Here is a 41,703-nt window from a genome sequence, read left to right as displayed (position 1 = left end):
TTCATCTTGCTGTCATTTTAAAAGTCAAATAGACTTGGTTGGTTATTCATTTCTACTCGTTTGGCTTTCTTCTTGGGTTGCATCGCTCGGTTATAAGCTTCGTTATGTGCTTTTTGGATAGCTTCTTTGCGTGCTTCCTCCTGCTCTTCTGCCGTTAAAATTACCGTGTGATTAACGACCACACTACAATTAATAGGATTGCCGATTTCAATATCTTCTTGTTGATAGAAATGTACAGCCATGCCGAAAATCTCTTCCCTGGTAAATCCATTGCAACCGCTTTTCTGAACCGTATTTAATATAAATTGGATGCAGTCGTCAAGGTTCTTGTTTTCTTTTGTATATGCCCATTCAAACAAGGTATCGCTTGCTACTCGTTCTTCTAAATAGGCTTGTATTGTATTCTTAAAATGATCGGTTGATTTCATGATTATTATGCTTTTAGGTTTAAAATTGTGTTTAATTCGCTTCTCTTGCTTTTGGAAAATATCCACCCTGCCTGTTTCTCATCGTTATGTGTCAATCTCGGATTGAATTTTCCGCCCATCGCTTTGAGTAAATCTTTGATTTCTTTGGTGTCTCCGAAAAGGGCAATTGCTTTCTCTGAATAATCCACTATCTCAAATTGCAGTTTCTCGTTACTGATTTGGATAGTTGACTGTGGATTAGTCTGCTCTTGGGGTTCTGCTTTCGATGCTTTGACGGAGGTAGATTTTATATACGCCCCATCGGGGCAACCTGCGATATAGGCAAAGCGTTCGATTGCTCTTTCACAATCTGAAAAGGTTTCCTTTTCGATAATCCATCCGTGGTAACTGCTTTCTCCTAAATAGTACCCTGCACCCATCGAATATTTTTCTCTGTGTTCATATTCTTCATTGTACTCTGCTAAATAGGCTGTTTCTTCAAAATTGGATGCACATTTACGCATTTCAGAGAAAATGTCCCTTTTGTGTTTGGAAAAGCCTAGAATAACGGTTCTCACTGTCCTTGATGCAAAATAGTCTGTTTGTGAATCGGATTCATCTTGTTTTAGATGTGCAATAATAATGGCTTTGGCATCCATTGGGAGGTTGTCTTTCAGCCATTGGCGACCAATTACTTTAACGGCTTCTATACGCTCTTTTTCTCGCTGTTCCTCTTCTTGTTCCTTAGCCTCTTGTTCTTTGGCTTTAGCTAGGATTTCGTCTACTTCTTCATCGGTTTTGAATACAATGTTGTGTTCATCGTAATACATACCGATACCAAACTTTTGGCTCAAGGGGCGTATGATTTCGGATGTATCAAAATGGAATGTTCTGAGGTTGATTAAATGATAATGTACTCCCCAACGGTCTTGGGTTATATCGTACACTACATATTTATCATAGCTGTAACCCTCCATGCGGATGATTTGGTTAATGGCTACTGCTTGTTGGTCTTTATCTATGGTTTGTCTGCTTGCTAATAAATATACTTTATTCATGGTGTTTGTTATTTGATGTTATACAAATTGATGACCGGTATTGAGTTGGCTTTTGCCCTGCGGACAGTGTAAGCCGTTCCGCTTCTGTATGCTCCATCATGGTAGGCAATGAGCAATGATGAATGATGTATCATATAGTCGTTACGGCGAAGAAAACAACCGTCATAGTATTGGCTTGACAGGATGATATTCGATGTGGCTCTGTCTGCTATATCGATATAGCGTAGTTTGTCCTCCCTGTCAAATGCTCTGTGATGTCCTGCGTATGGAACGACACAAAAGAGTTGTATGTCGGAATATATCTTTTGCAGTTCCAATACTGCTTCCGCTGCTAACAAGTCGAAGCCTTGTGCTGCACCTACATAACAGGCTCTAAATCCATTGTTATAGGCTTGTGCCAGTGTTGCCAACAAATCGGCTCTTAGTTGTTCTGCATCGGTTGACGCACTAATGGTACGGTGTCCTGTAAAGGCTATGGATTTGCTTTTGTCAGTATGTATAATATTCATAATTGGATGTTTTAAAAGATAAATACTAGAATCAGGGAGATAACTATCATCAGCAACAGGATAGAGAGTACTGAAAAGAATATGCTGACTGACAGGCGAATGATTTTAAGCACGCTACGGATAAGAATGTATATTCCCACCACGGACACTGCTGATACTCCTATTCTGTACACACACCACACGCAAACACCCAACAGAGCTACTCTACAAACCAATTTTATGTTAATTCCGGCAGGAGCGTCATTTTGTTTCATTATTTTTTTTTCGTTTCTCATAATCATGACTTTTTTTTTCTTCTGCGGCATCCGACAGGTCGGTCATTTTTGTTTCATAGAGCAACAAGAGGTATTGTGATTTTTGACAGGGATATTTTTTGGGGATAAATACGCTCGCCCAAAGGGAAAGAGGAAGATTTTCACAAAAAATGCGAAGCGGAATATTCCTGACAAAAACACCATCATACCTTTGCTCGATGAACAAATGGCCGACTTTGGATAAAGGAAGAATTGAGGAATGATTATGGGAGAAATGAAAAAGAAATGCAAGATTCAATTATTTCAAAATATATGGTTCAGACCATATCAATAAGGAGGAGATGAGTTGTTTAAATCAAGGGTAAATAAGCTACCCTTGACTATTTTTATCCGGAAATATCTTTGAAGAGGAAAATTGTGTGGTGCAGCCGGAATATACAGTAATAGTGTATATTGCCGATACAAATTGCAGAACAAACGAAAAAGAATGTCCGAAGGATTGCTGTTTTATCAATAGGAAAATTATATTTGCACCTTATCTTTGTCTATAGAATTCATGTTATCGAATGGCTAAAAAGAAGAAACAGGGGCATTATTGCAGAGTCTGCGGTGAACGTAAGGCGAATGAAAAATTCAGTGGAAAAGGGCATGCAAAACATGTCTGTAAGGAGTGTAATGCTTTACCGCAGGAAAAGAAAAATGAATTACAGCTTCTAAACCAAATCAGTAAAATTGCTGAGAAATACCCTCGTTCAGGAAAGGATTGGGAATTATTGGAGAAATATTCAAAAAATAAGAAATACCCCGAAGCAATGGAATTTGCCCAAATGATTCTGGGAATGAGTAGCCGGTGCTCTTGGGAAGAAAATCAAGATAATGAAGAAGATGAGGACGACGAGTTTGAAGATTGGCAAGAAGAGAACCAATACGAAGACCTATTTTCAGAAACGATTGCATTTTCGGAGGTTGACGAAGATCTAAAAGACGAGATTTCTTTTGATATATACGAAATAACAAAAGACTTTATTCTAAAAAAAGGGTACATTCCGGAGGAAAAAGACAAACAGAAAATAGTAAATGAGTTATGCCGGGATGTATCTTCCCTATTAGGAGATGAATTGATGCCTGATGATGAACTGAATACCCTTTTTGATGAAATATTGAAAGATGTTATTGAAAATTTAGAACAGGAAGGTATTAAACCGGTAAGCTATTGCGAGTCACTCCTTGTTCTGGAAACAGAGCGGTTACAAATTCGAAAATTTGTGCCGGATGACCTTTCGGATCTTTATGCCATCATGAAGAAACCGGAGGTAATGTATGCGTGGGGGCATGGTTTTACTAAAAATGAAACAAGGAAATGGTTGAACAGGCAACTGACAAGACACCGCAAAGAGGGTTACGGTTATTTTGCCGTTATTTCAAAAGAGACAGGCAAACTGGTTGGGCAAGCAGGATTGCTAAAAAACAAAATAAACGAAGAAGATGTAGTCGAACTGGGATATATTTTCGATAATCTGTATTGGAAACAAGGATATTGTATGGAGACAGTAAAGACTATTGTGCAGTTTGCATTTAATAAATTACAGTTTGATAATTTGTATTGCAGCATACGCCCGAACAATATACCTTCAATTCGCATTGCCGAAAAAATCGGTATGACAAAAGTAGGAGAGCATACGATTCTATATCGGGACAAGGATATGCTGCATCATATCTATATACTGAAAAATAATAACTGTTGAACATATAAAACCAGGGTTTATATGTCAAGATAAATAACTATCTTCGTGCAAAGAGTTAATTGAAATTATGGAGAAACAACGAAAAACGAAGAGATTCGCTCGTTTCTAAATCATTACCTGTTAAGCCTTAAGACTGGCTTAATCTACTTATCATCAACCGGTTAATTTTTTGTTTTATCTTATAGATAAAAAAGGAGAATCGTAACTTTACTATATGGGAGATTACTCTAAAAAAGGTCTTAAACCTTAAAGTCTTGCAGGCTGAGGGTGACAAAGTTTCTTATCTCATCTAATAGCTTAGGTTCTATTTTTGTTTTGTCGTAAGCTAAATATATCTCGTTACTGGCAGGATGAATACCTTGCCAAAGAACTCTCACTAATCCGCCTTTCAAAGCTTTACCTGCAATGAGGTCTGATGATACAGCCAATCCATCGCTGTGTCCTACAGCTTCGAGTATCGAATTATTGTCGGGGATAGCTGCCTGTAATTTTAGTAAAGGTCGCTTTTTGAAGTTTTCGCGCCAGAATCTTCTTATCAAGACAAGATTACTATTGTAAGCATACCATTTTTGAGCTTGCAACCATCTTTCAATCTCGTCCAAGTCTTCGGTTTCTACTAAACGGTCAAATTCAGAAGAATCAAAATCGCGGTTGCAAACAATACTGAATGTTTCGGTTAGTAGAGGTTCGTAAGTGATAAACTCGTGAATAGTATTGCGTTGTGTAATTATGGCAATATCCAGATCGTTATTTACAAGCTTTTCAATCAGATCAGAAGCAAGTCCGTATTGAACTACTAAATATGATTTTAGTTGAGCTAGATTTTGAGCCAAGTACACACTGAAAAATTCGGCAGGACTACCCAACCTTATTGTTGTAGTTTTACTTAGGATAGATTTTTTAAATTCAGCCTCTACACGTTCCAGATTATCTAAGGGCTCTACTACCTGAGTGTAAAGCTGCTTTGCGTAATCGGTGGGAACCATTTTGCGAGGTAGTCGGATAAACAAAGCATGTCCGATATAGCTTTCCAATGCAGCCAGTTGTACACTCACATTGGGTTGGGAAAGAAGTAATTCCTGAGCCGCCTTTGTAAGTGTTCCATTTTGATAGATTGCCTTAAAAGTTCTATACCATTCGAGGTTTACCATAACTTAGATATTTCTTTCAGATCATTAATAAATAGGTTGACTTTATCTTCGGGTGTTGCCCAAGAAGTTACCATTCTTATGGCTGAATTATCAGCATCTACGGGTTCCCATATGTAAAAACCGTATTTTAGAATCAGCTTGTCAATTACTTTATTTGGTAAGATAGGGAAAATTTGATTGGAGTCAGACTCGGTAAGAAAAGAGTAGCCCAATTCTTCCACTGTATTTCTAATCTTTGTGGCTAAAGTATTAGCGTGAGCAGCTAGCTTGAAGATAAGATCATCTTTAAGTAATTGATCGAATTGAATACCAATCGCACGACCTTTTGCCATCATGGCTCCACGTTGTTTTTGGTGGTATTTGAAATCCTTTTTCAATGTGTCGTTTGTTATAACAACAGCTTCACCTAATAAAGCACCCGATTTGGTTCCACCAATATAAAATACATCAGTTAGATGAGCTACATCGGCTAATGTTAGGTCATTAGATGCAGCTGTTAGAGCAGAGGGTAGTCTTGCTCCATCCATAAACAAGATAAGATCATTTTCTTTGCAGAACTCCGATAAGTCGGTTAATTCCTTCTTATTATATATAGTTCCTATTTCTGTCGAATTCGAAATATAAACAACTCTTGGTTTTACTGTATGGTATTCGGGAAACTTATTCAGTACGGGTTTAATTAGTTCAGGAGTTAGTTTTCCATCGGAAGTAAATACCTCCTCTATCTTATGACCGGTAGCTTCTATTGCTCCCGTTTCGTGTGTGCTTATATGCCCCGTTTGTGCAGCTATAACAGACTCAAAAGGTTTAAGTATGGAGGCTAATACCAATAAGTTGGTTAATGTACCACCTGAAATCAGATGTACTTCCGCATTATCATCTCCAATCTTATTTCTAATTGATCGAATTGCACTCAAAGTATAGGCATCGTCTCCATATCCTGACTGTTGTATAAGGTTGCTTTCGGTTAAAGCTTGCAGGATAGAAGGGTGGCAACCTTCGCTATAGTCATTTGTAAAACTGTGAATAATCATCCTCTGAATTGATTTAAGAATATATAAGTAAATGAAAGTATTTAATGATATATTTTCGAACCATAACAGACTATTGCTGTTATGCTTACCAAAGCAATGAAAAGGTCTAAGACCTTATCTATTTAATACTTATTGATATAACAGCAATTAAATACCGTTAAGAGTAAACAAAACGAGTATCTATGCGTTATAATAAGGTCTCAGACCTTTTTATTTACTTGTTAAGCATAATAACAATAGCCTGTTACAATTTGAAAGTATCTCATTCAATATTTTCATCAGCTTAAAAGTTCACACAAATTTATAAAAATATTAATAGATAAGTATAAAAAGATCTATTTTGAGAATGAATAAACTCCATCTATATTTGTATTAGAAATAATAAACAAAAACAATTATGAAATCGTATTTATTAGTGTTATCTATTTTGTTGCTTGCAGTATCTTGTAGCAACAGCCCAAAAAACAAAATTGAAGGAACAGACTCACAAGCGATAGCTGACGGCAATGGACAACAACTTACAGTTGATACACAAGCATCATCTATCCATTGGGTAGGAACTAAACCGGGCGGAAGCCATCACGGAATTATCGGTATAAAAGACGGTAATTTGGCAGTCAACGGAACAGAGGTAGCTTCAGGTTCATTTACTATTGACATGAATGCTATTGCGGACGAAGATCTTACAGATCAAAAGATGAACGAAATGTTGGTAAATCACTTGAAAAGTGCAGACTTCTTCGATGTAGAAAAATACCCAACAAGCACTTTTACAATTACTAAAGTAGAAGCGGTAGCAGGTAATGACTCTATTACGCACAATATAAGTGGTAATCTGAAAATGAAAGATGTAGAAAAGAACATCACATTTGGAGCTACAATCACAAAAGATGGTGATACCTACAAAGCTGTTACTGTACCTTTCACTATTGATCGTACTCAATGGAACGTTCAATATGGTTCGAAAAGCCTTTTCGCTGACTTGAAAGACAAGTTCATCGATGACAATATTGAATTGCAAATAACAATTATAGCTAAAGCTGCTAGCAAATAAGAGAGAGTTTTTGACAGTGAATTTTTTCCTGATCGGCTTTAGCAACTTATTCGCTAAAGCCGATCTTTTTTATTTCGAATGCAAATAAGACGAATGAGGGTTGAATAATATGACAACAAATAGTTTACAACATTTACATAAAGAATTATCGTATCTGAAGGATACACCATTGATGCCCGTTTTATTCGTAGGACATGGAACCCCCATGAATGCGATAGAAGACAATGAGTTTGCACACAAATGGATTGAGTTGGGAAAAGAGATTCCTCATCCTCAGGCAATACTATGTATATCGGCACATTGGGAAACTCGCGGAACTTTTGTTACGGCTATGCAAAGTCCTAAAACGATTCATGATTTTTATGGCTTTCCCCGTGAATTATATATGCAACAATACCAAGCGCAGGGCTTTCCCGACTTGGCAAATGATATAAAGGTAAACGCTTCTAAATTTAATGTAGAGACCGACTATGAGTGGGGGCTCGATCACGGAACATGGAGTGTATTAAAATATTTTTATCCGAAAGCCGATATTCCGGTATTACAACTAAGTATCGATTATACGAAAGATATGCAATACCATTACGATCTGGCAAAAGAACTGATGTATTTGCGAAGAAAGGGGGTGCTTATTATAGGCAGTGGTAATATGATTCATAATCTGCGAATGCTACAAGTCGAAAATGATGATTTTAATGCCCGGTATGGTTATGATTGGGCTATCGAATTAAACGAACTATTTAAAGAAAAAATACAGAAAGGAGATCATAGTGCTTTAATTCATTACAAGTCTTTAAGTAAATGGACGCAACTGGCAATGCCTACATTAGATCATTATATTCCGATGATATATGCTTTGGCATTACAAACGGAAGGAGAACAAGCCAGTATGTTTAACGATAAAATAGTAGCGGGTGCATTATCCATGACTTCTATTATTATCAACTAAGGTCACAGACCTATCAACAAACAATTAAAAGAAAAAAAATTATGAAAACTATTTTATATAAAGCAGAAACTCGCGGTCACGCAGAACATGGTTGGTTAAATGCTCATCATACATTTAGCTTTGCAAATTATTACGATCCCGAAAGAATACACTTCGGAGCTTTGCGTGTATTGAATGACGATATTATAGATGGAGGTAAAGGTTTTGGTACACACCCTCACGATAATATGGAAATCATAACAATACCTTTAACCGGAAGTCTTCGCCACGAAGATAGTATGGGCAACGGTGGTGTTATAGAATCAGGTGATATACAAGTAATGAGTGCAGGCACAGGAATACAGCACAGTGAGTTTAATGCACAAAAAGATAAGCCTGTAAATCTTTTTCAGATATGGGTGTTCCCCAATAAAAAGAATGTAACTCCTAGATATGAACAAAAGACTCTGGATCTTTTGAACCATAAGAACTCATTCCAATTGGTCGTATCTCCAACTCCAACCGAACAAGGATTGTGGATACATCAGGATGCATGGTTCTCTATCGGTTCTTTTGGCAAAGGAGTAATCGAGAAATACGAGTTGAAATCGAAATCGAACGGTGTATTTGCAATGGTAATACAGGGTAGCTTCAATGTTTCGGGAACAGTCCTTGAGAACAGAGACGGACTAGGTATCTGGGATACAGAATCTCTGACGATAGAATCGTTGTCGGACGATGCAAGGGTATTATTAATGGAAGTTCCTATGGAATTCTAAGTTCCAAGATTCAAAATAAGTAAGCGGGTCAATCCTATTAAAGGGGTATTGACTCGCTTTATTTTATTAACTTTGTGTCAAAACGATAAATATATATTCTATGCTTCGAAAAGTACCTTCGAAATACCTTGTTATCTGTGCTATTTTATTTGCTTCACTAACTATTACCGCTCAGAAAAAAGTGCTGGATCATACTGTTTATGATTCATGGAAAAACCTTTCGGAAACAGGTATCACCAATGATGGTAAATATGCAGCTACAGTTGTTAAAGAGCAGGAGGGAGACGATTATCTTTTAATCCGCAACTTGCAAACTAAAAGGGAATTGAGTATCCCTCGGGGATATGCATATACAATTACACCCGATCAGAAATATATTGTAGCTCAGATAAAAGCACCTTATGAGGTAACGCGTCAAGCCAAAATAAAGAAAACAGCGGACGAGAAAATGCCAAAGGATTCGTTAGTGATAATTTCTCTTGATAAACTTTCGGCAATAAAAATACCTAATGTAAAAGCATTCAAGGTAGGTAAAGATTTCTCTGACTATATTGCATATACAATAGATGATACGCTTAAGGCAAAAGGCAAAACAAAAGCAGATGAGAAAACCCGTACTCTCGTAGTTCGTAATATCTATACAGCAAAAGAAGATTCTGTAAAGAATGTTTCAGACTTTGTTTTCAGTAGAAACGGAAAAGGTTTAGCCATAATAACTAAGCCCGAAGCTAAGGATTCAATCAATAAACCAAGTGTTGTATATATCGACCTGAAGGGTTACAATAAAAAAATAGTTTCGAGAGGAAAAACTCTTTATAAAAGTCCGTCATTATCCGATTCGGGAGAGAGGCTTGCCTTTTTAGCGACATCGGACAGTGCAAAAGCTGAGATTAAAAATTACGATCTATTTTATTTCAGTTCTGATAGTGATTCGGCAAAACTGATTGTTGATAAAACTAAAAGTGGAATGCCTAAGAATTGGAATGTAAGTGAAAATTATAACCCTCAATTCAGTAAAAACGGAAAAAGGCTTCTTTTAGGAATTGCACCTGTCGTTTTACCGAAGGATACCACGATACCCGATTTTGAAAAAGCGCAGCTTGATCTTTGGCATTGGGAAGAGCCTTTGATACAGCCTCAACAATTGGTTGAATTAGAGAAAAAAACAAAACAAACCTATTTATCTTATGTCGATTTGGATAATGCCTTTGCTTTCTATCAACTGGCAACAGAGGAAATGCCCAATGTAAATATATCCGATGAAAATAATGGACGTTATGCATTAGGTATGTCTAATCTGAATTATCTCTTCGATACTCAATGGGACATTCCTGCCCGATTGACGAATGATGTTTGGCTTCTGGACTTAGATAATCATACACAAAAACAAATAAAGAAGAGGTTGCAGGCAGAATCCAGCCTTTCGCCTGATGGCAAATATTTAGCATGGTATGATGTGAACGACCGTCAGTATTATGCCTATTCTTTTGAAACAGGAAAAGAGGTTTGTTTAACCGATAAGTTGAATATCAACTTCTGGGACGAAAAGCATGATACACCATCCATTCCCGGTTCTTATGGTTTGGGAGCTTGGTTGGAGAATGACGGAGCCTTTCTTGTCTACGATGCTTACGATATATGGAAGCTTGATCCCACCGGAAGCAAAGCTCCGGAGAATCTGACTAACAACTTAGGTCGGGATAAGAAACTTACTTTCCGATATATTAAAACTGATAAAGAGAGCCGATTTATAAAGAATAATGAAAAGCTATTGCTTTCGGTTTTCGATAATAAAAGTAAAAAGCATGGGTTTTATGAATTAGAGAAATCTAATCTGAAACCATTGATATTAGATCAGTATATATTCTCATCGCCCGAAAAAGCGAAAGACAAAGAAGTATATTTATTTGCCAAGAGTAACTTTAATACTTCTCCCGATTTATTTGTGACATCTAATAATTGGAAGACTGAAACTAAGCTATCGGATATTAATCCTCAAATGAGAGATTATAATTGGGGTACAGCCGAACTTGTTGAATGGACTACTTTTGATAAGAAGCAATCGCAAGGAATTGTTTATAAACCGGAGAATTTCGACCCGAATAAAAAGTATCCTTTGATGGTTTATTTTTATGAAAAGCATTCGGACAATCTCTATCAATATTCGCCACCTGCACCTAGTCGTTCTATTATAAATATCCCTTTCTATTGTAGCAGGGGGTACATTGTATTCACCCCCGATATTCAATATACAACGGGACATCCGGGAGAGAGTGCCTATAATTCGGTTGTTTCGGGAGTCGAAGAATTAGCGAAGAACGAATGGATAGATCGTGAGAATATGGCAATACAAGGGCAGAGCTGGGGAGGTTATCAAGTAGCATATCTTGTTACCCGCACCAATATGTTTAAGGCTGCCGGATCGGGTGCTCCTGTTTCAAATATGTTCAGTGCATATGGAGGAATACGTTGGGAAACCGGAAGAAGCCGTCAATATCAGTACGAACAAACACAATCACGTATAGGAGCCACTATGTGGGAAGCTCCGGATTTGTACAAAGAAAATTCGCCTATATTCTTTGCCGACAAGGTAAATACTCCTCTTCTGATAATGCATAACGATAAGGATGGAGCTGTACCCTGGTATCAGGGGATAGAATATTTTATGGCTTTAAGGAGATTGCATAAACCCGTTTGGTTACTTCAATATAATAATGAAGCTCATAATCTTAAAGAACGTCGCAATTGTAAAGACCTGAGTATTCGTTTACAGCAATTCTTTGATCATTATTTGAAAGGAGAGGCCGCACCTGTATGGATGAAAAGCGGAGTGCCTGCAACAGAAAAAGGAAAAACATATGGATTTGAGATAAAATAGAGGTTGTAGACCTATATCTTTATGAAGCTATTGAGAGGTTGCTTCTATGATTATGAAAAACACAAAGCAGATAAAAGAGAGTAAGTAATAAAATAAAGTTGTAATATTATGGTTAAGCCCGGTTATAAGTTGCTGTTTCATCTTGATAATGAGAAGATCGAAATAGTTGAGATAAGAAGAAACGGAATTTTAGAAGAGGATAAGAATAAGGTTTACGTATGGTTGTTGTACGACAAAGTGAACGACATGATTAGCCGTTTGGATTTTGTCTCAATGAAGAGTTCTGAAAACAAAGAGTATCGTGAATTTCAAAATAGTAAACTGGAATTGGACAAGGTCTCGGGTATTTACTCCGAAGGAGAAAAAACTTTCGAAATGAAAGTTATTCCTTCAGATAAGCCTCTGTCAACAATTCTACAAGATGCAGTGAGCGATTTTCTTATACTCTTAAATTTTAGAAGCGAAAGAAGATGAAATTCATCTTAATGATATCAAGCCTCTTTCTCTATTCGATTTTGGGATTGGCTCAAAATGGTATTCCGGAGAATAAAGAATACTCAATTATAGTGAGTGAATCTTGTAAATCATTCAAAGATGGAGGGTGTTTGGTTACTACATATAACGTTTTGAAGTTTGAGAAGGACAGTGTGGCTGTAAATTATTATACAAAGGCTGATTGTGAATCAGCCGAAAGGAATTCTTATTATAATGATGCAGGTGCACTTGGGAAATATTCGTATCAAATTCAGAAGAAGAAAAGTAGTCCCAATCATATTGTTCGTATCAATGGCTATCGATTCGGGTCGCTTGAAGTATTTCCGGACTATTTGATTGTGATAAATCCTGATCATACCACGAATTCCGAATACATATTTAATCTTATAGAGTAAGAAAAAAAGAATAGAAAGAAAAAGATCGAACCATCACTGATTCGATCTTTTTTTAATCTATCCTTAGATAAATTGGTTTTATCTCTGACCCGATAGTCTGAACGATTGAATCATTTGCTCGTATTCGGGTTTCCAGAACGAATATTCACTCTCAGAGCTGGTTAAAGTTACCAGAGTTTGTGACCCTTCTGTGTAGAAGTAGGTTACACCGATGTGTTTAGGTTCAAGACCTTCTAATTGCTGAGTATAAGAGTAGCTGATAATACGAGTACCATTGCTTAGGCTCGAATTGAAAGAATCCCAACTGATCAATGAATAACCTGTATTCTGTAAGTTTCGTTCTACGGAAGCTTTCATTTGATATTGTATGGTATCAATATTCATCGAATCGGGGTGACTTAATCTACTAAAATTGCCTTCTTGCGTGTTTATTGTTATGCTGCTGAATGATTCTAATTGATTTGGATCATTCTCGTTAAAATCTCTTTTTAAAAATAATAGTGTAGGACGGAAACGTTCATAATCAATAGAATCTCCTAATTTTTTTTTCGATTCTTTATCTACTAACGTAACAAACGGAATATCACTTCTCTCTTCAAGATTAACAGGATAAAACATAGTCCCAATATTGGGTATTGCTACCAATCTTTGGTAAGAAGCCAATATTTTATCGTACCTGTTTTTCCATTCAGTCGAGCTGTTAAGTGGTGACGACATGGTCAACTGTATCTGTCCCGATTTATCGAATAGATATGCAGCGTAGATCTTCGAAGCTTCGTTATTTCTCAATTGCTGCTCGTAAGAATATTGTAAAATGGGTACCCCTTCCAATTCGGAAATTTCAAAGCTACCCCAGTTATTTATTTTATAATCGGTAGAATCAAGATTTTGTTGTACGTTCTTTTTTATGTTCTCTTGTAAAAGATCCCGATTTAATGAATCTTTTTTTAATGTTCTCGGGTTAGAATCGGGTAATACATTAAAGGAAATACTACCAAAGGGAGGAATATTAGTACTGTCAGCTATCTCAAAATTACGATTGAGAAACAATAACCCCGGACGGAATTGCTCATAATCAACAGACTCCCCCAATATTTTCTTAAACTCGTTATCTACTAATAATTTAAAAGGGATATCTTTTCTTTCTTGAATATCTGTTGGATACTCAAAGGTGGCTATGTCAGCAATGTTAACTTTTCGCTTGAAGGTCTCTACTATCTGATTGTAATATGCGAGCCATTTTTTATACTCCTTTTTAGGTGCAGATAATACAATTTGTAGTTGTACATCCGAATCATAAAGATTTGTAGTTGTGATATTCGTAGGGTTTTTACCTTTCAGTGTTTGTTCGTATGAATATTGAATGGCAATTAAACCATTGATAGTCTTGAAATCGAAAGAATCCCATTTCTTTACTTGGAATTGGGTACCAATCAGATTTGTATCTACATCCTGTTTGATATTGCTTTCGATCTTGGCTTTCTGTACATCCGATATTTGTTTAGGAAAGCGGTATTTACCGGATAAGGCTGTAACAGTAATATATCCGAATGAGGTCTTTTTATCTGTAGCTTTGGGCGCTTTAAATCCTCTTTCGAAAAAAATAAGGGTAGGGCGGAACTGTTCATAATTAACGGAATCGCTCATTAGTTTTTTAAATTCCTCATCTACCAATAGTTTAAACGGAATATCGCTTCTTTCCTCCAGATTGGCAGGATAAGCTATTGAGCCTATATTCAGGATATCAGTTCTTTTTAGTGGAGTAGTTAATATGTCTTTTCCGACAATATTGCCGGACTGAATAAAAAGGATTAGTAAGAATATTAGTGTAGTGTATGCTTTATTCATTGCTTCGTCTTAAAATTTTAGAATAAAGGTCTCAGACCTTTCTATTGCCTTGGCAAGTAAAATAATTAAATATCAATTGATTGATATATTGTTCAGAACTTCATTATAAATTACTGTCCATTTTTCCAGATCTTTGTTTGGAGCAGACAATGTTAGTTCTACCTGTTTGTCATCTTTAAATAGATAAGTTATAATAATATTAAGGACTTTCTTGTTTCTATTTTCGAGTTTATATTCGAATCTTAGAGCAGTAGCTCCATTTATATTAGTAACAGGGAGTGTTCTCCAATCCGAGATTGTAGATGTTGTGCGTTGTGCGTTTTGTTCTATCAGACGATTTATATTGTCGCTTAATGATGTCGCGTATTCGGTTTCAAGAATCGAAGCATTGAAGTTTTCCAACAAAATTGCATTAGCAACAATATTTGGAAATTCCTTTAATAGCTGATTGTTTTTTTCATTAAACCCTTTTTGTAAGAGAATTAAGTTCGGTCTGAATTCTTCATAATTTACACTGTCGGGAAGTAAGGCTTTGTCCTCGGGGTTTATCAATAATTCAAATGGTATATCGTTACGAGGTTCTACACTTGCAGGATACTGAATGTTGGCAATGCCATTGATGCTAATTGTTTGACTCTTTTCGTTATCTGAGCTTATGGTATGCAACCTTACCAAGCCTAGAATCACTGCAATAAAAACAATTACGAAAATTACATTTTTTCTCATATTACAAATCTATAAAATATTATTGGTCTCTAAATCAAGAAAGATATTTGATTTAGAATCGGGCTCTTTTAGTTGACCATCCTAACGGAGAGTGACGATGCAGCAAAAACACCTTTTTGAGATAAAGTATTATAAATGGCTTCATTCAGATCGACACTAACACCGCCGTAATCTTCATTTAATACCCATGCACGTATTACTATATCGAAATTGCCGTTATTGATATTGGTTATTCCTACAAATGGGGTAGGAGCTTGCAGTACTTTTTCGTTTCTATTGACAACTTCTGTTAATGCAGCTTTCAGCTCATCGGCATTGTTCCCGTAGTTTATATTCAACACGATGTCTACTCTTCGGTTTTCCTGTGTAGAATAATTGGTTATGCTTCCTGTTGACAATGGTCCGTTAGGAATATATATGGTCCGGCCATCTGCTGTTAGTAGTATTGTATAAAGAATGCCTATTTCCATAACTACTCCGTCCATGCCTTGTACCAGAATGCGATCTCTTAGCTTAAATGGTTTATTCAACAAAATCATAATTCCACCGGCAAAATTGGATAAATTATCTTTCATCGCCATACCGATAGCTAAACCACCGGCAGCTATTATCGCAGCCAGCGATGTTGTAGGAATTCCTAATATCCCAATAATGGCAACAATCAGTACTACTCTTAATATGGTGTTTACCAGACTATTTATAAATGTTTGAACAGCGCCATCAATCAGCTTTCTGCTTAAAATCTTTTTAACTAGTTTGAGAAGCCATGAGATAAGCCACGAACCAATAAAATAAACAATTGCAGCTACTATTAATTTCTCACCAAGTCCTATCAGGCGGTCTATTAGCCCTTGCAAAAGCGGCTCTAAAGCCGAAGGACTTATCTCTTTTATATTTTGCAATAAAATAAAACCTAACATAAAATTTATTTCCGTTTTTATTAATAATTAAGGTCTCAAACCTTTTTGTTGCTTTGGTAGGAGTAACAGCAATAGATTGTTATAGATCGAAAGTATATCATTAAATACATTCTTTTACTTAATTGTAGTAAATCGTACAAATATATATAAAAAACATTATTTTTAGAAGTGTAAGATGCAAATATCCAAAGTGATATCTGAAGTGAAAGCCGTTGTTTTTGCTAATAAAAAAACGAAATCTATCTTTTGTGTTTTGATTTGATTAGTAGATTATTTCCTTATATTTGCATTAAATCAAGGCTTTATGATAAATAAATAATACGAAACAACTTATTGTCTTGGTAAATGTTATAAGTAACAGTAAGTTTTTAGTACAATATTCTTTAGGTATAAATAACAATTGTCCGTAGACTTGTCAAATAATAAGTCTTTAGGAGATATAAATAGGGTGTAGTTAATCTGTATATAGATATAGCAGTCATGGAAAACAATGATAGATTTTTAGGGTTAATAGAAAGCAGTATCCACGCCAATTGGGAAAAGCCGGTTTTTAGCGATTATAATGGAAGTACTCTGCTATTTAAAGATTTTGCTCAAAAAATAGCAGAATTACATATTATTTTTGAAACGATTAATGTTCAAAAGGGTGATAAAATAGCACTTTGCGGACGTAATTGTACCAATTGGGCTGTTACCTTTTTTGCTTCCATGAGTTATGGAGCTATAGTGACTACCATTTTACATGATTTTGATGGTGAGAGTATTCATAATATAGTTAATCATTGCGATGCGAAAGTTTTTTTCGTAGGTGAGCATGTGTGGGATAAAGTCGATCCTTTAAAAATACCTCATGTCGAGACAATAATTGCTGTAGAGGATTATGCAATTCAAAAATCCCGTTCACAAAAATTGAATCAGGTTTGTGATAATCTGGCTATTGTTTTCAAAGAAAAATACCCGAAAGGGTTTCTCCCCTCTGACTTGAAGTTTCATCAGGAACAGCCCGAAGAGCTAGCCCTTATCAACTATACATCGGGAACTACAAGCAAGCCTAAGGGCGTTATGATTCCATACCGAAGTCTGTGGTCGAATACTAAATTTGCCATAGAAAGCATTGAGTTTGTAAAAGCCGGCGACGGTATTGTGAGTATGTTGCCTATGGCACATATGTATGGTTTGGCTTTTGAGATATTATTATCAGTAGCCAAAGGGTGTCATGTACATTTCTTGACACGCCTGCCTTCTCCTCAGATAATAATGAATGCGTTTGAGAAGATTAAACCCACTTTGATTATTGCCGTACCTTTAATTATAGAGAAGATAATTATATCCAGGGTTTTTACGGAGTTGAACAAGCAACCGACAAAAACACTGATTAAGATTCCTATTATCAGAGAGAAAATATTCGCTAAGGTAAAGGATAAACTAATCTCTGTATTCGGAGGTCATATTATAGAAATTGTGGTTGGTGGAGCCGCTTTAGATACGGAAGTAGGGAAATTCCTGTCACGTATTAGATTTCCTTACACGGTAGGGTATGGTATGACCGAATGCGGTCCGCTTATTTCGTATGACTACTGGGAGACATATAGGGCAGCGTCGTGCGGTAAGCCGGTTGATCGTATGGAGGTAAAGATAGATTCGCCCGATCCTCAGAATATTACAGGTGAAATTGTAGTCAGAGGAACAAATACAATGTTGGGTTATTACAAAAATCCTGAAGCAACAGCAGAGGTGTTGGGTGCTGACGGCTGGTTGAGAACAGGTGATTTGGGCGTAATGGATGAAAGTCAATATATTTATATCAAGGGACGTTGTAAAACTATGATTCTAGGACCATCGGGGCAAAATATATATCCCGAAGAAATTGAGCAGTTATTAAATAATACCAGTTATGTTGCGGAATCTCTGATTGTTGAAAGAGACGGCAAGCTGCATGCACTGATTTTTCCCGATCATGATGCTATAAATGCTCTGCATTCTAAAGAAAGTGTAGATAATTTGTTAAAATCAGAAATAGTAAATGTCAACAAACGTCTTCCTCGATATAGTCAAATTATAGATTATACGATACGTGCGGAGGAGTTCGATAAAACTCCAAAAAGAAGTATTAAACGTTTTTTATACAAATAATTCACAAACTTACATTTATATTTTAGTAGATTTGAAGGTATAAGTTGTGGGAAACCGAGGACTGAAAATAACAAGACATAAATGTTTTATTCTGACAGGGATAGGGTAGCTGACGTATGTATTTTATTCGGAGGTAACTTTGTTGTTTAATTGAAGTCTTATTATTTTAATTCGAATATGGTTATTTAACTACCTTTCTTGCTTGAGGGATAGTTGAATACGTAAATAAATATAACAAACACGAAACTAGTCTTTTCTTTATTCACTTGAGGACTGATCAATATTATGGAAGAAGCAATTAATCCTTTGTCAAAAGCAGCAATAAAAAAAATTCTCCGCACAGCTCAGGCATTTATCGGGCGTAGTAGTATTGCTTTGGAACGAGAGTATCCGAGATCGAGACGTAAACATCCGGCTTCGAGTACCTATTTGATACGCTGTAAAGAATCTTCTATCTTGTGGATGCCCAATATTTTTGAAGTGTGCGATATGAGTCTTGTGCAATTCAATAATGAAGTAGATATCCGGAGTTGTTATGATTTGTGTAATAGTACTTTAGAGACTGTTAAACCAAATGTTTGGGTAGATGAAGATACTATTATTCAGTATTACACAGAAGCATCGGGGCAGGAAAATTTCCTTGTCGGCTGGAAGTATCCATGCCTCCTTCGATAGTTTTTGATATTAACTATTCATATTCTTTATATAGAAAATAAAAACCCGAAGTATTCTCCGGGTTTTTGGCTGTTTGGTTTATCTTGCTATAGGTAATACTTCGATCCAGTAATCATCCGGATCATTGATGAAGTATAATCCCATTTTATGATTTTCGAAGCAGACGCAGTTCATCTCTTTATGAAACTTGCGGATTTCGTCATAATCTCCTTCAACACGGAAACACAGGTGGCTTTCGTTTTCTCCCAGTTCATAGGCTTCAGCGTGATCCCTTAGCCATGTCAGTTCCAATGCAAACGGACTTACTCCATCCGAGAGGTATACTAATATAAATGAACCGTCGGGTGCTTCCTTTCTCCTTAATTCTTTCAACCCTAATGCTTTGTTGTAAAACTCTATGCTTCGTTCTAAGTTGGTAACATTAATGTTAAAATGATCGAATTTACTTACTATTTGCATAATTAATTTTCTTTATCTGGTTATAAGCTCGCAGAGCTATTTATTACTTAGAGAGTATATCATTAAATACTTTCAGTTACTTATCAGGTCTCAGACCTTTTAGTTTAAAACAAACAAACTCTATACTTTTTATATCTCAATAGTATCGCCCCTGTGTGAGGGAACGAATACTTCAGTATTGTATTTCTCTGCAATGTTTTTTATTTCAGCAGCTTTGTCGTATGCAGTGTCAAAATGCATGGGAATAACTAGTTTTGTCGGAATCTTCTCCAGAAATTGATCTGCTCCTTTCATGTAGTCTTTTCCCAATCGCGGATCGACCGGAAACATAGCAATATCAATTGCAGGCGTTGAGCTTGCCAGATGATCGAGTTCTCTTGAATAAAACTCCTCGGCTTCTTTAATCTCTTCGTCGGTCGATTCTTCGTTCCAGTGCCAATTATTTAAATCTCCGGCATGAAATATCACTTTGTTATCGGCTTTTATTTTGAATGAAATACCCAGATCGGTAGATCCAAAAGCGTCAATTTGTAATATGTCATCCTTGTATTGTTCGTCTTTGTCTATAAATATAATATCACAGAAAGCTGTTTTTGCCGCTGTCTCGATATCCTTCGAGAATATATAAGTGATATCTTGCCGTTCTTCTCTCCATTTAAGAATCTCCGGATTAAAATGATCTGCGTGTCCATGGGAAACCAGTACATAGAGCTTTTGTGGGCGGTGTAATAATCTGTCTGTTACAACGCCATGATTCTTATTAATCGAATCTTGGTAGTAATCAATTATAATAGTGAAATTTGCCGCTTCAATAGCAAATCCACTATGATATATATAAGTAAGTCTCATTTTTCTTTTTTTAAATTTAAAATATAAGGTCTGATACCTTAATCCCTGAATTGATCGGAGGTGGCGAATCTCACTCCTTGCAGTTTGGCTTTTTCGTACATCTTTATCGCGCGTTCATTTTCCGGATTAATCCATGAAATGCAATCACTCAGTACAATAACCCTTTTAGCCAGATGTGGGGAAAATTCCAATATGTCGTTTAACGAATTTGCTACACAATAGTCAGCAGCTTCTCCCATTATTATAATTTTATCAAACTCTTCCAGACTTGATAACAATTCCTTATTTAGTTTTGTTTCCTCACTGTCTTCAAATTCTACTGCTGCTTTAAATATACTGTAGTGTTCCGTTGCCTGATGTGTTCCTTTGTAAAAAAGATCATAAGTTTTACCTTCGTTTATGCTCCATGAATAAAGAGCTTTGATGAGTATTTCGTTTATTGACCATCCTTTACTCCCCTGTATGCAGTGGGCAGGCCATATGGTACAAACTTCTGCTTTTTCTTCTAATGCTTTCAGGTAGCCCAATGCACGATCCTGATTGAATTGCGGCATCCATTTTTCTGATTCCACGTCTTCTGCATGAATGACTGTAAATAGGGCAGGCGGATAACCTTCTTTATCTTTCCAATAATGTTGATTTGCTATATGTATGGGTTGATGAGAATCCATAGTGAGCGCAACATAATCGATACTCGAACCATATTCTTCTATAAAAGTAGCCATTCGTCTAACGTCGGCATCGGCTCCGTTTACAAACAAAGCTCCTGTTGGTTGGGTAAAGTCATTCTGGATATCAATACCTAATACAGCAATTTTTTCTTTCATAGTAGTAAGTTATAGTTTAATTAGAAAATACCCCGGGCAGAGAAATAGTAATTTTAAATATTTAATATTCTATCTTAAAGTTGTAATTAGCTATAGTTGTTTTACTTGCTAAAGTAATAAAAAAGGTCTGAGGACGTAATACGAAATAGAACAATAAAGATAGAAAATAAATTAAAACCTCAAAATTGTACAGATTGTCGAGCTACAATATTGCATAATTGACTGATATCATTCATGCTTAGTGTGAAGTCTGCATATTCGGGAGATGAATTCAGCGAATGGCAGGTTATTTCGCATCGTTCTAAGTCTTGGTTGATTATCTGCTTGCATACAATTGTATTGCCCAGTATAATAATCCAGAAAGGATATTCGTCGTTCCGTAATCTGTCACGCCAATAATCTTTTGATAATTCACGAGCCAGAACAATGTCTTTGTCACATATGCTGCGTTTTGAACCATCGTCCATGCTGTCTCCTTTTATTTCGAAGGCATAATAACGTCCCAATCCGACTTTATCAACGATAAACTCAACTTCTTCCAGATCATTCACAAATTCAGCATCACGGTATTCGTCTACATATTTGGCATAAGCCTTCACAGGGATGAGAGGTACGCGCATACGGAATCGTCCGTTGGGCATCTCGTAATATTTTACGCCGGAGCTATTCACAAAATGCGGCTCCTGTTCATCAATAGTCAGAGTTAAATTGGCGACTTTATTTTCCTGGCGATACATCTCTCCCCGACCTGTTAATAGCCAGTCTATATTTATATTCGGTTCAGCGGTTATTATTTTGTCTATAAGGCCAAATTTAGGTTCTGTAGAGCCTTTAATGCAGTCGTTTAGAGTTGTTTGAGCAATGTTTGAAAATTCAGCATAAGCTCTTACTGATTTTGAACTTTGTTCTACAATCTTTTTAATACGCTCATTTATTGAACTTTTCATGCTTCTTTAATTTAGATTGATTCTAAATATTCGGTATTTCGAATATTCATCTCTTTTTAGCTTGTTTTCATTCGATTAATCGAATACATTTGTATTGTTAATGCGAACATTGAATTGCGAAGATACGAATTAAATCAATAAAAACCAACTGATTGATCTGATTAATATATTATTTGAATAAAAAGAATGAATAGTAAACGAAAAACCGAACAGATTGATGTTGGATAATTTTATCAATAGAGAATAGCCGATGAGTTTTCGAAATGCTTTATTAAAAAACAATTAACTACAATATGACAATCGAAGAATTACTGTGGAATGCTAAATTCGAACAAGATGAACAGTGTGTGAACGACTCTTATAGCTATACGGAAGAATGGGCTATCGAACGCTATTATGAAGATAAAGAATTATTTGAGCGATTTGGCGAATTCTTTAAAACAGCCGGTTAATCGGACTCTCCTTAACAACACGGACAAAATTTACAAACGGTACAAACAAACTTAAAAAAACAAAACATTATGGATGCTAAATTATCTACAAAAAGACGCTACAAAACCTTTGACCACTCGGATGCTATCAAACAAGCTCAGAAATTGATAGATCGTACCAGAAAAAAACAGACTAATCTTCGTTCTATTCGGATTGATGCCGATACTATTGTTCAAATAAAAGCAGACCGCACCAATGCAGACCGCATCATCGAGCGAATCAAAAACAAAGCACGGACTGTTAGTATTGTCGATCAGATTGAGTACGGACAATATGCATGACCATCCTTCTAGTACTTTATTTATCAGGAATACTTATCATCAAAACCAAACACAATTATGAAACTAGGCAATAGCGGGGCAAATAATAAAGGAAAGAAGTATATTAAGATTAAGCCGGGAGCCGTAGCTACTCCCGAGAATCAATCGAAAGCAGACGCTTTTAAAGAATGGTTTGGTTTATCTTATAATCGACTCCAGACAGAATTAATTAATAAAGATACTTATGAGGAAGATGTTTTAAATGATACTTTTCTTCGGATTTATGACAAGATACTTTTCGGGGGATTAGAGATAGCCGATTACAAAGCCTATTTTCATCGGGCATTCTTTACTAATTTTATGCAGGTGAATATACAAATTTCCCAGAGTATCACAACGCCATTGGATAATCACGATAAAATAGATGATTCGGAAAACGATGAGGAGTTAATCAAAACCAAGTTTCGACTCGAAAACGATATTTTTGATTTTGTATATTCGAGATACCCTATTCACGAATTCGAATTGTTCAAAATGTATGTTCGTTTGAAACCTGCGATAAATTATGCCGATTTATCGGCCATGACATCTATTTCTCAAAGCCGGATAAGTGAAATAATCTCCAAAATTCGTCGGGATATTTGCAAGCAGAAAGATTTTTCCGAAAGGAGGCAATCAACCTTGCGTAAAACTGAATGCTGAGATAACCATTAAAAAAAAGAATGTAATGAAGAAATCTCCTTTTTTTAATAATTGCTTTTCAGTTATCTATGATTATTTTTGTAAAAAAAAATATATACCTTGCAAAATAATGCCTAAGATCATAGATATCTCAAAATGGAATAAAGAACTTCACGTTCATACAACGGGGACGAGAAATAAGTTCATTGTTATATCTCCTAAAGATGAAAAATTTTATTTTAAATCATCATTAAAAAAAAAGAATAAAGATTACAAATATGAATTTTGGTCTGAGGTCATAGCTTCAAAAGTTGGCTATATGCTAAACTTTGACGTAATTTCTTATAACGTAGCATATTTTGAGAACGAAATAGGCTGTATTTCAAAATCAATTATTGATGAAAAAGACGAAGAGCATCATGAAGGGTATAGGTATATTGTAGAAAAATATCCAGATTTCAAAACGAACTTCAAAAAAACACACTCCTTCCAAAAAATAGCAGAGGCACTAAAAAGTATAGATAGTGAACATTGTATAAAAGGGATAATTAAAATGATTATCTTTGATGCTATTATAGGAAATACAGATAGACATTCTGAAAATTGGGCTATAGTAATTACTGGTAAAGAGATATACCAAATTCTCAAAGATATGCATAGCGTGTCTTTCTGGAATAAACTTATATACAACATCCATCTTACTTATAAGTTCAGAAGGCGAATAACAATAGCTCGAATACAGAAAAGATATAGACGAGGATATTATAAATTATCACCGTTGTATGATAATGGTAGTAGTTTAGGGAGAGAGCTTGATGAGTCCAGAATCAACGAATATCTTAATAATCAAGAAAAACTTATTCATTTTATTAATAAAGGTAAGCCAGACATTCGATGGAATGATAAGCATCTAAATCATCTTGAATTAATAAGAACAATAAGACTAGACTATCCCAATGAGGTGAATTCTGCAATAAATGAAATAAAACAAAGATATAACAAGAACAAATTAATTGAAATTATAGATAATATAGATAAAAGAATACCTCCTAAGTTTGTCGAATACACGATTCCACAAAATAGAAAACAGTTTATTATCAAATATATTGATCTTAGAATAAATAGTATTATAGAGTTATGAAGAATAGTTTCAAAAAGATATATTTAAGTTGGAGACCCTCGAAAGGGCTTTCCCGTCTAATGGTTGGAGAAATTATTATACATGCAGAAGTCATAAATTTTAGATATATAAAAGAAGAATTAAATAAAGCGACCAAATTAGGTTTTAGTGGATATCCAGGACTTCCCATAGATAAACCTGAACATTTAGCATCACTTGATTTATTTATAAAAAGACTAATAAACACTGACCGATCTGATGCTGAATTTTTATTGAATTTTTGGGAAATAGATTCTAATTACAAAGAGGATAAGCTCTACTTGTTAGCCATGACTCAAGGTATTATGCAAACTGATAATTTTGAATTTCTTGCGAATTTCGAACTAAAAGAAGGGCTAACATTTGTTAGTGATGTTGCTGGTTTAAGTCATTCAAAATTTGATCTTACAAAGGTTAAAATAGGAAGTGAGCTCACTTTTGAAAAAGAAAACCACATAAAAGACAAAGATGCCGTTAAAGTTCTGTTTAAAGGAGAACTTGTTGGATATATAAAGAAAGGACATAACCAAATATTTCATGAAGAAGGCTCTCTCAATATAAAAATCGAAGTAAAGCATATAACCAATACTAAAGTGTTTAAGGAATTATACGTAAAGATCTATTCGGATAGTTCTAAATAACTTTCATCTCTATCCAAAGACAACACGGTATCTGCAAAGATGCCGTGTTGTCTTTTTTTTGTAGTGATAAGTATTGCTATTGGGTATCAAGTTAATCCTTTACGTATGTGTTGAATAGATTATAGTTTTCTTCTGGGAAAACGAAGAATTATTCTTAAAACTACTTCAATACTTCTGCAATCTTAGTTTTCATGGCATCACCACGTAAATTACGGGTAACAATAGTTCCATCAGGTCCGATAAGGATAATATGAGGGATACCCAATATTCCATATAAATTGGTGGGAGTTTCTCCGGTATTAATAATTTGTGGCCAAGTCAGTTTATCTTCTTTTATTGCTTCTTTAGTATCTTCGGGTTTATCCCAAACGGCAACACTTACTACTTCAAATGCTTTTCCTTTATGCTTTTTGTATAATTCTACAATATTCGGAGTTTCCTGACGGCAGGGACCACACCAACTAGCCCAGAAATCGACCAATACATATTTTCCTTTACCTGCATAATCGGAAAGCGAAACTTTTTTGCCGTTGATATCTTCTCCGCTAAAGTCTACGAAAGGCTTTCCAACCGCAGTTGTTTTCAATGCTTCATTGTTTAGAATAAGTCTTTTTATCCTTTTTTTGTTTAAAACGACTTCACCGACTTTCGAAAGAGCACTATCTAGTGCCTCAGTGGTAGGAAGCATCGACATCTCCCGTAAAATTATTACACCGATTTCGTTATTTGAATTTTTTTCCAATGTATTATTTAGAATTGTAAGATAATCGGCCGTCCATTGTTGTTGGAATTCTTCTTGTTTTTGACTGAGTTTAACAGGGTCTTGTTCCTGCTCTTTTAGTTTATCCATTTCGGTTCTGATGATAGTATACATACTATCTTGTCGTAGGGAGAACTGAGCAAGTTCTTTGTTGAGAGGAGTACCTTCAACATTATGCTTCTCCAGATTTGCAGTCATTTTTCCGCTTTCTAAAATCAGATTGATAAATTCGCGTCCAACATCTATACGGCAAAACCGGCTGGAATCGACAATTCCCGTAAAAATAAATTTCCCGTTTTTTACAACAGTGCTATCGATGTTGCGGTTGCTGTCATAATCGAGTAGGTACAATGTTGTTCCGTTCAAAGTTGTATCAGTTAATGTTCCCTCTACAGTATATGTATTGGTCGGGCGATTTTCTGAACAGGCAAAAGCTAAAAGGCAACCTGCAATTAAAGAGAAGAGTGTTTTGTTTTTCATCTTTTTGGGTGATATTAAAGGGTTCTAAAATCCAAAAGCGGTACAAATAATTATTTAGACCATTCGCCTTTTTTCTTCTTTCTCCGGAAAAGAATAAAGAAATAAGTCTGAGGAAGAATGAACGCCAATGAATAATAAGCAGTCTGTATATAATGTTCATCAGATGTGAATTGAGAGGACAGGAAGAAGAACGCTATTAATAAAGGCAGTGGAAAAAAAGATATAAATGATAATAGGAAATTCTCCCGAACAGCACGTATTTTACAAAGAAATATAGAATACGATGCTACCGCACAGCTAAAGCAAACGAAAAACGGATAAAAGAATAATTCTTTATTGTTGATATCCATATACAATTTAGTATTCGGATTCTTACATATATTGTCTGATATAAACCATAGTATAAGAGATATTGCAAGAGCGAGAACCAGAACCAACAGAGGGGTGTGCAAGCAAAAGCGGGTCAGCTTGTTTTTAGAAAACAAACTAGTCAGTAGTCCTGCTAGCAGGAGGATGGCAATCATTATCAAACGAGCTCTCATTGAGCAAATATAAAAATAATATTACCACAACATCGTAATATCAACATTTTCTATATCAATAGAGTATGATATAATTTACACGAAAAGTTGTACCTTTATGGTGATAACCTATGAAAAACATTAATTCATTTTGAAAATGGAATGGAAATCTATTGTACCATTAGCCGTATTTATCCCGTTCATTAGTACTGCTCAGAATAAAATACAAGAGAGACCTAATATTGTAGTCTTCTTGGTTGATGATATGGGATGGCAAGATACATCATTGCCCTTTTGGACTGAGAGAACTCAGTGGAATAATCTGTATGAAACTCCCAATATGGAGCGTTTGGCAAATCAGGGTATGATGTTTACGCAAGCCTATGGCTGTAGTGTAAGCTCTCCGTCAAGAGTGAGTTTGTTGACGGGGACGAATGCTGCCAGACATCGTGTGACAAACTGGACTTTGGAGAAGAATAAATCGAATGACGATAAAAGTGATGTGATACAACCTCCGGACTGGAATATTAACGGAATCTGCCAGACTTACGGAATTGCCCATACCTATCAAGTAACTTCATTGGCTCAAATACTGAAAGATAATGGCTATCATACCATACATTGCGGAAAAGCACACTTCGGAGCGAAAGATACTCCGGGCGAAAATCCATATCATCTGGGTTTCGAAGTGAATATTGCAGGGCATGCGGGAGGCGGTTTGGCAAGTTATTCAGGTGCTGAAAATTTCGGAAACAGAACCGACGGACAAAAAAGTCCTCTTCAGGCTGTGCCCGATCTCGATAAATATTGGGGGCAGGATATTTTCGTAACCGAAGCCCTTACTTTGGAAGCTAAAAAAGCTCTTGATCATGCTCAAAAGCTCGATCAGCCTTTTTTCCTTTACATGGCACATTATGCCATTCATATACCTATTCAGAAGGACATGAGATTTTATCAAAAATATAGGGATAAAGGAATGACCGAAATCGAATCAGCATATGCATCACTGATTGAGGGGATGGATAAAAGCCTCGGCGATTTGATGGATTACTTAGAGATAAACGGGATAGCTGATAATACAATTATCTTATTTATGTCTGACAATGGAGGTCTTGCAGCAACTTCACGCAGTAGCGTACTGCACACCCAAAATTCGCCTCTTAATAGTGGTAAGGGATCTGCTTATGAGGGTGGAATACGTGAACCGATGATTGTTTCATGGCCTGCGAAAGTGAAAAAACAATCAAAAAACGATGAGTATATTATTATAGAAGACTTCTTCCCGACAATCTTAGAGATGGCAAATGTCAAAAAATACAATCCGATACAACCTGTTGACGGCAAAAGCTTTGTTCCTTTATTAACAGGGGAGGGTAATCCGTCTAAAGGGCGTAAATTATATTGGAACTTTCCGAACGTTTGGGGACCGTCCGGACCGGGTATCGGTGCGACTTGCTCTGTCCGTGATGGAGACTGGAAGTTGATTTACTATTATGATTCCGGGAAAAAAGAGTTGTTTAATATAGCAGAAGATATTGGTGAAGTAAATGATTGCTCGGACAAGCGAACAGATATTGTTAAGCGTCTGTCTAAAGACTTGGGGCAGTATTTGAGGAGGGTTGATGCTCAACGGCCAACTTTTAAAAATACAGGACATCCAACCCTTTGGCCTGATGAAGTCTAAAGCTAACCAAAGCAATAAAAAAGCCTGAGGCTTTTATAATTTAACCCGACCTCCTTTTTTCCATGTTTTTTTATAATAATCTTCTTCGAGATGGCTTACGATTACCCCTCTGGAGGTTGAGGCATGTATGAAATAGCCATCTTTAAGAAAAATACCTACATGGTCTATATTTTTTGATTTCGGGGAGGTACTGAAAAATACCAGGTCACCGGTTTTTAAACCTCCTTTTCTTACTTTATGTACATCCTTCTTTGCCTGATTTTCGGATGACCTTTGGAGTTTTTTGCCGTATACTCTTTGGTATACTTGGCTTACAAATCCGGAACAGTCGGAGCCGGATTTCGAATTTCCATTATACCGATAAGGTACACCCAACCAAAGAGACGCCTCGGCATATAAGGGGATGTTGGGATCATCGTTCTTAATGGGAATGCTTAAACTGCGGGATAACTGTTCAACCTCTACAGGGTTATATAGAACTTTACTGCTTCCGCAAGAGGATAACCCCACAAGGATACATATTCCTATCGCAAAAACAAACCATTTATTCACCTTATAACAATTGCCCATATACTCTGAAAATCAAAAATAATGATAAAGATAGTGATAAATTTCAGTTACAGGTTATGGTTTGCGAGTCGCTAAGTAATGTAACTCGTAACTAAAAAAACAAATTTAGAGGTTAAATGTTAATGTTTTTTGTTATTTTTGTAGTTTAAGATAGATATAGCTACAGCACACTTAGCATATCTTAAAACATATATAAAGGACACTTAATAATAAAGGATTTACATGCGTACAAATATTACTTCCTCTGATTTAATGCAGATAGATGCAGTATGCATTACGACTTCATTGTTAAATAACCGATCAATCTGAATCATAAATTTTAATATTATAAAAGCTATATTATGGCTATTGACAAAAACAGAAAAACTGCTCGATTCATCAATTTTGGATGGTTTACATGTATTCTTATAGCTCTTACACTAACTGCAGGCAGTATAAGTTATATCAATACCAAGCGTATTGTTAATCGTGCCGAACAAAATAATGAAGAGTTAAAAGAGTTATTTGGTATGTTACGGGATAATTCTCAATATGTAGTGGCTACCGATCAGGTCGGACGTCATTACATTGATAGTATTAATCAGGTTAAGACCCAGAAATCCCAGAAGGCTGAGGAAGCAATCATCCGGCAAGCAACCGCTCAGCTGACCGAATACTCGGGCATGTTATCCAGAACAGCAGACAATACTGTTATGTTGCTATTTGTTTGGGCTGCCGTATTGGCACTTATCACTCTGATTTTTTCATTCTTAGGATTCATGGAGTTGAAAGATCGCATGAAGGCTGTAGAAGATACGCTCAACAAGGTAACCGATAAGAATGAAGAGATAGATCATAAGAAAAAAGATATCGATTCTAAAAAATTGGAGATCGATGCTCAAAAAGAGCAAATCGATGCGAAAACTCAAGAGATAGACGATCGGAAAAATGAGATAGAGGCAGCTTTGGGCAAAGTCGAAAGTACTCTTTCGGCAGTCGAGAAAATAGAAGTAAATATAAAAGAAGACGCACGCACTTCCAGTTATAATTTTGATATACATGCTGCTATCAGTAAAGCAGATATGGCTACTAAAATAGGAGCTTTGGAGGAAATCGCGAAGAGTATAGAAAAAGATGAAGTAATAGATAGAGACCGCAAAAGCAGTTTACTTTATCAAACCTATTTCTATCTGGCTCAGGCTTATTCTGTAAACGCAGATACAGTAAAATCGATATCGACATATACGAAACTGATCGAGATAAACGCTAATCAGCCTCAGGTTTTTAACAACAGAGGAAATGTATATAACAGTATAGGTGAGCATGACAAGGCAATACTTGATTATGATAAAGCTATCGAACTGAATGCCAATTATACGGAGGCTTATTATAATAGGGGAACGGCATATGGCAACAAAGGACAGTATGACAATGCAATAGAGAATTACAATCAGGCATTAAAGTTAAATCCCGAATATGCGGAAGCGTATTTTAACAAAGGAACAGCTTATAGCGATAAAGGCGATTTTGATCATGCGCTCGAAAATTATAATGCAGCTATCAACTTGAATCTGAACGATGCTGAAACATTCTATAGCAGAGGTACTACATTTGGTAATATGGGGCAGTATGACAAAGCGATACAAGATTATAATGAAGCTATCCAACTGAACTCTAATTATACCAATGCATATTATAACCGTGCAAACGCCTACTTCAATATGGGATTGTTTGATGATGCACTTCAGGATTATGATACAACTCTGAAAATGAATCCATACGATGCTAAAGCTTACTTTAACAGAGGATTGATTTGTAAAAGCAAAGGGTTATATGATAAAGCAATTGAGAATTTTGATGCTACATTACGTATTAAACCTAATAATATTAAAGCTTATCTGAATAGAGGTTTAGTTTATTTATCGTTGGAAAATTACGATAAAGCAATCGAAGATTTCAATGCTACACTTAGGCTGAATCCTAATGATAAGGATGCTTACTATAACCGGGGACTGGCATATTCGAAAGTGAATGAATTGGATAAGGCAATCAACGATTATAATGCAACAATTATTATATCTCCCGATCACGATAAAGCTTATTACAGCCGGGGGTTGGTATATTACAATAGAAAAGAGTACGATAGAGCCATAGATAATTTTAATACAGTACTCCGTTTGAATCCCGATAATGCATCTGCATATAATTTGCGGGGAACAATTTTAGTGCAGCGTAATGATATTGATAAAGCAATTGAAGATTTTAATAAGGCAATCGAATTAAATCAGGAAAATGCTGAAGCTTACAATAACAGAGCGAATGCTTATAATAGTAAGGGTGAATATCAGAGAGCGATCGAAGACTGTAACGAAGCATTACGTTTAGATCCTGACAGTATAGATTTGTTTAGTCGTGGAAGCGTATATTTCAGTATTGGAGAATACGATAAAGCCATAGTTGACTTTACTGAGGTTATAAATGTAAATCAGGCAGATTCCCAAGCTTACTTTAAACGTGGGGAGTGTTATTATATCAAAGATCAGTACGATGAGGCAATACTTGATTTTGATGAGGTGCTTCGTTTAGATCCTGATAATACAGAAGTGTATCGGTATAGAGCCGATGCCTATTTTAAAACGAATAAGTTTAAGCTGGCAATTATAGATTATAATAACGTTCTGATTAATCAAAATGCGGGAGTTCAAGTATATACTAACTTAGCTACAGCGTATTTTAAAGAAGAAGAATATGCAGAAGCTATTGGCAACTACCATAAAGTATTGGAACTGGATTCTGAAAATGCCGAAGCTTATCTGAATAGAGGTCTGTCGTATGCATATCTTAAAGATTTTGATGCGGCAATCTACAACTTCAGTGAACTATTAGTCCTCTCTCCTGACAATGCAGATGCTTACTTTAACAGAGGAAATGCATATACAAACAAGCAGGCGTATGATGCGGCAGTAAAGGATTATACGGAAGCTATCCGCCTTAATCCCGAGTTGGCGGAAACATATTTTAATAGAGGAAATATCTATTATAACCATAGTCAGCATAGTGTCGCAATTGAAGATTATAATAAAGCAATCGAATTGAATCCCAATTACACGAAGGCTTATTTCAATAGAGGCTTGGCTAGTAAAATTACCGAGCAATACCAACAAGGGCTTGACGATTTTATGAAAGTGATCTCGCTTGAACCAAGTAATCAGAGATTGATTGAGAAAGCTCAGAAACAGGTGGATATAATAACCAAGTTGATGAAGGTACAGTCTCCCGATTCAAATGATAATCTGGAAGAGTAAATAATAAAAAGCATATTATAAAAAAGACCATCCTGTCGAGGATGGTCTTTTTTTATTGAGTCTGTCTATTTGGTTCTAAGCCTTAATATACGAAGTCGGCTGTATATTGCGTTGTATTTCCACAGGCATCTGTAGCTGTAAAAACAAGCTTATGTGTTCCCCTTTTGAGTCGGGTAGGGTCGAACTTATAGGTAATTATGGGTGACTTCATATCGTGTGTAAACAATGCAAATTTGCCATCGATAGTTCCTCTGAAATTTGCTACACCACTTAGGTTGTCGCTTACACGCAGCCTGATTTCATCTTTGGGTACTATGACTTTTCTTTTTCCTGATGTTGATGATTCTATACGTGTCACTTTGGGTGCTTCGGTATCGGAGTAAACAGCTAAACGTACGCCTAGTTCGCGTATTGAAGCCACTATAGATCCATTTTTGTAACTGCCTCCGACCCAAGAACCTCTGCTGTTGTTATTGGTTACCTGAACCAAGCCGTATTGTTTCTTATTGCTTATAGGGTCTGACGATAATTTAATGGTTACCTCCCCCGATTTATCCAGAGGTACAGGAGTTTTGTTTACGGTGAAGATATCTGAAAAGAACTCGGTTGAGGAAGCTTGCGAAAGTGTGAAACAAACATCATTATATAAATTTCCTTTAGGTATAGACAAGGAGAATTGATCGGTTTTGTATTTATTATCCTCATCCCATATCAAAACCTGATTGCAGGCAGATGGTGTAAGAATATTTTGCTTCTTACCTTTTATTGTGAAATCATACGTCGATTTGTTTCCATATATATCTTCTAACTCATAAGCTATTTGGTAGGGGCGTTCTTCGCTTATGTCGATGTATCCACTGTTTACTGCGGAATAAAAAGGTAATCTGTTTCCCGGTTCTATAAATGATTGCATATAGAATGACTTATTGAGTCGCCATTCCGAAAATTCGGTAAAAGTGTTTATCATACGGCTTTGGTCGAAAGGGAAGCCTGCAGTTTCAGATTTGAATATTTGTTTTCCATCTACTGAAAGCTTGACAATTCTCACTCCGTAAATATTGGATGTTGCGTCCATTCTATCATAAGCTTTTATGCCAAGTCCGATTAATCCCCATGCTTCAATAGATTGCTTCAAATCTGAGTAATCTCCTGATTTTAATCGGCTAACTGCTTGACGTAAGGGTAGGACAGTGCCGTTAATAACTCCTCTGCCCGGAACGGGGTAGGCTGCAATGCCTTTTATATCCGGCGATTTATTGTCGGAAATTAGCTTCTTGTAATAAACCAAAGGGTCTAAAGCATTTTCGGTTTTAGTGTCTCTTATTTCAAAATGTAGATGCGGACCACCTGATCCCCCCGTGTTACCCGTATAGGCTACAAGCTCTCCTTTCTTTACCGGAATCTGATAAGGTTTAAGCTTTACGTCAATTCTGAAATTTTCCTGATTGTATTGTTCTTGTTTGACGTATTCGCCTATCCTAACATTATAGGAACTCAAATGTCCGTAAACCGAAGTTTGTCCGTTGGAGTGGTCTATATATAACGATAATCCATATCCACCGGGCGAAACACCTATTCTTGATATATATCCGTCAGCTATGCTGTATATGGGTTTACCTTCAACACCTTGTGTCTTTATATCGATACCCGAGTGGAAATGGTTATTGCGAAGTTCGCAGAAATTAGCACTCAATAATAGAGGAATATCCAGTGGGCTTCTATAATCTTGGGAAAAACTGTTTAATGATAGAAATAGAAATATAGTTGTGCTGATCTTATTCATTATATTATTAATTGTAAGACGTTTGATAAGGTCTGAGACCTTGTTACTATTACTGAATCTCATTACCAATGATATGTATGATTCAAAAAAATATGACCCTTAATACAACAAGTATAGGGCTATAAAGATTTTGTGTTTACTTATTTTTAAGGTCTCAGACCTTTTTATTGCTTTGATAAGCATAACAAAGAGAGGCAGTTTGGTGATAATACATCGCATTAATAATTTAGCGTACTTAATAGGAAAATAGATATTAAAAATCTTAAATTGTTCCTAATGTATTATCGATAATATCTTTAGCTACTTCTTTTTTGTTTTTTAATCCGAAGTTTTTACGATTGCCATTCTTATTTAGTATCGCAATCTTATTGGTGTCGTGCTGAAAACCTGCACCATTATCATTCAGAGAGTTCAGCACAATAAAGTCAAGATTTTTTTTCTGGATTTTGGAAATGGCATTCTGCTCTTCATTATTCGTTTCTAAAGCAAAGCCGATTAGTATCTGTCCTTCTTTTTTTACTTTACCTAATGATGCTGCAATATCTTTATTGGGTATCAGCTCTAAGGCGAGGTTTTCACCTTCGGTTCTTTTGATCTTGTTGTTTGCTCGTTCTTTGGGACGATAATCTGCCACGGCAGCGCATAGAATAGCTGCATCGGTATCGATAAATTCGTTTGTGGCAGCTTCATACATTTGCTCTGCCGATTCAACATCAATTCGTTTTATGTTAGGATGGGTTGTCTTTAAAGATACAGGTCCTGCAATAAGAACAACTTCTGCTCCTCTCTCGGCACATTCTTCTGCCAGAGCAAAGCCCATTTTTCCGGATGAGTAATTACCAATAAATCGAACAGGGTCTAATTTTTCATACGTAGGTCCCGCTGTTATCAGAATTTTTTTTTTTGAAAGAGATTCTTGTTTCTCAAAATATTCCTTGATGTGGGCTACGATATTTTCGGGTTCTTCCATTCTTCCTTTTCCTATCAAATGGCTTGCAAGTTCGCCTGAGGCAGGTTCTATTATATGGTTGCCATACGATTGAAGCAGGGCTATATTTCGTGCAGTAGAAGGATGTGCAAACATATCAAGATCCATTGCCGGAGCAATAAATACAGGGGCCTTCATCGACATATAAGTGGTTACAAGCATATTATCGGCAATTCCGTTTGCCAGCTTTCCCATTGTTGCTGCTGTAGCCGGAGCTATAACCATAAAGTCAGCCCACAAGCCTAAGTCGACATGGCTATGCCAAGTGCCATCATTAGCACCGAAAAAATCGCAAACTACAGGTTTTCCGGTTAAAGCCGACAACGTTACAGGCGTAATAAATTCTTTTCCCGAAGGGGTAATTACAATCTGCACTTCTGCACCTTCTTTAACGAACAAACGAGCCAAAGATGCTGCTTTATATGCTGCAATACTACCGGTTATGCCTAATACTATATGTTTACCTTTTAGTGTCATCTTTTTATTGTCTTATAAAAATTGAATGATGCCAAGTTTAAAATACCTTAAGCTAAAATTGAATTGGTTACAAAAATAGCAAATCGTTTTACGACATTAGACATCCTTTTTCTTAAATGTAAAGTATTTGTTTAAAAAGAATTGTAGAAATGCTATAATGACGGTGATTGCTAATTTTGAAAGATTTTGTACGACCTTAGGAGCTAACGGATCGAAATCAAGATGGGACAGGCTTAAGTTGATTAGTTGAACAAATACCGGAAGTAAAACAGATCCGATAACTAATCCTACTCCCGCAATACTGAAAAAGGAAATTCCTCTTTGCCATATTTTATCAGTGGTTTTAAAAGTAAAGTAGCCATTGAGTATAAAATTATTGGTAATCGCCAATATGGAACTGAGGATATGTGAGGCAATATAATTGATACCTACAACATCCCGAAAGAGAAAGAATGCTGCCCAGTCGACACCTAGTCCGATAAAACCCACTATTCCGTACTTTACTAATTCCTTGAAAGATTGATTCATTATGTATTGACTTAGATCTCCGATCTCTTATAATTAAGTAACATTAAATATTTAATGAGATGTAAGGTCTGCGACCTTACTTTGGCGAAAAATAGCTAATATTTAATGTAATAAAGATAGGGTGATAAATACTTTATTGTTCTCCTAAGAGACAAAGATAAGTCTTTATTTCTTTTGGGATTTGTCTTTTTGTACGATTTTTATTTAAAAAATTGTTTTTTAGCCTTCTCAATATGATAAAAATGACTATTTTTGAATAACAATACTCTTACAAAGGTTATTTATTGTGACAGAGAAAAAGGTAAAATTATCGGTGTTGGGATTCTCATTTAACCAAACACAATCAGGTACATACGGCTTGGTATTGGCAGAAGAGAATGGTGTAAGACGTCTTATGGTTGTTGTCGGGACGCCTGAGGCTCAATCTATTGCCTTTAAGTTGCAAAATACTTCTCCTCCACGTCCATTGACGCACGATTTGTTCTATTCCTTTATGTCTGAATGGGGAATTACGCTTCAGGAAGTACTTATTTATAAGTATGATAATGGCATTTTTTATTCTAAACTGATATTTAAACAAGGTGAAAAAGAAATCTCGATCGAGTCTCGTACATCCGATGCCATTGGTATCGCTTTGAGGAGTAAATCGGCAATATATACTACTGAAGATATTATGCAGAAGTTGGCAATCGTTTTCAGTGAAGGTGAAGACGATATCGACAATAAGGACATTGTATCCGGTAATGACAGTACAGAATACATGGACAGCTATGCGCTGCTTAGTGAGGATGAATTGAATTCGATGTTGCAGGAAGCTATTGATAATGAGGATTATGAATTGGCTTCGGTCTTACGTGACGAAATGGACAAACGATTTAATCATTAAGGTCTTAGACGTTTTTGCAGCTTTGGTAAGCATAATAAGAACCGATATACATCATTAAATCTTCTTTTTAACTTAGCTCTCAAGCTCTTTTTATACAACATTATGGATAAAACGATATTTTATGCGCCTGATATTCAGCAGGACAATACTTTACCACAAGATGAATCTGCACATTGTGTAAGGGTATTGCGTAAGAAAGAAGGTGATGAAATATTGGTTACCGATGGAAAGGGACACTTTTTTGATGCTGAGATTGTCGAAGCTCACCAGAAACATTGCATTGTAAATATCCTACAAACTATAGTGGAGCCAAAGCCTTGGAATAATTATCTGCATATTGCATTCGCTCCCACTAAAAATCTGGATCGTATAGAATGGTTTGCCGAGAAGGCAACCGAAATTGGGATAGATCATCTGACACCTTTATTGTGCAGATATTCGGAGCGAAAAGAAGTTAAACTGCCTCGTATTGAAAAGATTCTGATTTCAGCTATGAAGCAATCTCAGAAAGCAGTTCTTCCTCAATTGGATGAAATGACTCCGTTTTTAAATTTTATAAAGAAACCTTTTGACGGGCAGAAGTTTATCGCCCATTGTTATCCTCAGGAAAAACAATTGTTGAAAACAATCTATAAGATTGGTAGTAATGTTTTAATACTGATAGGTCCCGAAGGTGATTTCAGTGAACAAGAAGTACAAGAGGCTCTTAAATGCGGGTTTGAACCGATAAGCTTGGGTGAAAGCCGCCTGCGGGCAGAAACAGCAGCTTTGGTTGCTTGTAATGCTATCCAAATACTTAATGGGTAATAATGGTAGCTTAGGTTATCTGGATCTATTCTTGAAAAATGCAAGACAGTTCATTCATAACAAAGGAATAAATAGGTATGAGACCTTATTTTTCTGCCACTTCTTTATTGAATTCTCTCAAAGCAAGAATTGCTTTATATAACTTCTTTTTATAATACCCCTTACATATAAATGATTCATATCGTTTCAAAGAATACTTAGTAACATCATATTCCAATGATCTTCGGGCACTTTCGACGAAGGCATCTATGAGCGGTTTTAGAGCTTCTTGGGGTGGTAATGATTGGTTGTTTTCTTTAGGTAATTCGTCCATATTTCCTGTTTTTTTTAGATAGGTAAAGATAATAAATTCTTAGAATGTAGAATGCCTGTTACTTCAAAGGGTTTTGAGATACTCGTACAATATATTACTTTTACGTTTATAATTTAAGTCTGAGATATTATGAAAAAATATGCCATACTTTTCTGTTTATGCCTTATACCCGCAATTATTTATTCACAAAGCCTTGATGTCTGGATGGAGAGAGCAGATGTTGCCGAGCAGGCAGGAAATCTGGAGGTTGCAAATATTTGCTATCAAAAAGTAATAGAATTAGATTCTACTGATTTGGAGGTATTTTATAGTAGAGCAAATGTTTTAGTCAATCTGGGTGAGGAAAAGAAGGATAAGTCAATATTCAAAGAAAGTTTTGAAATGTATAGAAAGGCTTCAGCATTGGACCCTTCTAATGGATATGTGTACAACGACTGGGCTGTAAGTGTATTAAGGTTAGCTAAAATGGAGAATAATATCCGTTATTACGAATCTGAAATTACAGCATTGTGTATAAAGTCTGAGAAGTTGGGTGATCAGGTTGCGGCATATAATTTAGCATGCATGTATTCTCTATTAAATAAGAGAAAGAAATCTTTGGAATGGTTGGAAAAAGCTTTAACGAATAATTATCAGATTAAATCAAATATCCTGACTAAATCTCGAATTGAGAAAGATCCCGATTTTGAGAATATTCGTAAAGACAAGAAGTTCGAGGAGTTATTGACGAAATACGCTGTCACAAGAAAGAGCAGTATGCTGTTCTGAAAAAACTCATCTCTGGAAGTATTATCCGTAGTCTGATTTATCTATAATAGGACTAGAGGATTATATAAAAGTGACAGTGAAAAAAGGGAAATAAATAAGGATGTAATCGGTGTTACTTTTGTTACTTTTGTCACCTTTTTTGTCTTTATTTATTGAATAACAGTGTATTAATAAAGTGACATAATTGTACAAAATAAAATAGATTGTCACCTGATAATGTTTCTTATGAGTACTTAGTGTAACTCTTTTGTGTACTTGATCCGGACCTTTTTATTGCTTTGGCTGGGCATAACAACCAGAGATAGTTATACAGATAAAACATCTCATTAAATATTTAATGTTACTTAATAATATGATAAAGGCTATTTTTTTTGATATTGATGGTACTCTGAAAAGTTTTAAAACGCACTCTATTCCTCAGTCTGCCATTGATGCAATAAATGAGGTAAAGCAGAAGGGTATTAAAGTTTTTATCGCAACAGGGCGTTATTTTAAGCAAATAGGAGATTTGGATGGTTTGGTTTTCGATGGGCTTATTACTCTGAATGGGGCTCATTGTATTAACTCGGAGAGTGAGACAATTTTTACGAATCCAATACCTAGAGGAAATATAGATGCCCTTCTTCATTATCATTCGGAAAGCTTTTTGTTTCCTGCTATTTTTATAACCGAAAAGAAAGAGCTAATTAATTATATTGATGAAAATGTAAAGGAAATAAGTCTATTGGTAGATGTTCCGTTGTCTCCTGTAGGAGCATTGAGCGAGGCTGATAAAGAAGAGGTTCTGCAAATAGATGCTTTTATAAATAAAGTGCAGGAAAAGGAAATTTTGGAGATCATATTGACTGATTGTGATGCGAGTCGTTGGAATCCTCTTTTTGCAGATGTAAATGTTATAGGAAATAGTAAGCGTACAGGTATTGATAAGTTTCTCGAATATTATGGGCTAGACCTTTCCGAAACTATGGCTTTTGGTGATGGCGGCAATGATGTCGAGATGTTAAAGCACGTCTCTATTGGTATAGCGATGGGAAATGCCGGCGATGAAGCAAAGCTGGTTGCGGATTATATAACCGATTCGGTGGATGATGATGGAATTGCAAATGCTTTAAAGTATTTCGGTATTATTTGACAGAATTTGCTTATCTGTTTTTTTAGATTATAGTTCCATAATACAATGAATATGAATTCAGAATATCGATTTTTTAACAAGTAGTCTTGAGAAATCGCAACCCTTTAATTAAAGTCATTAGTAAATGCCACTTCTGGGCAGATAGTTTGTTTCCATAGGTAGTGCTTGTTACTTTATTTATGAACATAACAATACAACGCATAAACATAATGTTAATGCCCGAAATATTTTTATTATTTCTGATTTGTTATTCTTGCTGTGTTTATTATTTGACTTTAAAGACGATATTCATAAATGTTTTATCGGTAACAGTAAGCAGAGCCGGTAGTTTGTATTTTAAAACACCTAAGTCGCTCATCTCTACATTTTGGAAAACGGTATTGTCATAGTATGTAATAAAATATTCCAGGGCATTATTAGCTAGTAAAGGCAATGCTGTTGAACCTAGACTTTTGATTGAGGTCAGAACATTAGTCATTTGAAATTGTTCAGCGTAAGATTTATGTATATCTATCGTGAATGTTTCTGTAGCAGAGTTGTAAGAAGGGTCGGAGGTATCGGTTGGTAATACAATTGATGGCATGTAAAAAAATCTCATACCTTTATCGGGGCCGACACTCTGCCAAAGAGTCCCATCAAAATAATAATATCCTACTGAAATGACATTTTTTGTTTTAGCAGTAGTAGTTCCGGTTACATTTGTCACATAAACGATAGTTCCTGTTTGGTCGGACAGATATTTAGCTTCCTTCGAAGCCAATTGAGCAAGTGTAAGCCGTGGAGCGATCAGTCCTTCAGCTGTACTTGCATCTGTAGAAGCGGCTTGTACATCCAGACTAACCTTTGGGTCGTAAGTGTTAACTCCCACTTGTGCCTGTAGAAATGCTATACTAGACATGCCTAGTATAAATAATAAAATCCTTTTCATTGTTGTCGTTTTTTATGTCTATAATCTAAAAAGTCAAAAATACATAATTATTTCAAAATATAAGTATCTGGAAATGATAAAATATACGGTAGCTCCTTTTTTTTATCTAAAATAGAAAAGAGTAGTCTGTTTTAACTTATAAAATGTTGTACTGGCTTACTGTTTTTTTTGTCAAGTATGGTTAAATAATGAAATTCGATCTGCCTTTTGATATTTTAGTTTTCTTGTATATAGCATGTTAGGAGTTCTTTGTTTGTTGTTTTATTTCTCTGATCCGCTTATTGTCTATTTCTTTCTGATTTGTAATTTAACGTATTCGGATGCCTGAAATTAATAAATTCCATAATGAAACATATCACATAATTATATTAAGGTTGAAAGAAGATAAAGAAACTCTATGCAAAGAAGACTATAGGAAGCCAATCTGCTAAACTTTATACCTCAGGACAAAATAAGTAGAAGTTTTGACGAATTACTGAATTCTGATTAA

General features: G+C 35.8%; 41 protein-coding genes. 20 read left to right on the top strand and 21 right to left on the bottom strand.

Annotated features, from left to right (window positions below; translation table 11 throughout):
- Positions 1-17: 17 nt before the first annotated feature.
- Genes CLV62_RS13830 through CLV62_RS21520 form a run of 4 tightly spaced genes read right to left on the bottom strand, consistent with a single transcriptional unit; the run spans position 18 to position 2,249 of the window.
- Positions 18-428, bottom strand: coding sequence for a PcfK-like family protein (locus CLV62_RS13830; RefSeq protein ID WP_110311371.1), 411 nt, complete (start codon positions 426-428; stop codon positions 18-20).
- Between the two features lie 5 nt (positions 429-433).
- Complete coding sequence (locus tag CLV62_RS13825; protein WP_110311370.1) at positions 434-1,465, bottom strand: fusion protein; 1,032 nt, start codon at positions 1,463-1,465, stop codon at positions 434-436.
- A gap of 8 nt (positions 1,466-1,473) precedes the next feature.
- Positions 1,474-1,974, bottom strand: coding sequence for an SLOG family protein (locus CLV62_RS13820; RefSeq protein ID WP_110311369.1), 501 nt, complete (start codon positions 1,972-1,974; stop codon positions 1,474-1,476).
- Between the two features lie 11 nt (positions 1,975-1,985).
- Positions 1,986-2,249 (bottom strand): hypothetical protein, encoded by a 264-nt coding sequence (locus tag CLV62_RS21520; RefSeq protein WP_146212749.1) that lies wholly within the window; start codon positions 2,247-2,249, stop codon positions 1,986-1,988.
- A gap of 545 nt (positions 2,250-2,794) precedes the next feature.
- On the opposite strand from CLV62_RS21520, the gene CLV62_RS22060 reads away from it, so the two are divergent.
- Positions 2,795-3,973, top strand: coding sequence for a GNAT family N-acetyltransferase (locus CLV62_RS22060; RefSeq protein ID WP_245904096.1), 1,179 nt, complete (start codon positions 2,795-2,797; stop codon positions 3,971-3,973).
- Positions 3,974-4,212: 239 nt separating this feature from the next.
- Here the strand turns inward: CLV62_RS22060 and CLV62_RS13810 are convergent, their stop codons facing one another.
- Entirely contained in the window at positions 4,213-5,124 is a 912-nt protein-coding gene (locus tag CLV62_RS13810) for a LysR family transcriptional regulator (protein ID WP_110311368.1), read from the bottom strand.
- On the bottom strand, positions 5,118-6,158 hold the full coding sequence (locus CLV62_RS13805) for a threonine aldolase family protein (protein WP_185144269.1): 1,041 nt from the start codon (positions 6,156-6,158) through the stop codon (positions 5,118-5,120). The genes CLV62_RS13810 and CLV62_RS13805 overlap by 7 nt, the downstream gene beginning before the upstream one ends.
- A 397-nt stretch (positions 6,159-6,555) precedes the next feature.
- On the opposite strand from CLV62_RS13805, the gene CLV62_RS13800 reads away from it, so the two are divergent.
- The 6 genes from CLV62_RS13800 to CLV62_RS13775 all read left to right on the top strand — a co-directional run bounded on the left by CLV62_RS13800 (position 6,556) and on the right by CLV62_RS13775 (position 12,687).
- Positions 6,556-7,212, top strand: coding sequence for a YceI family protein (locus CLV62_RS13800; RefSeq protein WP_110311367.1), 657 nt, complete (start codon positions 6,556-6,558; stop codon positions 7,210-7,212).
- 109 nt (positions 7,213-7,321) lie between these two features.
- Entirely contained in the window at positions 7,322-8,161 is an 840-nt protein-coding gene (gene ygiD / locus CLV62_RS13795) for a 4,5-DOPA-extradiol-dioxygenase (protein ID WP_110311366.1), read from the top strand.
- A 41-nt stretch (positions 8,162-8,202) separates the two neighbouring features.
- Positions 8,203-8,919, top strand: coding sequence for a pirin family protein (locus CLV62_RS13790; RefSeq protein ID WP_110311365.1), 717 nt, complete (start codon positions 8,203-8,205; stop codon positions 8,917-8,919).
- A 100-nt stretch (positions 8,920-9,019) separates the two neighbouring features.
- Complete coding sequence (locus CLV62_RS13785) at positions 9,020-11,797, top strand: S9 family peptidase (RefSeq protein WP_110311364.1); 2,778 nt, start codon at positions 9,020-9,022, stop codon at positions 11,795-11,797.
- A gap of 108 nt (positions 11,798-11,905) precedes the next feature.
- A complete protein-coding gene (locus CLV62_RS13780; RefSeq protein WP_110311363.1) occupies positions 11,906-12,271 on the top strand; it encodes a hypothetical protein in 366 nt (121 codons plus the stop codon).
- Positions 12,268-12,687 (top strand): hypothetical protein, encoded by a 420-nt coding sequence (locus tag CLV62_RS13775; protein WP_110311362.1) that lies wholly within the window; start codon positions 12,268-12,270, stop codon positions 12,685-12,687. Before CLV62_RS13780 ends, CLV62_RS13775 begins: the two co-directional genes overlap by 4 nt.
- A 78-nt stretch (positions 12,688-12,765) precedes the next feature.
- Here CLV62_RS13775 and CLV62_RS13770 read toward each other — a convergent pair whose 3' ends face one another.
- The 3 genes from CLV62_RS13770 to CLV62_RS13760 form a co-directional block, all read right to left on the bottom strand.
- Positions 12,766-14,535 carry a hypothetical protein gene (locus CLV62_RS13770; protein WP_110311361.1) on the bottom strand — a complete coding sequence of 590 codons (1,770 nt, stop codon included), beginning with the start codon at positions 14,533-14,535 and terminating at the stop codon, positions 12,766-12,768.
- 72 nt (positions 14,536-14,607) lie between these two features.
- Entirely contained in the window at positions 14,608-15,261 is a 654-nt protein-coding gene (locus CLV62_RS13765; RefSeq protein ID WP_110311360.1) for a hypothetical protein, read from the bottom strand.
- A 68-nt stretch (positions 15,262-15,329) separates the two neighbouring features.
- Positions 15,330-16,181 (bottom strand): mechanosensitive ion channel family protein, encoded by an 852-nt coding sequence (locus tag CLV62_RS13760; protein ID WP_110311359.1) that lies wholly within the window; start codon positions 16,179-16,181, stop codon positions 15,330-15,332.
- 480 nt (positions 16,182-16,661) lie between these two features.
- Between CLV62_RS13760 and CLV62_RS13755 the strand changes: the two genes are divergently transcribed.
- Together CLV62_RS13755 and CLV62_RS13750 are read left to right on the top strand one after the other, a co-directional pair.
- Positions 16,662-18,314 (top strand): AMP-binding protein, encoded by a 1,653-nt coding sequence (locus CLV62_RS13755; RefSeq protein ID WP_110311358.1) that lies wholly within the window; start codon positions 16,662-16,664, stop codon positions 18,312-18,314.
- A gap of 285 nt (positions 18,315-18,599) precedes the next feature.
- Complete coding sequence (locus tag CLV62_RS13750) at positions 18,600-18,989, top strand: hypothetical protein (RefSeq protein WP_110311357.1); 390 nt, start codon at positions 18,600-18,602, stop codon at positions 18,987-18,989.
- Positions 18,990-19,067: 78 nt separating this feature from the next.
- Here CLV62_RS13750 and CLV62_RS13745 read toward each other — a convergent pair whose 3' ends face one another.
- From CLV62_RS13745 to CLV62_RS13730, 4 genes are all read right to left on the bottom strand, one after another.
- The gene (locus CLV62_RS13745) at positions 19,068-19,448 is read right to left on the bottom strand and encodes a VOC family protein (RefSeq protein WP_110311356.1); all 381 of its coding nucleotides are present in this window, start codon (positions 19,446-19,448) and stop codon (positions 19,068-19,070) included.
- 129 nt (positions 19,449-19,577) lie between these two features.
- Positions 19,578-20,297 (bottom strand): MBL fold metallo-hydrolase, encoded by a 720-nt coding sequence (locus tag CLV62_RS13740; RefSeq protein WP_110311355.1) that lies wholly within the window; start codon positions 20,295-20,297, stop codon positions 19,578-19,580.
- 38 nt (positions 20,298-20,335) lie between these two features.
- Positions 20,336-21,124: a cysteine hydrolase family protein gene (locus CLV62_RS13735; RefSeq protein WP_110311354.1), complete on the bottom strand. Its 789-nt coding sequence runs from the start codon at positions 21,122-21,124 to the stop codon at positions 20,336-20,338.
- Between the two features lie 179 nt (positions 21,125-21,303).
- Positions 21,304-22,071: a S24 family peptidase gene (locus tag CLV62_RS13730; protein ID WP_110311353.1), complete on the bottom strand. Its 768-nt coding sequence runs from the start codon at positions 22,069-22,071 to the stop codon at positions 21,304-21,306.
- A gap of 293 nt (positions 22,072-22,364) precedes the next feature.
- Here CLV62_RS13730 and CLV62_RS21715 point away from each other — a divergent pair, with 293 nt between their 5' ends.
- The 5 genes from CLV62_RS21715 to CLV62_RS13710 all read left to right on the top strand — a co-directional run bounded on the left by CLV62_RS21715 (position 22,365) and on the right by CLV62_RS13710 (position 25,304).
- Positions 22,365-22,523 carry a hypothetical protein gene (locus tag CLV62_RS21715; RefSeq protein WP_170120059.1) on the top strand — a complete coding sequence of 53 codons (159 nt, stop codon included), beginning with the start codon at positions 22,365-22,367 and terminating at the stop codon, positions 22,521-22,523.
- Positions 22,524-22,592: 69 nt separating this feature from the next.
- Positions 22,593-22,844 carry a hypothetical protein gene (locus CLV62_RS13725; RefSeq protein ID WP_110311352.1) on the top strand — a complete coding sequence of 84 codons (252 nt, stop codon included), beginning with the start codon at positions 22,593-22,595 and terminating at the stop codon, positions 22,842-22,844.
- Between the two features lie 57 nt (positions 22,845-22,901).
- Positions 22,902-23,525, top strand: a complete 624-nt coding sequence (locus tag CLV62_RS13720; protein ID WP_110311351.1) for a hypothetical protein — start codon at positions 22,902-22,904, stop codon at positions 23,523-23,525.
- A gap of 25 nt (positions 23,526-23,550) precedes the next feature.
- Positions 23,551-24,645, top strand: a complete 1,095-nt coding sequence (locus CLV62_RS13715) for a HipA domain-containing protein (RefSeq protein WP_110311350.1) — start codon at positions 23,551-23,553, stop codon at positions 24,643-24,645.
- The gene (locus tag CLV62_RS13710; protein WP_110311349.1) at positions 24,642-25,304 is read left to right on the top strand and encodes a hypothetical protein; all 663 of its coding nucleotides are present in this window, start codon (positions 24,642-24,644) and stop codon (positions 25,302-25,304) included. Before CLV62_RS13715 ends, CLV62_RS13710 begins: the two co-directional genes overlap by 4 nt.
- 160 nt (positions 25,305-25,464) lie before the next feature.
- Here the strand turns inward: CLV62_RS13710 and CLV62_RS13705 are convergent, their stop codons facing one another.
- On the bottom strand, positions 25,465-26,544 hold the full coding sequence (locus CLV62_RS13705; protein ID WP_110311348.1) for a TlpA disulfide reductase family protein: 1,080 nt from the start codon (positions 26,542-26,544) through the stop codon (positions 25,465-25,467).
- 50 nt (positions 26,545-26,594) lie between these two features.
- The gene (locus CLV62_RS13700; protein ID WP_146212748.1) at positions 26,595-27,086 is read right to left on the bottom strand and encodes a hypothetical protein; all 492 of its coding nucleotides are present in this window, start codon (positions 27,084-27,086) and stop codon (positions 26,595-26,597) included.
- A gap of 136 nt (positions 27,087-27,222) precedes the next feature.
- Here CLV62_RS13700 and CLV62_RS13695 point away from each other — a divergent pair, with 136 nt between their 5' ends.
- The gene (locus tag CLV62_RS13695; RefSeq protein ID WP_110311346.1) at positions 27,223-28,749 is read left to right on the top strand and encodes a sulfatase; all 1,527 of its coding nucleotides are present in this window, start codon (positions 27,223-27,225) and stop codon (positions 28,747-28,749) included.
- Positions 28,750-28,782: 33 nt separating this feature from the next.
- Here the strand turns inward: CLV62_RS13695 and CLV62_RS13690 are convergent, their stop codons facing one another.
- Positions 28,783-29,319, bottom strand: coding sequence for a C40 family peptidase (locus CLV62_RS13690; RefSeq protein WP_110311345.1), 537 nt, complete (start codon positions 29,317-29,319; stop codon positions 28,783-28,785).
- Between the two features lie 341 nt (positions 29,320-29,660).
- On the opposite strand from CLV62_RS13690, the gene CLV62_RS13685 reads away from it, so the two are divergent.
- Positions 29,661-32,603, top strand: a complete 2,943-nt coding sequence (locus CLV62_RS13685) for a tetratricopeptide repeat protein (RefSeq protein WP_110311344.1) — start codon at positions 29,661-29,663, stop codon at positions 32,601-32,603.
- Positions 32,604-32,685: 82 nt separating this feature from the next.
- Here the strand turns inward: CLV62_RS13685 and CLV62_RS13680 are convergent, their stop codons facing one another.
- From CLV62_RS13680 to CLV62_RS13670, 3 genes are all read right to left on the bottom strand, one after another.
- On the bottom strand, positions 32,686-34,386 hold the full coding sequence (locus CLV62_RS13680; protein WP_110311343.1) for a M23 family metallopeptidase: 1,701 nt from the start codon (positions 34,384-34,386) through the stop codon (positions 32,686-32,688).
- 262 nt (positions 34,387-34,648) lie between these two features.
- Complete coding sequence (coaBC, locus tag CLV62_RS13675) at positions 34,649-35,851, bottom strand: bifunctional phosphopantothenoylcysteine decarboxylase/phosphopantothenate--cysteine ligase CoaBC (protein ID WP_110311342.1); 1,203 nt, start codon at positions 35,849-35,851, stop codon at positions 34,649-34,651.
- Positions 35,852-35,947: 96 nt separating this feature from the next.
- Positions 35,948-36,379: a GtrA family protein gene (locus tag CLV62_RS13670; protein ID WP_110311341.1), complete on the bottom strand. Its 432-nt coding sequence runs from the start codon at positions 36,377-36,379 to the stop codon at positions 35,948-35,950.
- Between the two features lie 286 nt (positions 36,380-36,665).
- Between CLV62_RS13670 and CLV62_RS13665 the strand changes: the two genes are divergently transcribed.
- Positions 36,666-37,265, top strand: a complete 600-nt coding sequence (locus CLV62_RS13665; RefSeq protein ID WP_110311340.1) for a bifunctional nuclease family protein — start codon at positions 36,666-36,668, stop codon at positions 37,263-37,265.
- Positions 37,266-37,367: 102 nt separating this feature from the next.
- Complete coding sequence (locus CLV62_RS13660) at positions 37,368-38,072, top strand: 16S rRNA (uracil(1498)-N(3))-methyltransferase (protein WP_110311339.1); 705 nt, start codon at positions 37,368-37,370, stop codon at positions 38,070-38,072.
- Positions 38,073-38,157: 85 nt separating this feature from the next.
- Here the strand turns inward: CLV62_RS13660 and CLV62_RS13655 are convergent, their stop codons facing one another.
- On the bottom strand, positions 38,158-38,385 hold the full coding sequence (locus CLV62_RS13655) for a hypothetical protein (RefSeq protein ID WP_110311338.1): 228 nt from the start codon (positions 38,383-38,385) through the stop codon (positions 38,158-38,160).
- A gap of 129 nt (positions 38,386-38,514) precedes the next feature.
- Between CLV62_RS13655 and CLV62_RS13650 the strand changes: the two genes are divergently transcribed.
- Together CLV62_RS13650 and CLV62_RS13645 are read left to right on the top strand one after the other, a co-directional pair.
- A complete protein-coding gene (locus CLV62_RS13650) occupies positions 38,515-39,153 on the top strand; it encodes a tetratricopeptide repeat protein (protein ID WP_110311337.1) in 639 nt (212 codons plus the stop codon).
- Positions 39,154-39,505: 352 nt separating this feature from the next.
- On the top strand, positions 39,506-40,285 hold the full coding sequence (locus CLV62_RS13645; RefSeq protein ID WP_110311374.1) for a Cof-type HAD-IIB family hydrolase: 780 nt from the start codon (positions 39,506-39,508) through the stop codon (positions 40,283-40,285).
- Positions 40,286-40,550: 265 nt separating this feature from the next.
- On the opposite strand, the gene CLV62_RS13640 is transcribed toward CLV62_RS13645, so the two are convergent.
- Complete coding sequence (locus CLV62_RS13640; protein WP_146212747.1) at positions 40,551-41,213, bottom strand: hypothetical protein; 663 nt, start codon at positions 41,211-41,213, stop codon at positions 40,551-40,553.
- Between the last annotated feature and the right edge of the window lie 490 nt (positions 41,214-41,703).

It is taken from the genome of Indolivaga alginatilytica, assembly GCF_003201355.1.
In the GTDB taxonomy this organism is placed as follows: domain Bacteria; phylum Bacteroidota; class Bacteroidia; order Bacteroidales; family Dysgonomonadaceae; genus Dysgonomonas_A; species Dysgonomonas_A alginatilytica.
This window is presented reverse-complemented; position numbering and strand designations above follow the sequence as displayed.

What these genes read in the sequence shown, in the direction of transcription:
- CLV62_RS13830 (WP_110311371.1), bottom strand. Translation starts at nt 428, where the DNA reads ATGAAATCAACCGATCATTTTAAGAATACAATACAAGCCTATTTAGAA.
- CLV62_RS13825 (WP_110311370.1), bottom strand. Translation starts at nt 1,465, where the DNA reads ATGAATAAAGTATATTTATTAGCAAGCAGACAAACCATAGATAAAGAC.
- CLV62_RS13820 (WP_110311369.1), bottom strand. Translation starts at nt 1,974, where the DNA reads ATGAATATTATACATACTGACAAAAGCAAATCCATAGCCTTTACAGGA.
- CLV62_RS21520 (WP_146212749.1), bottom strand. Translation starts at nt 2,249, where the DNA reads ATGAGAAACGAAAAAAAAATAATGAAACAAAATGACGCTCCTGCCGGA.
- CLV62_RS22060 (WP_245904096.1), top strand. Translation starts at nt 2,795, where the DNA reads ATGGCTAAAAAGAAGAAACAGGGGCATTATTGCAGAGTCTGCGGTGAA.
- CLV62_RS13810 (WP_110311368.1), bottom strand. Translation starts at nt 5,124, where the DNA reads ATGGTAAACCTCGAATGGTATAGAACTTTTAAGGCAATCTATCAAAAT.
- CLV62_RS13805 (WP_185144269.1), bottom strand. Translation starts at nt 6,158, where the DNA reads ATGATTATTCACAGTTTTACAAATGACTATAGCGAAGGTTGCCACCCT.
- CLV62_RS13800 (WP_110311367.1), top strand. Translation starts at nt 6,556, where the DNA reads ATGAAATCGTATTTATTAGTGTTATCTATTTTGTTGCTTGCAGTATCT.
- ygiD (WP_110311366.1), top strand. Translation starts at nt 7,322, where the DNA reads ATGACAACAAATAGTTTACAACATTTACATAAAGAATTATCGTATCTG.
- CLV62_RS13790 (WP_110311365.1), top strand. Translation starts at nt 8,203, where the DNA reads ATGAAAACTATTTTATATAAAGCAGAAACTCGCGGTCACGCAGAACAT.
- CLV62_RS13785 (WP_110311364.1), top strand. Translation starts at nt 9,020, where the DNA reads ATGCTTCGAAAAGTACCTTCGAAATACCTTGTTATCTGTGCTATTTTA.
- CLV62_RS13780 (WP_110311363.1), top strand. Translation starts at nt 11,906, where the DNA reads ATGGTTAAGCCCGGTTATAAGTTGCTGTTTCATCTTGATAATGAGAAG.
- CLV62_RS13775 (WP_110311362.1), top strand. Translation starts at nt 12,268, where the DNA reads ATGAAATTCATCTTAATGATATCAAGCCTCTTTCTCTATTCGATTTTG.
- CLV62_RS13770 (WP_110311361.1), bottom strand. Translation starts at nt 14,535, where the DNA reads ATGAATAAAGCATACACTACACTAATATTCTTACTAATCCTTTTTATT.
- CLV62_RS13765 (WP_110311360.1), bottom strand. Translation starts at nt 15,261, where the DNA reads ATGAGAAAAAATGTAATTTTCGTAATTGTTTTTATTGCAGTGATTCTA.
- CLV62_RS13760 (WP_110311359.1), bottom strand. Translation starts at nt 16,181, where the DNA reads ATGTTAGGTTTTATTTTATTGCAAAATATAAAAGAGATAAGTCCTTCG.
- CLV62_RS13755 (WP_110311358.1), top strand. Translation starts at nt 16,662, where the DNA reads ATGGAAAACAATGATAGATTTTTAGGGTTAATAGAAAGCAGTATCCAC.
- CLV62_RS13750 (WP_110311357.1), top strand. Translation starts at nt 18,600, where the DNA reads ATGGAAGAAGCAATTAATCCTTTGTCAAAAGCAGCAATAAAAAAAATT.
- CLV62_RS13745 (WP_110311356.1), bottom strand. Translation starts at nt 19,448, where the DNA reads ATGCAAATAGTAAGTAAATTCGATCATTTTAACATTAATGTTACCAAC.
- CLV62_RS13740 (WP_110311355.1), bottom strand. Translation starts at nt 20,297, where the DNA reads ATGAGACTTACTTATATATATCATAGTGGATTTGCTATTGAAGCGGCA.
- CLV62_RS13735 (WP_110311354.1), bottom strand. Translation starts at nt 21,124, where the DNA reads ATGAAAGAAAAAATTGCTGTATTAGGTATTGATATCCAGAATGACTTT.
- CLV62_RS13730 (WP_110311353.1), bottom strand. Translation starts at nt 22,071, where the DNA reads ATGAAAAGTTCAATAAATGAGCGTATTAAAAAGATTGTAGAACAAAGT.
- CLV62_RS21715 (WP_170120059.1), top strand. Translation starts at nt 22,365, where the DNA reads ATGACAATCGAAGAATTACTGTGGAATGCTAAATTCGAACAAGATGAA.
- CLV62_RS13725 (WP_110311352.1), top strand. Translation starts at nt 22,593, where the DNA reads ATGGATGCTAAATTATCTACAAAAAGACGCTACAAAACCTTTGACCAC.
- CLV62_RS13720 (WP_110311351.1), top strand. Translation starts at nt 22,902, where the DNA reads ATGAAACTAGGCAATAGCGGGGCAAATAATAAAGGAAAGAAGTATATT.
- CLV62_RS13715 (WP_110311350.1), top strand. Translation starts at nt 23,551, where the DNA reads ATGAAGAAATCTCCTTTTTTTAATAATTGCTTTTCAGTTATCTATGAT.
- CLV62_RS13710 (WP_110311349.1), top strand. Translation starts at nt 24,642, where the DNA reads ATGAAGAATAGTTTCAAAAAGATATATTTAAGTTGGAGACCCTCGAAA.
- CLV62_RS13705 (WP_110311348.1), bottom strand. Translation starts at nt 26,544, where the DNA reads ATGAAAAACAAAACACTCTTCTCTTTAATTGCAGGTTGCCTTTTAGCT.
- CLV62_RS13700 (WP_146212748.1), bottom strand. Translation starts at nt 27,086, where the DNA reads ATGAGAGCTCGTTTGATAATGATTGCCATCCTCCTGCTAGCAGGACTA.
- CLV62_RS13695 (WP_110311346.1), top strand. Translation starts at nt 27,223, where the DNA reads ATGGAATGGAAATCTATTGTACCATTAGCCGTATTTATCCCGTTCATT.
- CLV62_RS13690 (WP_110311345.1), bottom strand. Translation starts at nt 29,319, where the DNA reads ATGGGCAATTGTTATAAGGTGAATAAATGGTTTGTTTTTGCGATAGGA.
- CLV62_RS13685 (WP_110311344.1), top strand. Translation starts at nt 29,661, where the DNA reads ATGGCTATTGACAAAAACAGAAAAACTGCTCGATTCATCAATTTTGGA.
- CLV62_RS13680 (WP_110311343.1), bottom strand. Translation starts at nt 34,386, where the DNA reads ATGAATAAGATCAGCACAACTATATTTCTATTTCTATCATTAAACAGT.
- coaBC (WP_110311342.1), bottom strand. Translation starts at nt 35,851, where the DNA reads ATGACACTAAAAGGTAAACATATAGTATTAGGCATAACCGGTAGTATT.
- CLV62_RS13670 (WP_110311341.1), bottom strand. Translation starts at nt 36,379, where the DNA reads ATGAATCAATCTTTCAAGGAATTAGTAAAGTACGGAATAGTGGGTTTT.
- CLV62_RS13660 (WP_110311339.1), top strand. Translation starts at nt 37,368, where the DNA reads ATGGATAAAACGATATTTTATGCGCCTGATATTCAGCAGGACAATACT.
- CLV62_RS13655 (WP_110311338.1), bottom strand. Translation starts at nt 38,385, where the DNA reads ATGGACGAATTACCTAAAGAAAACAACCAATCATTACCACCCCAAGAA.
- CLV62_RS13650 (WP_110311337.1), top strand. Translation starts at nt 38,515, where the DNA reads ATGAAAAAATATGCCATACTTTTCTGTTTATGCCTTATACCCGCAATT.
- CLV62_RS13645 (WP_110311374.1), top strand. Translation starts at nt 39,506, where the DNA reads ATGATAAAGGCTATTTTTTTTGATATTGATGGTACTCTGAAAAGTTTT.
- CLV62_RS13640 (WP_146212747.1), bottom strand. Translation starts at nt 41,213, where the DNA reads ATGAAAAGGATTTTATTATTTATACTAGGCATGTCTAGTATAGCATTT.